Origin of the sequence: Actinopolymorpha alba DSM 45243 (assembly GCF_000373925.1) — a bacterium.
GTDB lineage: Bacteria > Actinomycetota > Actinomycetes > Propionibacteriales > Actinopolymorphaceae > Actinopolymorpha > Actinopolymorpha alba.
In genome coordinates this window covers 1-56,217 of record NZ_KB892709.1, presented here as the reverse complement: position 1 = coordinate 56,217, position 56,217 = coordinate 1, and the positions used below count along the sequence as shown (strand labels likewise).

Annotated in this window: 57 protein-coding genes, 1 tRNA gene and 1 pseudogene (1 of these 59 only partly in view); 20 read left to right on the top strand and 39 right to left on the bottom strand. The window is 69.5% G+C overall.

Annotated features, from left to right (window positions below):
* The 5 genes from B141_RS0104755 to B141_RS0104740 all read right to left on the bottom strand — a co-directional run.
* Positions 1–385, bottom strand: the 5' portion of a protein-coding gene (locus tag B141_RS0104755) for a phosphotransferase family protein (RefSeq protein WP_157180798.1). Its footprint begins 383 nt before the window's first position; the window shows 385 of its 768 coding nt (coding positions 1–385); it begins with the start codon at positions 383–385; the stop codon falls past the left edge of the window.
* Between the two features lie 16 nt (positions 386–401).
* Complete coding sequence (locus B141_RS38910; protein ID WP_020574029.1) at positions 402–785, bottom strand: HIT family protein; 384 nt, start codon at positions 783–785, stop codon at positions 402–404.
* Positions 786–902: 117 nt separating this feature from the next.
* On the bottom strand, positions 903–1,052 hold the full coding sequence (locus B141_RS48990; protein WP_020574028.1) for a hypothetical protein: 150 nt from the start codon (positions 1,050–1,052) through the stop codon (positions 903–905).
* Positions 1,049–1,384: a hypothetical protein gene (locus B141_RS45270; protein WP_157180797.1), complete on the bottom strand. Its 336-nt coding sequence runs from the start codon at positions 1,382–1,384 to the stop codon at positions 1,049–1,051. The genes B141_RS48990 and B141_RS45270 overlap by 4 nt, the downstream gene beginning before the upstream one ends.
* 32 nt (positions 1,385–1,416) lie before the next feature.
* Complete coding sequence (locus B141_RS0104740; RefSeq protein ID WP_084678095.1) at positions 1,417–2,355, bottom strand: NAD(P)H-binding protein; 939 nt, start codon at positions 2,353–2,355, stop codon at positions 1,417–1,419.
* A gap of 234 nt (positions 2,356–2,589) precedes the next feature.
* Between B141_RS0104740 and B141_RS0104735 the strand changes: the two genes are divergently transcribed.
* Together B141_RS0104735 and B141_RS0104725 are read left to right on the top strand one after the other, a co-directional pair.
* The gene (locus B141_RS0104735) at positions 2,590–2,937 is read left to right on the top strand and encodes a hypothetical protein (protein ID WP_020574026.1); all 348 of its coding nucleotides are present in this window, start codon (positions 2,590–2,592) and stop codon (positions 2,935–2,937) included.
* A gap of 503 nt (positions 2,938–3,440) precedes the next feature.
* Entirely contained in the window at positions 3,441–5,120 is a 1,680-nt protein-coding gene (locus B141_RS0104725; RefSeq protein WP_157180795.1) for a restriction endonuclease, read from the top strand.
* 47 nt (positions 5,121–5,167) lie between these two features.
* On the opposite strand, the gene B141_RS38900 is transcribed toward B141_RS0104725, so the two are convergent.
* Both B141_RS38900 and B141_RS0104715 read right to left on the bottom strand, forming a co-directional pair.
* Positions 5,168–6,352, bottom strand: a complete 1,185-nt coding sequence (locus B141_RS38900) for an FUSC family protein (RefSeq protein WP_202805664.1) — start codon at positions 6,350–6,352, stop codon at positions 5,168–5,170.
* 51 nt (positions 6,353–6,403) lie between these two features.
* A complete protein-coding gene (locus B141_RS0104715) occupies positions 6,404–6,727 on the bottom strand; it encodes a GroES family chaperonin (protein WP_026256912.1) in 324 nt (107 codons plus the stop codon).
* 201 nt (positions 6,728–6,928) lie between these two features.
* Here B141_RS0104715 and B141_RS0104710 point away from each other — a divergent pair, with 201 nt between their 5' ends.
* Positions 6,929–7,522 carry a hypothetical protein gene (locus B141_RS0104710; RefSeq protein WP_020574021.1) on the top strand — a complete coding sequence of 198 codons (594 nt, stop codon included), beginning with the start codon at positions 6,929–6,931 and terminating at the stop codon, positions 7,520–7,522.
* A 43-nt stretch (positions 7,523–7,565) separates the two neighbouring features.
* Here the strand turns inward: B141_RS0104710 and B141_RS0104705 are convergent, their stop codons facing one another.
* The 5 genes from B141_RS0104705 to B141_RS38890 form a co-directional block, all read right to left on the bottom strand.
* On the bottom strand, positions 7,566–7,889 hold the full coding sequence (locus B141_RS0104705) for a DUF3618 domain-containing protein (RefSeq protein ID WP_020574020.1): 324 nt from the start codon (positions 7,887–7,889) through the stop codon (positions 7,566–7,568).
* Between the two features lie 87 nt (positions 7,890–7,976).
* Entirely contained in the window at positions 7,977–8,768 is a 792-nt protein-coding gene (locus B141_RS0104700; protein WP_051113969.1) for an energy-coupling factor ABC transporter ATP-binding protein, read from the bottom strand.
* Positions 8,765–9,532 carry a cobalt ECF transporter T component CbiQ gene (gene cbiQ / locus B141_RS0104695; protein ID WP_020574018.1) on the bottom strand — a complete coding sequence of 256 codons (768 nt, stop codon included), beginning with the start codon at positions 9,530–9,532 and terminating at the stop codon, positions 8,765–8,767. The genes B141_RS0104700 and cbiQ overlap by 4 nt, the downstream gene beginning before the upstream one ends.
* Before the next feature lies 1 nt (position 9,533).
* Entirely contained in the window at positions 9,534–9,926 is a 393-nt protein-coding gene (locus B141_RS38895; RefSeq protein ID WP_020574017.1) for a PDGLE domain-containing protein, read from the bottom strand.
* On the bottom strand, positions 9,923–10,630 hold the full coding sequence (locus B141_RS38890) for an energy-coupling factor ABC transporter permease (RefSeq protein WP_020574016.1): 708 nt from the start codon (positions 10,628–10,630) through the stop codon (positions 9,923–9,925). The genes B141_RS38895 and B141_RS38890 overlap by 4 nt, the downstream gene beginning before the upstream one ends.
* A gap of 145 nt (positions 10,631–10,775) precedes the next feature.
* On the opposite strand from B141_RS38890, the gene bcp reads away from it, so the two are divergent.
* The 4 genes from bcp (at position 10,776) to B141_RS0104670 (ending at position 14,011) form a co-directional block, all read left to right on the top strand.
* Positions 10,776–11,249: a thioredoxin-dependent thiol peroxidase gene (gene bcp, locus B141_RS0104685; RefSeq protein WP_020574015.1), complete on the top strand. Its 474-nt coding sequence runs from the start codon at positions 10,776–10,778 to the stop codon at positions 11,247–11,249.
* Between the two features lie 47 nt (positions 11,250–11,296).
* Positions 11,297–11,378 (top strand) — tRNA-Leu (locus tag B141_RS0104680).
* A 123-nt stretch (positions 11,379–11,501) separates the two neighbouring features.
* Positions 11,502–12,191 (top strand): glycosyltransferase family 2 protein, encoded by a 690-nt coding sequence (locus tag B141_RS0104675; RefSeq protein WP_026256911.1) that lies wholly within the window; start codon positions 11,502–11,504, stop codon positions 12,189–12,191.
* Entirely contained in the window at positions 12,188–14,011 is a 1,824-nt protein-coding gene (locus tag B141_RS0104670; RefSeq protein ID WP_157180794.1) for a glycosyltransferase family 39 protein, read from the top strand. Before B141_RS0104675 ends, B141_RS0104670 begins: the two co-directional genes overlap by 4 nt.
* Positions 14,012–14,346: 335 nt before the next feature.
* On the opposite strand, the gene B141_RS38885 is transcribed toward B141_RS0104670, so the two are convergent.
* Together B141_RS38885 and B141_RS0104660 are read right to left on the bottom strand one after the other, a co-directional pair.
* On the bottom strand, positions 14,347–15,318 hold the full coding sequence (locus B141_RS38885; protein ID WP_020574012.1) for a winged helix DNA-binding domain-containing protein: 972 nt from the start codon (positions 15,316–15,318) through the stop codon (positions 14,347–14,349).
* Positions 15,315–16,304, bottom strand: coding sequence for an MDR family NADP-dependent oxidoreductase (locus B141_RS0104660; RefSeq protein ID WP_020574011.1), 990 nt, complete (start codon positions 16,302–16,304; stop codon positions 15,315–15,317). The genes B141_RS38885 and B141_RS0104660 overlap by 4 nt, the downstream gene beginning before the upstream one ends.
* 87 nt (positions 16,305–16,391) lie before the next feature.
* Between B141_RS0104660 and B141_RS0104655 the strand changes: the two genes are divergently transcribed.
* Positions 16,392–17,348 carry a helix-turn-helix transcriptional regulator gene (locus B141_RS0104655; RefSeq protein ID WP_020574010.1) on the top strand — a complete coding sequence of 319 codons (957 nt, stop codon included), beginning with the start codon at positions 16,392–16,394 and terminating at the stop codon, positions 17,346–17,348.
* A 214-nt stretch (positions 17,349–17,562) separates the two neighbouring features.
* On the opposite strand, the gene rdgB is transcribed toward B141_RS0104655, so the two are convergent.
* The 8 genes from rdgB to B141_RS0104615 all read right to left on the bottom strand — a co-directional run bounded on the left by rdgB (position 17,563) and on the right by B141_RS0104615 (position 24,809).
* Complete coding sequence (gene rdgB / locus B141_RS0104650; RefSeq protein ID WP_020574009.1) at positions 17,563–18,186, bottom strand: RdgB/HAM1 family non-canonical purine NTP pyrophosphatase; 624 nt, start codon at positions 18,184–18,186, stop codon at positions 17,563–17,565.
* Positions 18,183–18,926 (bottom strand): ribonuclease PH, encoded by a 744-nt coding sequence (gene rph, locus B141_RS0104645; RefSeq protein WP_026256910.1) that lies wholly within the window; start codon positions 18,924–18,926, stop codon positions 18,183–18,185. Before rph ends, rdgB begins: the two co-directional genes overlap by 4 nt.
* Positions 18,923–19,822 carry an SGNH/GDSL hydrolase family protein gene (locus B141_RS0104640; protein WP_020574007.1) on the bottom strand — a complete coding sequence of 300 codons (900 nt, stop codon included), beginning with the start codon at positions 19,820–19,822 and terminating at the stop codon, positions 18,923–18,925. Before B141_RS0104640 ends, rph begins: the two co-directional genes overlap by 4 nt.
* A 200-nt stretch (positions 19,823–20,022) precedes the next feature.
* A complete protein-coding gene (locus B141_RS0104635; protein WP_020574006.1) occupies positions 20,023–21,303 on the bottom strand; it encodes an APC family permease in 1,281 nt (426 codons plus the stop codon).
* Between the two features lie 193 nt (positions 21,304–21,496).
* Complete coding sequence (locus tag B141_RS0104630; protein ID WP_020574005.1) at positions 21,497–22,258, bottom strand: MBL fold metallo-hydrolase; 762 nt, start codon at positions 22,256–22,258, stop codon at positions 21,497–21,499.
* Entirely contained in the window at positions 22,255–23,094 is an 840-nt protein-coding gene (murI, locus tag B141_RS0104625; RefSeq protein ID WP_169512901.1) for a glutamate racemase, read from the bottom strand. The genes B141_RS0104630 and murI overlap by 4 nt, the downstream gene beginning before the upstream one ends.
* A gap of 464 nt (positions 23,095–23,558) precedes the next feature.
* Positions 23,559–24,506, bottom strand: coding sequence for a PLP-dependent cysteine synthase family protein (locus tag B141_RS0104620; RefSeq protein ID WP_020574003.1), 948 nt, complete (start codon positions 24,504–24,506; stop codon positions 23,559–23,561).
* 30 nt (positions 24,507–24,536) lie between these two features.
* A complete protein-coding gene (locus B141_RS0104615) occupies positions 24,537–24,809 on the bottom strand; it encodes a MoaD family protein (protein ID WP_020574002.1) in 273 nt (90 codons plus the stop codon).
* Between the two features lie 298 nt (positions 24,810–25,107).
* Between B141_RS0104615 and B141_RS38880 the strand changes: the two genes are divergently transcribed.
* A complete protein-coding gene (locus B141_RS38880) occupies positions 25,108–25,833 on the top strand; it encodes a hypothetical protein (protein WP_020574000.1) in 726 nt (241 codons plus the stop codon).
* 69 nt (positions 25,834–25,902) lie between these two features.
* Here the strand turns inward: B141_RS38880 and B141_RS38875 are convergent, their stop codons facing one another.
* From B141_RS38875 to clpS, 3 genes are all read right to left on the bottom strand, one after another.
* Complete coding sequence (locus tag B141_RS38875) at positions 25,903–26,364, bottom strand: M67 family metallopeptidase (RefSeq protein WP_020573999.1); 462 nt, start codon at positions 26,362–26,364, stop codon at positions 25,903–25,905.
* A gap of 91 nt (positions 26,365–26,455) precedes the next feature.
* Positions 26,456–27,016: a DUF2017 domain-containing protein gene (locus B141_RS0104595; RefSeq protein ID WP_020573998.1), complete on the bottom strand. Its 561-nt coding sequence runs from the start codon at positions 27,014–27,016 to the stop codon at positions 26,456–26,458.
* Positions 27,013–27,312: an ATP-dependent Clp protease adapter ClpS gene (gene clpS, locus B141_RS0104590; protein ID WP_020573997.1), complete on the bottom strand. Its 300-nt coding sequence runs from the start codon at positions 27,310–27,312 to the stop codon at positions 27,013–27,015. The genes B141_RS0104595 and clpS overlap by 4 nt, the downstream gene beginning before the upstream one ends.
* A gap of 212 nt (positions 27,313–27,524) precedes the next feature.
* Here clpS and B141_RS0104585 point away from each other — a divergent pair, with 212 nt between their 5' ends.
* The gene (locus B141_RS0104585) at positions 27,525–28,850 is read left to right on the top strand and encodes a nicotinate phosphoribosyltransferase (protein ID WP_020573996.1); all 1,326 of its coding nucleotides are present in this window, start codon (positions 27,525–27,527) and stop codon (positions 28,848–28,850) included.
* Between the two features lie 44 nt (positions 28,851–28,894).
* A complete protein-coding gene (locus tag B141_RS0104580; RefSeq protein ID WP_020573995.1) occupies positions 28,895–29,491 on the top strand; it encodes an isochorismatase family protein in 597 nt (198 codons plus the stop codon).
* A 145-nt stretch (positions 29,492–29,636) separates the two neighbouring features.
* Here B141_RS0104580 and B141_RS38870 read toward each other — a convergent pair whose 3' ends face one another.
* From B141_RS38870 to B141_RS0104565, 3 genes are read right to left on the bottom strand one after another with little or no spacing between them, the layout of a single operon-like run.
* Positions 29,637–32,213 (bottom strand): molybdopterin cofactor-binding domain-containing protein, encoded by a 2,577-nt coding sequence (locus B141_RS38870; protein ID WP_020573994.1) that lies wholly within the window; start codon positions 32,211–32,213, stop codon positions 29,637–29,639.
* Positions 32,214–32,243: 30 nt separating this feature from the next.
* The gene (locus B141_RS0104570) at positions 32,244–33,053 is read right to left on the bottom strand and encodes a class I SAM-dependent methyltransferase (RefSeq protein ID WP_020573993.1); all 810 of its coding nucleotides are present in this window, start codon (positions 33,051–33,053) and stop codon (positions 32,244–32,246) included.
* Between the two features lie 11 nt (positions 33,054–33,064).
* Positions 33,065–33,259, bottom strand: a complete 195-nt coding sequence (locus B141_RS0104565; protein ID WP_020573992.1) for a hypothetical protein — start codon at positions 33,257–33,259, stop codon at positions 33,065–33,067.
* Positions 33,260–33,518: 259 nt separating this feature from the next.
* On the opposite strand from B141_RS0104565, the gene B141_RS0104560 reads away from it, so the two are divergent.
* The 4 genes from B141_RS0104560 to B141_RS0104545 all read left to right on the top strand — a co-directional run bounded on the left by B141_RS0104560 (position 33,519) and on the right by B141_RS0104545 (position 38,597).
* On the top strand, positions 33,519–34,118 hold the full coding sequence (locus tag B141_RS0104560) for an RNA polymerase sigma factor (protein ID WP_202805663.1): 600 nt from the start codon (positions 33,519–33,521) through the stop codon (positions 34,116–34,118).
* Positions 34,115–34,816 carry a hypothetical protein gene (locus B141_RS45265; protein ID WP_020573990.1) on the top strand — a complete coding sequence of 234 codons (702 nt, stop codon included), beginning with the start codon at positions 34,115–34,117 and terminating at the stop codon, positions 34,814–34,816. Before B141_RS0104560 ends, B141_RS45265 begins: the two co-directional genes overlap by 4 nt.
* Positions 34,817–34,933: 117 nt before the next feature.
* Positions 34,934–36,790 (top strand): ABC transporter ATP-binding protein, encoded by a 1,857-nt coding sequence (locus tag B141_RS38860; protein WP_020573989.1) that lies wholly within the window; start codon positions 34,934–34,936, stop codon positions 36,788–36,790.
* A complete protein-coding gene (locus B141_RS0104545; RefSeq protein WP_020573988.1) occupies positions 36,783–38,597 on the top strand; it encodes an ABC transporter ATP-binding protein in 1,815 nt (604 codons plus the stop codon). Before B141_RS38860 ends, B141_RS0104545 begins: the two co-directional genes overlap by 8 nt.
* 57 nt (positions 38,598–38,654) lie before the next feature.
* On the opposite strand, the gene B141_RS0104540 is transcribed toward B141_RS0104545, so the two are convergent.
* A complete protein-coding gene (locus tag B141_RS0104540) occupies positions 38,655–39,332 on the bottom strand; it encodes an FMN-binding negative transcriptional regulator (protein WP_020573987.1) in 678 nt (225 codons plus the stop codon).
* 85 nt (positions 39,333–39,417) lie between these two features.
* Positions 39,418–40,071, bottom strand: a complete 654-nt coding sequence (locus B141_RS0104535; RefSeq protein WP_020573986.1) for a GNAT family N-acetyltransferase — start codon at positions 40,069–40,071, stop codon at positions 39,418–39,420.
* 46 nt (positions 40,072–40,117) lie between these two features.
* On the opposite strand from B141_RS0104535, the gene B141_RS0104530 reads away from it, so the two are divergent.
* From B141_RS0104530 to B141_RS51220, 3 genes and pseudogenes are all read left to right on the top strand, one after another.
* Positions 40,118–41,443, top strand: coding sequence for an aminotransferase class I/II-fold pyridoxal phosphate-dependent enzyme (locus B141_RS0104530; RefSeq protein WP_020573985.1), 1,326 nt, complete (start codon positions 40,118–40,120; stop codon positions 41,441–41,443).
* Between the two features lie 321 nt (positions 41,444–41,764).
* Positions 41,765–42,466, top strand: a pseudogene (locus tag B141_RS52515) (DUF222 domain-containing protein); the annotation flags it as partial.
* Positions 42,467–42,956: 490 nt separating this feature from the next.
* Positions 42,957–43,466: an HNH endonuclease gene (locus B141_RS51220; RefSeq protein ID WP_020573983.1), complete on the top strand. Its 510-nt coding sequence runs from the start codon at positions 42,957–42,959 to the stop codon at positions 43,464–43,466.
* 362 nt (positions 43,467–43,828) lie between these two features.
* On the opposite strand, the gene B141_RS0104515 is transcribed toward B141_RS51220, so the two are convergent.
* From B141_RS0104515 to B141_RS0104500, 4 genes are all read right to left on the bottom strand, one after another.
* Complete coding sequence (locus tag B141_RS0104515; RefSeq protein WP_020573982.1) at positions 43,829–44,023, bottom strand: hypothetical protein; 195 nt, start codon at positions 44,021–44,023, stop codon at positions 43,829–43,831.
* Positions 44,024–44,166: 143 nt separating this feature from the next.
* A complete protein-coding gene (locus tag B141_RS0104510) occupies positions 44,167–46,050 on the bottom strand; it encodes a bifunctional metallophosphatase/5'-nucleotidase (protein ID WP_020573981.1) in 1,884 nt (627 codons plus the stop codon).
* A 173-nt stretch (positions 46,051–46,223) separates the two neighbouring features.
* Positions 46,224–47,606, bottom strand: a complete 1,383-nt coding sequence (locus B141_RS0104505; RefSeq protein ID WP_020573980.1) for a PhoX family protein — start codon at positions 47,604–47,606, stop codon at positions 46,224–46,226.
* A 98-nt stretch (positions 47,607–47,704) separates the two neighbouring features.
* A complete protein-coding gene (locus B141_RS0104500) occupies positions 47,705–49,393 on the bottom strand; it encodes a glycosyltransferase family 39 protein (RefSeq protein WP_020573979.1) in 1,689 nt (562 codons plus the stop codon).
* A gap of 129 nt (positions 49,394–49,522) precedes the next feature.
* On the opposite strand from B141_RS0104500, the gene B141_RS0104495 reads away from it, so the two are divergent.
* The gene (locus B141_RS0104495) at positions 49,523–50,560 is read left to right on the top strand and encodes a glycosyltransferase family 2 protein (protein ID WP_020573978.1); all 1,038 of its coding nucleotides are present in this window, start codon (positions 49,523–49,525) and stop codon (positions 50,558–50,560) included.
* Between the two features lie 15 nt (positions 50,561–50,575).
* Here B141_RS0104495 and B141_RS0104490 read toward each other — a convergent pair whose 3' ends face one another.
* From B141_RS0104490 to B141_RS0104465, 5 genes are all read right to left on the bottom strand, one after another.
* Entirely contained in the window at positions 50,576–50,962 is a 387-nt protein-coding gene (locus B141_RS0104490; RefSeq protein ID WP_020573977.1) for a VOC family protein, read from the bottom strand.
* Positions 50,963–51,151: 189 nt separating this feature from the next.
* Positions 51,152–51,598, bottom strand: a complete 447-nt coding sequence (locus tag B141_RS38855) for a nuclear transport factor 2 family protein (protein WP_020573976.1) — start codon at positions 51,596–51,598, stop codon at positions 51,152–51,154.
* A gap of 85 nt (positions 51,599–51,683) precedes the next feature.
* A complete protein-coding gene (locus tag B141_RS0104475) occupies positions 51,684–52,256 on the bottom strand; it encodes a hypothetical protein (RefSeq protein WP_063828564.1) in 573 nt (190 codons plus the stop codon).
* Positions 52,257–52,507: 251 nt separating this feature from the next.
* The gene (locus B141_RS0104470; RefSeq protein ID WP_020573974.1) at positions 52,508–53,245 is read right to left on the bottom strand and encodes a class I SAM-dependent methyltransferase; all 738 of its coding nucleotides are present in this window, start codon (positions 53,243–53,245) and stop codon (positions 52,508–52,510) included.
* 76 nt (positions 53,246–53,321) lie between these two features.
* On the bottom strand, positions 53,322–54,512 hold the full coding sequence (locus B141_RS0104465) for a glycosyltransferase (protein WP_202805662.1): 1,191 nt from the start codon (positions 54,510–54,512) through the stop codon (positions 53,322–53,324).
* Between the two features lie 48 nt (positions 54,513–54,560).
* On the opposite strand from B141_RS0104465, the gene B141_RS38850 reads away from it, so the two are divergent.
* A complete protein-coding gene (locus B141_RS38850) occupies positions 54,561–55,649 on the top strand; it encodes a lysylphosphatidylglycerol synthase domain-containing protein (protein ID WP_202805661.1) in 1,089 nt (362 codons plus the stop codon).
* The last annotated feature ends 568 nt before the right edge of the window (positions 55,650–56,217 follow it).

Genomic DNA, 56,217 nt, shown 5'->3' with positions numbered 1-56,217 from the left:
CGCGCACCGTAGGTGTGCAATCTGAGCGGCTTGCCAGAGTCGGCCAGGTCTTGTCAAAGAGATCGCCGACGAGTTCGCCGGCGGCACCTGGGGTACGCAGCCACGGCCAGCGGTCGCTCGCCGCTCCTTGCCATCGTTCGTGCATGGTCGCCAGGATCCGGGCCGGCGCCGTTGGCTCAGCGCCGGGACGCCATGCGGAGAGGTTCTCGAGGAGCAGGTAGGTCGCGCCGTCGACCTCCTCCGCGTTCAGGCATCCAGGCACGCGAACGCCGACCACGGGCGCGATCTCGCGATAAAGACGCACCTCGGCAAGGAATATCTGCAGTACGTCAGGAATAGAACCAGGGAGCGGCCGCGCACGGCGCTTCACAAAAGGCTCAACCATAGGCGCATTCTTACCATCAACGGGACGTCCGAAGCACCTGGGAAAGGCGTCGAGCCAGATCCTGGCGCGCCTGGAAGGGTTGCACCTGGCCGCTCCAGCGGTCGCTCGCCGGCTGCCAGGTGGCCATTTGCTCGGCGGACCTTGGCGCGACATGGATATGCACGTGAGGCACTGTCTGATTGGCGATGAGACCATTGTTCTGAAAGATGTTCAACCCATCTGGCGAAAGCTCGGCGACCACGGCTTTCGCCACCTGATGAACCATCGCCATGAGCGCGGTCACCTCATCCCCATGCAGATCGGTGAACAAGCCAACATGCCGCCTCGGAATAACGTACGAGTAGCCGTCGGCACGGTCATCGCGGATGAACGCCAGAGCAAGCCCGCTCTCGACGACCACGGCAGTCCGGCACTCCTCACCGTCATGTGTCCATGCTTGCCGATCGACAACCTCACACAGCGGACAGGGTTCTCGTACAGGAAGCTCCATAGGAAACACCCTGCCAGAAGGTCGTGCTCAGAAGTCCGGCAGCAGCGCTTCCGGGTCGGCCAGGAGATGACGTAACGCCGCCACGTCGGCGCGCCACGAACCCTCCGGGAGCGCCGACCGCGGAAGAGGCGGCAGCGGATCTCCCGCTGCTGGATCACCGAGAAATCGCGCCGTCACATGAGTGTGGAGATGTGGGTCCAGTTCCCCATCGTCGCGTAGTTCATTTTCAGGGGGCGGTAATGCTTCTGGATTGCCTGGTCGACCAGCAGCACATTTCCCCCGTAGGACGCGGCCTCACCGGACGTTAGCTCAGTTGGTTCAACAACGTGCCTGCCGCGCCACACCACTACCGCATAGCCTCGCATCACGACGTTTCGAGGAAGGTACGCATCCGAGACCTCCCCCGCGTAGACACGGGCTCCATCCTCGTTCTCGTCCGGCCTACCTTTGCGGCAGAACCGGCAGACTTCCCCGGACATCCGCGCGTCCCAGTCCTCGGCCCACGGCATCTCGACATCCTGCCAGGGCTGGCCGGGCCACGTCACTGAGGCGCGGATGCTGCACGATTGAAAAGGTCGGCTCGCTCCGCGACGAATTCTTCGACCGACTGTGCCGGCGTTCCGGTGATCTCCTCGGCAGTGCGGGTGAACCGGTCGAAGCGGTTCTGGCGGTGCAGCCGGGCAAGCGTGACGAGGTGCTGATGGACGTGTGGTGACAGCTGGGGATCGCCGGCGATTCGGTCGGCCCACGGCTGTGGCGGCACATCGACATAGGTCACAGGCCTGCCGAGGGCGCGGGAGTATTCCTCGGCGATGCCGGTCATGTCCTGCGATCGCGGCCCCGTCAGTTCGTACACCTGGCCAAGGTGGCGGTCGGGGTCGACCAGGACTTCCGCGATCACCGCGGCGACGTCGCGGGCGGCAATCGGTGAGCTGCGACCGTCACCGAAGGGCAGCGGGATGGTTCCGCTCTCGGCAACGGACTCGGCCACGAGCGTGGTGAACAACGGGTTGTCCAGGAAGATCGTCGGGCGTACCTGCACGACCGGGAGGGATGACCAGCCGAGTAGCTGTTCGGACAGCCAGTGCAGTCGTTGCTGATGCGACTCCTCAGTGCTCACCGCGGTCATCTGGGACACCGTCATCTGCGACAGGTTGACCAACGCGTCGAGGGTTCCCGTGGCACGAGCCACCGTGGCGACCGTCGCGGATGCCTCCAGGTAGTCCGGCGAAACGCTCATGCTGAACAACATGCGGGCCACACCGTCGAGTGCCTCAGCCACATCGGTGGGACGGGTGAGGTCACCAACCGTCACCTGCGCGCCCATGGATCGCAGGACGTCCGCGCGCTCGTCGTCATGGTGCACCATGGCACGCACTGGCACGTCCCGTTGGCGCAGCAACCCGACGACCCTGTGCCCCACCCCGCCGACACCGCCGCCGGCTCCGGTCACCAGGACGGGCATATCCCTCATGGTCATGCAAACCCTCCGCGATCAGACAGGTCGCGGCCTGGTTAAAACCTACGCTCGGACCGCGGCACTGTGACATCCCACAAAGGGCCCGGATTGCCGGCGTCCAGCAGCCACGATTCCGGCCAGAATCGGCCCCACAACTGCTCCCGTCTCTGCCATGATCGCGCCGTGCACACATCGGAGGAGTCAGCGCCCCGCGGCATTCGTGGTGGACTGCCACTCGTATGGACACTCGCCGTCGTGGCGCTTTCCCTCGGGGTGCTCTTCCTCGATCGAACGAGCGGACTCGTCCCACTCGGAGGCCTCAGCTACTGCCCGCGAACGGTCCTCGCGGAGACCTTCCGTATGGACGAGTCGATCATTCGCGTAGGCGAGCTCAGCCCCTCCGAACTCGAGGCACTCAAACCCGTGTGTTCACAAGCGGCGCGCCCCGCGCTCACAGTGGCGGTCGGCTCCCTCGCTGGCGCGGTGGTTCTGGCCGTAGCCGCGCTCGCCGTCCAGTCGAGGCGGAGGCGAGCCGAACTCCTGCGGCCAGAGCTCGCCAGTTCTTCCGCGGAAGAACGCGAACGCGGAACGATTCACAGCTGACGGACGCAGCCAGGAGTTGACGCAGCTGTTCTTCGGGGAGCGCCGGCCCGCTCGTGCCGCCAACAGCCCCTTGACGTCACCAAGGTCAGCAGCGGGACCGCGATCTACACAATCATTTCTCATGCCGTAAAGACGGACAGAAACCGCAAGCCCGGCAAAGTTTAATGGCTCGAGCCGGCCCTTCCCCAAGGGTGACAATCGGGGTCGGTGGCTCACCAAGCGATACAACCCCTTGGCCTGAGCCGCAGCGGCATGTTACAAAACACCAACGCAGCGTGATCGGCCGCCGAGACCCCACCCGGAGGGCGACCCGATGAGACGCGAGCGCCACGACCGTGGCCGAAACGTCGACCCGGCGCGCAAACCGCGCCGGTCACCAGAGGTCGTCCGAGGCTGCCCATATTCCTCCCTTCTTGCACCTACACGAGCACCGCCGCTCGTCCGTCATGGCCCTGACCCTGCCTCACCGCAGAGGTACGACCGTTCGTACGAGGGAGCGCAAGATGGTGCATCGCATACAACGCCTGCGACCAGCCGGGTGGCGTCAACGCCGCCAGACCACGCCAACCGAAGGCGCCGCAACGGAGGACAAACGCCGGGGTCGCCCCAAGCGACATGTCACGGCACAGGAACACCGCCGCCAGGAAATCCACGTCCAGCAACTCGCCGAGGATGCCGTCGTCAGGACCGACAAGGTCGAGCAACGAGTCCAGAAACTCGGCACGCTGCTCCGCGCCTCCTTGTCCCGCATCGTCCAACCCCTTGATTTCGAACGCCTGAAGGAAGACCTGCCGGCGCTCGACCTCGGCACCGACGCCGCACCCCTCCCCCTTCCCATGTGGGAGGAGTACGCGCCCAAGAGCCGTGGCCTCATCAGTCGCCTGCTGACCCGGAGTGTCCACCGCAGCAAGGTGGACGCTGAAGCCGAAGCGGAGAAGGCGTACGCGAGCGCTCTCGAACGCTATCGGGCTGAGGAAGCCGCCCGGCAGCGCCGCATCGACGAACTCCAGCGCACCCAACGCGACACTCACACCGCCGAAACGCAGCGGGTTCTCGAACACAACGGCGAGATCGACGCCTACCGGCAGCGGGTGCTCGCAGGAGACCGGGCAAGCGTCAGCGACTATTTCCGCCGGGTCTTCGAGTCGGTCGTGGACCGCTCCAGCTTTCCGCGTGGCCGGCGGTTCGCGTACATACCCGAGTCAAAGCTCCTGCTCATCGAATGGGAAGTCCCGACCACCGACATCATTCCGCGGGAGAAGGAATACCGCTACAACAAGGCGACCGACTCGGTTGGCGTTCACAAATGGCGGTCCATCGGCGAGGTGCGCGATATCTACCTCAATCTGCTCGCGCAGTTCGCGCTCCGGGCCATCAACACCGCGTTCGCGACGGATCCCACTTGGCTTGTCGAGTCGGTCGTGTTCAACGGTGTCGTACCCAGCGACGACGGGCCGGGGCCGTGCCTCATCAGCATGAGCTCGTCCCGGCGACATTTCAGCAGGCTCCGGCTCAACACGCTTGACGATCCGCTGGACCTCGTCGAGAAGCAGTTCGGCGCCGAGATCTCCGCCTACCCCGACGAGCTCACCGGGATCGCGCCGCTTCTTCCGTTCGACTTGGCCGATCCCGACATCTCGCCGGCCGCCTCCACCCGCGCGCCCAACCTGCTCAGCATTCCCGTCGAGGAGCTGCACCGGCTGGTCGAGCGGCTGCTCGAACGCATGGGATACGCGGCCATTCGCGCCGAAAGGTCTGGCGGCGGATTCATCGCCACCCGCTCCACCGCGGACGGGATCGAGCAACGCTCCGTCATCCGGGTCCGGCGTACCCCCGGATTGCTGGAGACGTCCGAGGTGCGCGGACTCCAGTCCGCCGTCCGTCACGAACGCGCCGACGCTGGTCTACTCCTCACCACCGGGGGCCTCGACTCACAGGCGTATGAGTACGCGCACGGCCGGCCGCTCCGGTTGTACGACGGGCACAGCCTGGTGGCGCTCTGCCTCCAGCACGACCTGCCGGCCCGGATCGAACCCACGGAGGAAACGGTCCTCAGGAGCGGCGAGCCGGCACCACAGGTCCCCGAACAGCAACGCAGAGGTCGGGGTGGGCCCGGACGGGCGAAGCCCGTGAGGGGCCGGATCCACACAGCGCCGCCGTCAAAGACGAAGGCCGAGCGCTGACCGCGCACTGCTCCTGACCAACGCCCCAGCCCGAACTGCACCTTCGATCACGTCGCGCCGGACCCAGGGCCGGGCCCGGGGCCGGGGCTGCCACCGCTGGCGAAGATCTTGTCGATGTCAGCGCGCTCGACGCCGGTCGCCTGCAGCAGGTCGGCCGCGGCCGAGCGGATCTGGGCGACGATGACGTTGCCCGAAAATCCCAACGACCCCAACGTCGCGGTCGCCATCTGTGCCGCGTCCAGCAGCCCGCGCCGGGTGGCCAGCGGTTCGGTTCCCTTGGCCAACTCGTTGCGCAGCGTCCGGACGGCCTCGGCCAGGCGTCTGATCGCCAGCGGCAACCGGGGGTCCACACTCTCGCCGACACGGATCACGACCAGCGCCCGCCGGGCGAGCACCCGCACATTGCGGACGGCGTGGTCCAGATGCGGCGCGGCGTCGACGTACCAGAACAGATGCCCGCGGGTCCGCCACCGGACCGGCGCGATCCGCGCGATCTCGGAGCCCGCCGCGAGCGCGTCCCGCAGCTCTCCCAACGATCCCTCGATCCGCCGGGCCCGCGAGAGCGCCGCGCTCGCCGCCTCCCGGCTGTGCAGCTCCAGGGCGTTCGCGATGTCCTCGAGGGTGCCGGCCAGCTCGTCGATGACGGGGTTCGCGGCCCGCCGAGCGATGACGATCGGGTTCGTCGGAAGCAGGATGGCGTTGACGAGCAACCCGACCGCCCCACCGGTGAGCGCGTCCACGAACCGCGACGTCGCCGCCGCTCCCGTGGATGTCGCGGGTACGAGAGCGACGAGCAGGACCGCCGAGGCCGCACCCTGGTTGACCAGCAAGGGTCCCCCACCCAGCAGGACCGCACCCGCCATCGCGAGGAACACCACCAGGCTGATCTGCCAGGCACCCCGGCCGATCACGCCGATGAGCAGGTCGGCCACCAGGATCCCGAGGGCGACGCCCACGATGAGTTCGACGGAACGCCGCAACCGCTGCCCGAGGGACACCCCGAGCGACAGGACGGCGGCGATCGGCGCGAAGAACGGTTGCGGGTGTCCGACCACCCGAGTCGCGATGAGCCAGGCGAGGCCGGCCGCGGCGGCCGACTGGATGATCGGGACAAGCGTGCGTCGCAGGCGCCCGAACCTGGTCCGCAGCGACTCCCGGGAACGCTGGGCCGCGTCGTCGAGGATTGCCTCACCTCGACGCATCAGCGCGGCCATCGGCTTTCGACCTGGCATGACCGCCTCCGCTCGCGACGCCCGCTGCCTTCCTGCCCGCCCGCCCGGTAACTAGAGGTAGAGCCCGGTCTGGTCGTCCTCGAGGCGTTCGGATGCCACCGCGTGGATGTCGCGCTCGCGGAGCAGGATGTACGCCTCGGCCCGCACCTCCACCTCAGAACGGTCCTCGGGGTCGAACAACACCCGGTCACCAACCACGATCGAGCGCACCAGGGGTCCGATCGCCACCACCCGCGCCCAGGCTAGGCGCTTACCCATCTTGGCGGTCGCGGGAATCACGATCCCCGCGGAGGAACGGCGTTCTGCGCTCTCGCTGTCAAGGGCGACAAGGACCCGGTCGTGCAGCATGCGGATCGGTAGCTTGTCGACGGCCATCTGTCCGTTCGGCGTGTCGGTCACGTCATGAGAGGGTACGGCGGCCGGCAGGCCATGCGCCAACGGGGAGTCCGAGTACGCCGCAGCTGGCGCCGCCCAAACGACAGCGGAGCCAACCAAGTGCTGGGTCCAGGCGTCCACGAATCATCACCGGGCGCGTCCACGGATCACCACCGGGGCCAGTACGAAGGAGCATGCGCGATGAACCACCGACTCCGCCAGCTATGCGTTGCCCTGATCCTCGCCCTCATCGCCTCGGGCGCCTTCCTGCTGGCCCCCGCGCCGGCCTCGGCCTGTAGTTGTGTCTCGCAGTCCCCCGCCGAGGCGTACGACCGGGCGGACGCCGTCTTTGTCGGACGCATGACCGATCGCGACGTACCCAGCCGCCTCTTCTCCAGCACCGACAGGGCGGTGTGGACGTTCGACGTGTCGCAGGTCTACAAGGGCGAGGTACACCGCCAGCAGGAGATCGTCACGGTCGAGAGCGGCGCCTCGTGCGGCCTGGAACTCCAGGGATCCGGCCCGTTCGTCGTCTACGCCGAAAAGAACGCCGGCGAACCGATCCCCGCACCCGGTGAGGGGCAGTACGCCGCGAGCCTCTGCGGCGGCAGCACCGAACTCACCCCGCAGGTGCGTACGGACCTGGCGAACCGGACACCAGCGGAGCCAATCCTGGCCAACGCCGGAGGTGCCAGCGGCTCGTCAAGGTGGAGTTGGCAGCTGCTTGGTACCGCCGGCCTGGGCTTTGTCGCGGCCGGGTGGGCGTTGATCCACCGCTGGCGTACAGCGGGCTGACCGCCTCAGCGGCGGGTTAGCAGCCCTGGCGGCGGACAGCAGCTCAACGGCGGCCGCGGACGAGCGAACGGAGGAGGGTGAGCGCCCCGACAGCACCGGCCACCACTGCCGCGACGGTGACCAGACGGCCGGTCCGCAGCTGGCCCTCGGGGGTGAGGACGGCAAGCTTCATCTTCGACACGCTCCGGGCGGCGAGCTGTTTGGGTTGGACCCGTTCGGCCAGCGCGTCGACGGTCGCGGCCAGGCGTTGCCGGGTCTCGGCGAGTTCTGCCTCGATCTGATCAGCGGACCGGCTGCCGTCAGCGGCAACTTTGCGGGCGCCCGACTTCTTGCGATCTGGGAGAGCTGGCCTCGTCGTGTCGCTCACTGTGGTCCTTTCCGATCACAGCCCCGTGTGAACGTCATCGTTCCCGGTGATCACCTCAGTCTTGCAGATCGGACCTCCCGTGGGCCTCTACCCCGTTAGCGCGGCGCCGGCACCTTCGCTTCGCGGCGGGCGGGTGGTCCGGACGATCGCGGGATCGAAGCCGTACGGGAGTTCGAGGCGGTGGGCCGCCAGCAGCTCCGCATCGCCGAGCACCTCCGGGGTGGGCCCGTCGGCCACGATCGCGCCGCCGTCGAGGATGACCGAGCGTTCGCACAGCTCCAGGGCGTACGGCAGGTCGTGGGTGACCATCAGCACCGTGACGTCGAGTCCGCGCAGGATGTCGGCGAGTTCGCGCCGGCTGGCCGGGTCGAGGTTGCTCGACGGCTCGTCGAGGACGAGGATCGACGGCTCCATCGCGAGGACCGTCGCCACCGCGACCCGTCGCCGCTGGCCGAACGACAGATGGTGGGGCGGCCGGTCGGTGTACTCCTCCATGCCGACCCGCTCGAGCGCCTGGCGTACCCGGGCACTGAGTTCCGCGCCGCGCAACCCGAGGTTGGCAGGACCGAAGGCCACGTCGTCGCGCACCGTCGGCATGAAGAGCTGGTCGTCAGGGTCCTGGAACACCACGCCGACCCGGCGGCGCACCTCCTGCAGCGTCTGCCGGCCGACCGCCATCCCGTCGACCCGGACGCTGCCGAGCCCGCCGGTGAGGATGCCGTTGAGGTGGAGCACCAACGTGGTCTTGCCGGCACCGTTCGGCCCGAGCAGCGCGACCCGCTCGCCGCGGGTCAGTGCGAGGTCGACGCCGTAGAGCGCCTGGTGGCCGTCGGGATAGGCGTACGCGAGTCCGGACACCTCCAGCACGGGCGCGCTCATCGGGTCCACCACGCCGTGACCGCGATCATCAGTGCGACCACCGGCAGCGCGGCGGCGGACACCCACGCCGACGTGGCGGCACGGGTCTCAGACAGAACGGGCGGAGGACCACCGGTGTAGCCGCGCGAGAGCATCGCGAGATGGACGCGTTCCCCGCGTTCGTACGACCGGATGAACAACGCGCCGGCCGAGCGGGCCAGCACCGGCCAGGACCGCGGCCCGTGCGGGGTGAATCCGCGCGCCTCCCGCGCGATCCGCATCCGGTGCATCTGGTCGGCGATCACGTCGAGGTAGCGGACCATGAACGACGCGATCTGGACCAACTGGCCCGGCATCTTCAGGCGCCGCAGGCCGACCAGCAGGTCACGCTGCTCTGTCGTCGCCGCGAGCAGGATCGATCCGACCACACCGAGCGTGGCCTTCGCCAGGACGTTCCACGCGGAGAGCAGGCCGGACTCCGACAGCGCGATCCCGACCACCTCGATCCGCGGACCCTGCGCGACGAACGGCAGGAGCAGCGCGAAAACCACCACGGGCACCTCGACCACGGCGCGCTTCGCCACGAACCCCAGCCGCACCCTGGCGACCACCGCGACCGCCAGCAGCAGCCCGGCGTAACACCCGAACGCCCAGTACGCCGTCCGCGGCGTCGCCACCACGACGAGGACGAACCCGACCAGCCCCACCAGCTTGCACTGTGCCGGCAGCCGATGGACCGGCGAACGGCCCGGTAGGTGGAGCCGGTGCGCGTGGCCCGCACCCATGTCAGTCCGCCGACTCGCGCCGGTCCCGGGCACGTCGCCGGAGGGCGTACGCGATTCCGGTCCCGAGCCCGAGGACCACCACCACACCGGCCACGCCGGCGATCCCGCCGGAGAGCCGGGGGTTGTCGACGCCGCGGGTGGCGTAGTCGGCGAGCGGTGAGTCACCGGTGGCGCTGTCCTCGGCGGTGTGCCCGAACCCGTGGTCCTCGGCGACCCGCTCGAGCCCGTCGGGACTGCCCGAGGCGTGGAAGCTCACGACACCCGCGAGGCCGAGCACGATGAGGACGCCCAGCAGGACGACGACCTTCAGGCGTACGCGATCCTTCAGCGGCCCACGCTCTTTCAGCTGGCCCTCGCCGTTCGCCCGGCCCTCGCCTTCCATCTGGACAGTCATGACGCGGCCTCCTTGGAAGCAACGGGACTCTGACGGATCGTCAGGTCGCGGGCGGCCAGGAGCGGGCGCGCGCCGTGGACGAGATCGGGGCGTACGGCGATGACGCTGCCCACGGTGAGGGCGGTGATGACGGCCTCACCCAGACCGATGAGGACATGCCAGCCGAGCATGGCGACGGTCAGCGGGGCGAGCGGGATGTCGGCCGTACCCCCGACGACGTACAACGCGACGAAGCTCAGCGCCGACGCCGGCACCGACAGCAGAGCCGCCGCGAACGCCGCCGGCACCGCGGATGACGGGCGTTTGGGCAGGAACCGCAGCACCAGCCGGAAGACCGCCCAGCCGACGACGACGGTGACGATGCCCATGAGGGTCACGTTGGTGCCGAGCGCGGTGATCCCGCCGTCGGCGAAGAAGAGCGCCTGGACGAGTAGGACGACAGTCATGCACAGGATCGCCGTCCAGGGGCCGAGGAGGACCGCCGCCAGCGCCCCGCCGAGCAGGTGTCCGCTGGTGCCGGCGCCGACCGGGAAGTTGAGCATTTGTACGGCGAAGACGAACGCCGCGACCAGTCCGGTGAGGGGCGCGGTCCTGTCGTCGAGTTCGCGGCGGGCGCCCCGCAGAGCGAGGCCGACCACGGCCGTTGCGGCGACGCCCGTGGCGACCGAGGTCGGGGCGTCGAGGAATCCGTCGGGTACGTGCACAGGGGGCTCCTCGTCCCTGGTAGATGCTGTACTTACCGCTGGATGATGGGGCTGCCACTTAAGGCCCGTCATTCTTACATGCAAAAGACTTGCAACAAGCCCCGGCCCGGTGCCGCGCGCGCCGAACCCCGACCGTGGAGGACCAGTGAGCCCGACCCCCCGCCTGAGCGCCGGCGACCCGGCACCCGACTTCACGCTGCTCGACGCCGACGGCAAGTCCGTCTCGCTGTCCGACTTCCGCGGCCGGAAGGTGATCGTGTACGTCTACCCCGCCGCCATGACGCCGGGCTGCACCAAGCAGGCGTGCGACTTCCGCGACTCGCTGGACTCCCTGGCCGCGGCGGGCTACGCCGTCCTCGGCCTGTCGCCCGACCAGCCGGCCAAGCTGGCGAAGTTCCGTGACAAGGAGGGCCTGACGTTCCCGCTGCTCTCCGATCCCGACAAGGCGGTGCTCACCGCCTGGGGTGCGTACGGCGAGAAGCAGATGTACGGCCGGACCGTCACCGGAGTGATCCGGTCGACCTTCGTCGTCGACGAGGACGGCACCATCGCCGTCGCCCAGTACGCCGTCAAGGCCACCGGCCACGTGGCGAAGCTCCGGCGCGAACTCGACGTGTGAGCGATCTGTCCTGACCCGTAGACTGGTCCGCCGCAGGCGGGCCGACCGCGAGAGTGGCGGAATTGGCAGACGCGCCGGACTTAGGATCCGGTGCCTCCGGGCGTGAGGGTTCGAGTCCCTCCTCTCGCACTCGTTCCCGTCGGCGGCTGAGCTGGGGGCGTGTCCTCACCGATCGAGACCGATCTGCGGGACACTTGGAAGGTCCGGCCTGCTCCTGTCCAGGCATGTCGCCGTCCCGTGGGAGAACCACCGGTGAAGCTCTCGATCCTCGTCCCCGTCTACAACGAAGTCGCGACGTTCAATCGCGTTCTCAAGCGGATCCTGGACGTCGACTATCCCTGTGAGGTCGAGGTCGTCGTGGTCGACGACGGCAGCGTCGACGGCACGGGCGAGCTGCTCGACCAGGTGGATGACCCGCGGGTCGTGATCCACCGCCACACCGTCAACCGCGGCAAGGGCGCCGCCATCCGCACCGCGGGCAGCGTGGCGACCGGCGACTACATGACGATCTGCGACGCCGACCTCGAGTACGACCCCGACGACATCGCGAAGCTGCTGGTTCCCGTCATCAACGGTGACGCGGAAGTCGTCTACGGCACCCGCACCTTCAGCAGCCACACGTCGTACTCCTACTGGTACGTGCTGGGCAACAGGGGCGTGACGACGTTCGCCAACGTGCTCTTCAACTGCTACATCTCCGACCTCGAGACCTGCTTCAAGCTGATGCCGCTGGCGCTCTACCGCGAGCTCGACATCCGGTCCGCCGGGTTCGGCATGGAGGCCGAGGTCACCGGCAAGCTGTTGCGCCGCGGCTACCGGCCCTACGAGGTCCCGATCTCCTACCGCGCCCGCAGCCGCGCCGAAGGCAAGAAGCTCACCTGGCGCGACGGCGTCGAGGCGCTGTGGATCCTCCTCCGCATCCGTCTCTTCGGGCGCGGGTGAGCCGGCCACCCGCCGTACGCCGCAGGCGTTACCCCCGTCGGTCCCGGCGGGGGCAGGGAGTCGCGGGCGCCGACGCCGTTGAGGTCGTGGAGGGCATCGACGGGGCCGAGGAGTCCGAGGAGCATGCGGGCCGGTCCGGCGTACGTTCACTCGACGGCGCCACCGCCACGCTGGTCCTCGTCACCGTCGCCGGCATCGCCGTCCGGATCGGGCTGTGGTGGCAGGACCGCGCGTTCTGGCGCGACGAGCTGGCGCTGATCCAGAGCCTCGACAGCTACAGCGCCGCCCAGCTGGTGGGGCGGCTCTCGGACGCGCAGTCGGCGCCCCCGCTGTGGCTGCTCCTCGTCCGGGCCGTGACGTTGGTCGCCGGGGACGGCGAACGCGCGTACCGCCTGGTGGCGCTGTCGGCGGGCTGCGCGACCGTCGTGGTGGTCGCCTTTCTCAGTGCGCAGCTGGTCCGGCGACGCTGGGCGGCGGTCATCCCCGTCGTACTCCTCTCGACCATCTCCGAGCTGGTCTTCTACACCGCCCAGACCAAGCAGTACACCGCCGACACTCTGACGGTCAGCTGGCTGCTCCTGCTCGCGGTCCGCCTCCTTCGTACGGACGTGACGGGAGACGGACGCGGCGACCGTCGTACCCGCTTCGCGTTCTTTCTCTCGCTCGCGGTCCTGCCGTGGGTGTCGCATGGGTTCATGCTGAGCGCGCCACTGGTCGCCGGATGGGTCGTGCTGTGTCGAATCCGGCCCCCACGGGCTTCGTCCGTAGGGCCCACCCCCCACCGCGTGCGGATCCGGCGCGGCTCCAGCACCCTTGGCCTGCTCGCCGGCCTCGCCCTGCCGGCCGTGTCCGTCCTCGCCGCCGCCCTCCATGCCCGGCACCTCACCAGCCAGGTCAGCGACTTCGCCAGCTACTGGACGGATTTCTTCGGTCCGCGTGGCGAGCCTCTCCTTCGTTGGGTGGACTGGCATGGGTTCGTGTTCCGGGACCTGGCCGTACGCGAGCTGGGGTTCGCCACCTGGTGGGGCCTGCTCCTCGTCGTGGCCGGTCTCGTCGTCGCGGTCCGCCGCCAACCCGCGACCGGGATCGTGCTCGTACTACCCCTGCTGACCGCCTACGCGGTCGGTGTCCTCGGCATGTATCCCTTCGGCCGCCGGCTCGTGCTGTTCTGCGTTCCGGGTCTGCTGTGCTACCTCGGCGTGCTCGTCGACGCGTTCGCCGGTGGGGTGAGCGCCGCGGGCGTGGGCAGTGCCGTACGCCGGCGAGCCAGTGCGGTCGCGACCGGCGTCGGCGCGGTTGTCGTCCTGGTGACCTGCTGGACGACGCCGTCGCGGCTCATGCATGACCTGAACTATCTGTACGGCATCGACGACTACCGCACCGCACTCGCGTTCGTCGCGACCAAGTGGCAGGACGGCGACGTGCTGGTGGTCGGCAACGGTGACCGGCCCGCCGTCCGCGTCTACGGCCCCCGGCTCGGGCTGCCGCCGGAGAAGGGGCTGCGGGCGATCCCACCCGACTCCCAGGCGACTCGGGCGCGGTGCGCGATGCCCGCACAGATCACCTCTGCCCGGCGGGTCTGGCTGGTCAGCGGCGATGTGGTGCCGATCTACGCCGACCAGCCGAGTAGGTACACCCTCATCGCCCCGCTGCTTCCCCGTTTCCGGTCGGTCTGGCACCAGGACCGCGGCCTGGTCACGGTGCAGGCCGTGATGCCGGGGAGTACGCCGAACGCACGCCCGGCCCGCTGCCTCGACTACGCACCCGTCGGACCCGCCGGCGATCCAGAGCGCCCGGCGACGACGCTGCCCGCCTCATGAGCCCGATGAGGCCCCGAGTTGTCATAGGTTCCTCGGTCTCTTAAGAGATCGCGCAGATAGGCACGGGTGCGCCCTCCGATGCAAAACGTGCCCTGCCCGACCCGCGCGGCCTGCATGGCCGGATAGCGCACACGGGGCGAATGGCGCGATCGACGCCTTCGTCGACTGGCGCCGGGGGAACCTCAAGACGACTGGGCCGCGACAGGGTCGCTGTAGGACACCACCCTGCCTCCCACGAATTGCAGCAGCCGGGTGGCTTCCTGTTCCAGGGCCGCCCGATCGGTTGTGCCGAGCGGTCGGAACGGGGTGAGCCGCAGCGTCCCGTCGTCGAGGGATCATGTTCCGTGCACCCAGCCGTCCACCAGGAACGTGGGCCGTACCCGCGCCTGGCCGGGCATCACCCACTTCCGGTCCCCGTCGCTGATGACCCGGGTCCGGTCGGCGTGGCCGAGCAGGGCGTTGTCGAAGGCGGGCAGCAGCCGCACTGGAGCAAGGGTGTCGGGGTCGGGCAGCTCGGCGTCGGCCAGGTCGATCAGATCCCTGCCGTCGGGGCCGGAGTAGGGGCGCAGTTCGGCGCGCATGTCCGCGACGACCTCGCCCAGGCGGGTCAGTCCGCACCAGGCCTGGACGTCCTTCACTCCGGCCGGGCCGAAGGCGGCCAGATAGCGGCGGATCAGCTCCTTGGCCGAATCCTTGGCGGCAGTCGCCGTCGCTGCCGTCGCCATCGGCTGTCCCAGCCAGACCTCGGCGGGCGTGACCGAGATCGCCGACCGGTTGCCCCAGGAGCCCCATGCGCCGGTGGCCGCGTCATGGACGAGGGGGGTGCGCAACTCCACCTGCCCGGCCAGAATCCTGCCGTCGCGTCCCGGATGGCGTTCGGCCAGCCGCCGTGCCAGCTCCTTGCGCGACAGCGTCCCTTCCGCGAGTAGGCCGAGTCCCTCGGCCACCAAGGACGCCGCGTCCAAGCCGCTGCTGTTCCGGGTGAAGTAGGGCGAGCCGGCCGTACGGTCGAGCACGGGCTGCAGCAGCGGCCGCAGCCGACGGAAGTCGTCGGCCGCGGTGAGGTGCTGGGTACTGCGCAGCAGAGCGGAGCGAACCACCTGCCGGTCCTCCAGCAGTGCGGTGAGCTCGGAATGTGTGAAGGCGTGGATTCTGCTCCACAGCCCGACATAGGCCCAGTTGGGTTCCTGTGCCTGCAGCGCAACCAGTCGCCCGATCACCTCCAGCGGGGTGTGATCGGTGCGCCGCAGCAGGAACTGGCGGTCCATCAGCGCCCGGTTCAGGGCCCGGAGGGAGAGCGTGGTCACGACAGCCGCACCGAGACGTTGCCCTGGTAGGAACCCTGCAGCAGGGAGAGGAACGCCTGCGGCACATCCTCGATACCGCCCTCGACCACCGTCTGCGGGTAGACGAAGCGGCGCTCGCCGAGCCAGCTGCTGAAGTGCTCGCGCCAGGCCGCGATCTGATCGGGCGTGTGGTAGCAGGAGAACGGCAGCAGCTCGACGCCCCTGGCCTCGGCCGCCGCGTGATCGGGCTGCGGAAAGCGCTGCGTCGCGTCACCGAGCTGGCTGGACAGTGAGCCACAGAGGGCGAAGCGCGCTCCGGGCCGGGCCGCCTGCAGCGCGCCCTGGTACTGCTCGCCGCCCACGACGTCGAAAAAGACCGAGATGCCCTCGGGCGCGAGCTCCCGCAGCCTGTCGGCCGTGGAGCCGTCGTGGTAGTCGAAGGCGGCGTCGTAGCCGAGCTCGTTCACCAAGTAGTCCACCTTCGCCGGGCTGCCGGCGCTGCCGATCACCCGCGCGGCGCCACGGCACTTGGCGATCTGCCCGGCCAGCGAGCCGACGCCACCCGCCGCGCCGGAGACGAACACCACGTCGCCTTCGCCGACGGCCGCTACCTCGGCCATCCCGTAGTAGGCGGTCGGACCCTGGCCGAGGTAGTAACCGGGGTCGGCGAACAGCTCACGATCGAGCTTGAGGTACGAGCCGGCCGGGCCGGCGGAGTACTCGCTCCAGCCGGTCATCGACTGGACCAGCTCGCCGACCTCGAGTTCGGGGCTGTCGGATCGGACCACGGTGGCGATGGCGGCCACCCCTACCCGCTGCCCCGGCTGCCAGGCCGGGACCGGGATGGTGCAGTCGGCCCGCATCAGCTCCAGGTAGGTCGCGGCGAGCCCGATCTGGTCGGTGCGTACCAGGACCTCACCGTCCACCTCGGTCTTGGCGACGGTGAAATGGTCGAGTGCGGGCACGCCGGTGATCTGGGCAGTCAGCTGGATCTCACGACTGATCAATTTCCGTCCTTACCTCGAGTGCGTCGAGATCGACCCTAGGAAGACTTCCGGCCAGTTTCTGACCGGAAGCCGAGGCAGGATGTCGGCATGGCGAGCACCAGCTCACGGGCCCTCAGACTGCTCTCGCTGCTGCAGACCCACCGGCACTGGTCCGGCCCGGAACTGGCCGACCGGCTCGGGGTCTCCGAGCGGACGCTGCGCCGCGATGTCGAGCGGCTGCGCGAGCTCGGCTACCCGGTCGGCGCGGCCCGGGGCACCGACGGCGGCTACCAGCTCGCGCCCGGCGCCGTCCTGCCGCCGCTGCTGCTGGACGACGAGGAGGCGGTGGCCCTCGCGGTGGGCGTGGGCGACGCTGCGCAGAGCGGGATCGCGGGGATGGAGGAGGCGTCGCTGCGCGCACTCACCAAGGTGGTGCGGGTCCTACCGCCCCGGCTGCGGACCAGGGTGGACGCCCTGCGGGCGATGACTCTCTCCGCTGTCGTGTCCGGGCCGGTCGTCGCGGCGGGGGTGCTCACCGCGGTCGCCCAGGCTTGCCGGGACGGGGAGCGGCTGCGGTTCGCCTACACGGCCAGGGGCTCCGCACCCACTGAGCGCGAGGTCGAGCCGCACCGCGTCGTCGCACTCGGCGGACGCTGGTACCTGGTGGCCTACGACCTGGGTCGGCACGACTGGCGTAGTTTCCGTCTCGACCGGCTGACCGAGCCGACGGCGATCGGCACGCGCTTCCGGCCGCGCCTGCTCCCGGCCGAGGACGCCGTGGCCTTCGTCCAGGCAGCGAGCGGGGCCCCAGCCCCGTACACGGTCGAGGTCCTTGTGCACGCGCCCTCCTCGCGGGTGCGGCAGGTGGTCGGTAGCTGGGGCACGATCGAACCGCTCGATCAGGACAACTGCCGGCTCACCATGACCTCGACCTCCCTCGACTGGCCGACCCAGGCACTGGGCAACGTGGGCGCCGAGTTCGAGGTCCTGGGGCCGCCGGAGTTCGCCGCGCACGTCCAGGAGTGGGGCGCCCGCTTCATCCGGGCCACCCGCGCACCCGCATGACCTTCCTCGCCATGGCACCGCGACGGTGGTGCGACGTTCGTGGCAGCCGGCGAGGCACAGGGATAGGCCTCCCCGATGATCCAGCACGTCGCAACTCCATGAGCGCCAAGACCTGTGCCTGGTTTGCTGCCGAGCGCGCCCCCGCGCCAATCTGCGCGACGTCTTCAGCCGAGAAACCTATGACGACTCGGCAAGCTCTTGCCCTCTGCCAGCTTCAGCGTTCGGCGGGCTGGCCCGCGAGCGCGGCCGCGGCGATCGGAGCGAGCTGGCGTAGGGCACGGCCCCGGTGGCTCACCGCGTCCTTCTCCTCCGGCGACATCTCGGCGAAGGTCCGGGTCTCCCCCTCGGGCACGAAGATCGGGTCGTACCCGAACCCTCCATCGCCCTTCGCCTCATAGGCGATCCGGCCCGCCAGCCGGCCCTCCACCGCGAACTCGCGACCGTCCGGCAGGACCAGCACCATGCAGGCCACGAAGCTCGCGCCGCGCCGCTCCTTCGGGACGTCGGCGAGCTGGTCGAGGACGAGTTCGAGGTTGCGCCTGTCGTCCTTCGCGCGTCCGGACCATCGGGCAGAAAGTACGCCGGGCATCGCGTTCAGGGCGTCGACGCACAGCCCGCTGTCATCGGCGACCGCCGGCAGACCCGTGTGCGCCACGGCCGCCCGCGCCTTGATGCTGGCGTTGCCCTCGAACGTCAACTCGGTCTCGGCGGGCTCGGCGTAGGCGGGTACGTCGTCGAGGTCGAGCACCTTGAGGTCAGGCAGCAGCGGCGTGAGGATCCGCGCGAGCTCGGCGAGTTTCTTGCGGTTGTGCGTCGCGATGAGGAGGCGGTGCGTCATCGCCCGACCTCGGCGGGAAGTGCCTGGGCGAGCGCGTCAGCCTGGATCCGGGCCAGCTCCGCGCATCCCGACCCGGCCAGCTCCAGCAGGTTGTCGAGCAGCTTCCGGTCGAACGGCTCGCCTTCGGCCGTACCCTGCACCTCCACGAACCGGCCGTCTCCCGTCATCACGACGTTCATGTCGGTCTCGGCCCGCACGTCCTCCTCGTAGCAGAGGTCGAGCATGGGGGCGCCGCCGACGATGCCGACCGAGACGGCCGCCACCGAGTCGGTGAGGGCGGTGCCCTTGAGGGAGCCGCGGCGTTCGAGATAGCGCACCGCGTCGACCAGGGCGACGTAGGCGCCGGTGATGGCGGCGGTACGGGTGCCGCCGTCAGCCTGGAGGACGTCGCAGTCGAGCATGATGGTGTTCTCGCCGAGCGCGGCGTAGTCGATCACCGCCCGGAGCGACCGGCCCACGAGGCGGGAGATCTCCAGGGTGCGCCCGCCGAGCCGACCCTTGACCGACTCGCGGTCGTTGCGGGTGTTGGTGGCGCGCGGGAGCATGGCGTACTCCGCGGTGACCCAGCCGAGCCCGGAGTCTCGCCGCCAGCGCGGGACGCCTTCGGTGACGCTGGCGGCGCAGAGGACGCGGGTACGCCCGAACTCGACGAGCACCGATCCCTCCGCGTGGTCAAGCCAGCCGCGGGTGATCTTTACCGGACGCAACTGGTCGGCGGACCGACCGTCCACTCTCGTCATGACTTCGACCCTATCGGCGTACCCACGACCCCCGATGGCAGGCCGCGCCGATCGAGCGGGCAGCCGGCGTCAGCCGAGGCCACCCGGGCTTCCGGTGGTGCCCCGACCCCGACCGGAACCCGCCGTACGCCGGAGACCGTCGCCGCCACGGCCGACCGGGCGGCCTGCGGGCCCAGGTCCCAGGCGCGCCGCCCGATCCAGGGCGTCGCCTTCGTCGCCATCCACACCAGATCCGCCCATCTGGAGGGAGTGGTACCCCCGCAGCTGTCGAGACCGGGTGGGTTGGCGATCGAAAGCCCCGCCTGCTCGAGGGTCTGCGCACAGGCGCGCGCGAGTTCGCGGTGGCCGCGCTCGGACGGATGGAGCCGGTCGACGCTCCACGCCGTCCGGGCGTACACCTGCGGCCGCGCCGCCAGATCGACGTACAGCCCGCCGAAGACCGAGTGGATCTCGTCGTACACCGCGTTGACTGCCTCGATCCGGCTGCTGAGCCGGTGTCTTAGGAAACCGGGTAGCCCGAAGACCCGCCCGTGGTCGTGGAAGCGCAGCATCAGCAGGGTGGCGCCGGTGAGTTCCCCGGCGATTGTGAACAGCTCACCGCGGATCCGGGCGGGATCAAACGTCGACCGCAACGTGTCGTTGATCCCGACGACCATCGATGCCAGGTGCGGCTGGAAGTGGATGGCCGGGGGCAGCTGGTCGCGGAGCACCTGCGAGGCGGTCGCGCCTTCACTCGCGACGTTGGCGAAGTGGAGGGAGTACGACGTCGCGAGCGACTCGGCCAGCAAAGCCGCCCATCCCCGCCATCCGCGCTCGGTAGGGTCGCCCACACCCACCGTCACGCTGTCGCCGAGAGCAACGAACCGCAGCTCGCGGCCAGGGTGGATCGCGTTCACGCGACCAGGCTCGGTAGCCGGGCCGCCGAGCGGACGCACACAGTGTGACCCGCGGCCGAACGTCCCGCGAACTCCCCATAACCACCCCGCCGAACGGCGCGCTGCTGGCCACGCCGAGTCGCTGGCGGGAATCCCTCGACGAGACGTCAAGGGAGCCTGCGAGCAGTCCGTCGAAGGATTCCCGCCATCGACTCGGCGTCTCACCCCGACGCGGCGGATCGGCGTACCACCCACAGCACCGCGCCGAGCGCCAGCACTCCCACTCCGATGAGTACGGCGGTGAGCGGCAGGGTGAGAGCCAGCGCGAGACAGCCGACCAACCCAATGATGGGCAGGAACCGCGGGGGTGGGTTCTCGTCGGCGCGCAGTGTCCACGCGGAGGCGTTCGCGATCGCGTAATAGACCAGTACACCGAACGACGAGAAGCCGATCGCGCCCCGCAGGTCGACGGTGAGCACCAGCACCACGACGACGGCGCCGACGACAACCTCGGCACGGTGGGGTACGCCGAACCGCGGATGTATCGCGTCCAGGGCCCCCGGCAGGTGCCGGTCCCGCGCCATCGCGAAGGTCGTCCGCGAGACGCCGAGGATGAGCGCGAGCAGCGAGCCGAGGGCCGCCACCGCGGCGCCGACCTGGACGACTGGCGCGAACGCCGCGAGGCTGGTGCGCCCCACCGCCTCCTGGAGCGGCGCGGTGCTGTCGGCCAGCATCGGGGCGCCCAGCTCCACGAGTAGCGCGACCGCGACCGCCGCGTAGACCCCGAGAGTGATGCCGAGCGCGATCGGGATCGCCCGCGGGATCGTCCGGGCCGGGTCGCGCACCTCCTCACCGAGCGTGGCGATCCGGGCGTACCCCGCGAACGCGAAGAAGAGAAGTCCGGCGGCCTGGAGGACGCCGTACACCGGCGGCAACGGTGATTCGGCCACTGCGAAGCGGAGCTCGCCGGGGCGGTCGGGGCCGGGGCCAGCCACGAGGCAGGCGATGACGACGAACGCCAGTACCACCAGCGTGAACGCCACGATCAGTCTCGTCAGCCAGGCGGCCTTCTGGACGCCGACATAATTGAGCCCGGTGAGGACCGCGACCGCGCCGGCGCCGATCCACCGCGCGTACCCCGGAGCGACGTACGAACCGACCGTCAACGCCATCGCCGCGCAGGACGCTGTCTTGCCGACCACGAAACCCCACCCGGCGAGGTAGCCCCAGAACTCCCCCAGCCGGCGACGCCCGTAGACGTAGGTGCCTCCGGACAGCGGGTAGAGCGCGGCGAGCCGGGCCGAGGACGTGGCGTTCGCGAAGGCGACGAGGCCAGCCAGCCCGAGACCGATGAGGAGGCCGGGACCGCCCGCGCCCTTTGCGGCGTTCATGGCAGGGGCGAACGCCACGAAGACGCCGGCACCGATCATCGCGCCCAGGCCGATGACCACCGCGTCGAAGGTGCCCAGCTGCCGGCGCAGGCCCTGCGGGGGCGTACTCACAGCACCTCACCGCCCTCGTCCACCATCACCCCGGAGCGCCCAGCCGACCCGGAATGATCACGTATACGTGGTCATTGCATGCCTCACACGGCCCGGATGCCATGCGAGGCGGGTAATGACCACGTATACGTGATCATTCCGGTCCCCCAGCGGCGCGTCCAGCACCAGCACAGGTCGGAGCCGGCACGTGGCGTCAGAGTTCGAAGACCGCACCCGGCCGGGCCACGTCGAGCGGGCCGGAGTAGACCGACCGGGCTTCGGCGGCCATCTCGTCGGGGTCGTACCACGGCGGCACGTGCGTCAGCACCAGGCGCCGCACCTCGCCGCGCGCGGCGTACTCCCCCGCCTGCCGACCGGTGAGGTGCAGGTCGGGTGGGTTGTCGACTCCGTCGTGGAAGGTCGCCTCGCTGAGCAGAAGGTCAGCGCCGCGGGCCAGGTCGGCGACCGCGTCTGTCGGGCCGGTGTCGCCGGTGTAGACGAGGGAGCGCCCCTCGTGCTCGAGCCGGAGGGCGTACGCCTCGACCGGATGGCACGCCGGAGCGACCGACACCGCGAACGGTCCGAGTCGACCAGCCTCGCCAGCCACCCACGCCCGGAACTCGAACTCGTCCCGCATCCCCGGATCGAGCGGCAGGCCGTAGGCCATCGCCAGCCGGTCCGCCGTACCGAACGGCCCGTAGACCGGGATCCGCGACCGCGGCCCGTCGGGGTGGTACTTCCGGGCGACGTAGTAGGAGCACATGTCGACGCAGTGGTCGGCGTGCAGGTGAGAGAGGCCCACGGCGTCAACGGCGTACGGATCGGTGTAGCGCTGCAGCGCCCCGAACGCACCGTTGCCGAGATCGAGGACGAGGCGGTACGTCCAGCCCTCGTACGGCGCCTCGACGAGGTAGCACGACGCGGGCGAGTCCGGCCCCGGAAACGACCCCGCGCATCCCACTACGGTGAGCCTCACGGCACCTCCTCGACGAAGGAGATCTCCGGGCCGAGGAACCGCCCGCCGATCTCCATGAACGCCTCCGGATCGCCCGTCGTGAGGAACCTGTGCCGCGGCGGGGGCAGGACGAGGTCGCGTTCCATGCCGTCACCGAGCAGCCGCGCGTAGACGTCCTTCGCCGTCTCGTCGGCGCTCGACACAAGCGTCACGGTCGGCCCCAGGACGTACGAGATCACGCCGGTGAGGAGGGGATAGTGGGTGCACCCGAGGACCAGCGTGTCGATGGCCGCCTTCGTCAGCGGGTCGAGGTACTCATGCGCGGCATCGAGAAGGTCGGGTCCGCTGGTGATCCCGCGCTCCACGAACTCCACGAACCTCGGGCAGGCCCGCGTGTGCAACTCGATGTGGGGTGCGGCCGCGAACGCGTCGTCGTACGCCTGGGAGGTGGCGGTGGCCTGCGTACAGATGACGCCGACCCGCCCCGAGCGGGTGGCCGAGACCGCGCGCCTGGTCGCGGGCAGGATCACCTCCACGACAGGAACGGCGTACCGCTCCCGCGCGTCGCGAAGGACCGCGGCGCTGGCGGAGTTGCAGGCGATGACGAGTGCCTTGACTCCCTGGTCGACAAGGTGGTCAAGGCACTCCAGCGCGAACTTGCGAACGTCGGCGATGCGTTTCTCGCCGTACGGGTACCTGGCAGTGTCCGCCAGGTAGAGGACGGGTTCGTGCGGCAGTTGGTCGAGGATGGCCCGCGCGACCGTGAGGCCGCCGAACCCGGAGTCGAATATCCCGATCGGCGAATCTGACACGGGCGCCAGCCTACGGCGAGCGACGGCCGGTTGTGGCCGGACCATCCGGGTGTGCGCGGTCCAGACGCCGACAGTGTGCGCCGCCGCTGCCAGCGCGTACGACTCGTGGCTGACACCCGACGGAGGCTGATACCCGACGGTGGAAATTCGGTCTGAAATTTTTGGGGCCCGGTCCAAGACGGAGACGCCACCTTCCGGCGGCTCCGCCCAGACCGGGCCCTGCTGGCGCCCCACCTGTGGCGGAGCCAAGCACAGCGGCCACTCCTCACACGGTCGCCGTTGGTTCGATCGGAACCAGCTGGCTTTGTGTGTCCTCCATGCGGCCGCGTTCGGTGCTCGGCGTACCCCCCGACCTCCCCAAATCCGCCGTCCCGGGCGCGTCATGGACCAAACCCCTGAACGGAGCAAGAGGTTGCATCCGGTTCGAAGCTGTTGAATACGCCACACTCAGGCACAGCATGGAACGGATCAGACGTGACGTACGTCCAGCGCACAATCCAGACAGACTCTCAAGCCCAGAGCTGGCCTTCGAGGGTGTCCTCAGCCGCGTCCAGCGTCCCTTCGTAGGCACCGGTCGAGAGGTATTTCCAGCCGCCGTCGGCCATGATCACCACGATGTCGGCGGTCCGGCCCGCCTTCACCACCTGATGAGCCTGGGCGATCGCGGCATGGAGGACGGCACCGGTCGAGATGCCGGCGAAGATGCCTTCCAGCTCCAGCAACTCGCGCACCCGCCGGACCGCGTCCCGTGGACCGACGGAGAAGCGCGCGTCGATGAGGCGGGCGTCGTACAACTCAGGAACGAACCCCTCGTCGAGGTTGCGCAGGCCGTAGACCAGCTCGCCGTACCTCGGCTCGGCCGCCACGATCGTGACGTCCGGCTTGTGTTCACGGAAGAACCGGCCGATGCCCATCAGCGTCCCGGTGGTGCCAAGACCGGCCACCACATGGGTGACGCTCGGCAGGTCGGCCAGGATCTCCGGACCGGTGCCTTCGTAGTGTGCGAGCGCGTTGGCCTGGTTGCCGTACTGATAGAGCATCACCCAGTCGGGATGCTCCTCGGCGAGCCGCTTGGCCACGCGGACCGCTTCGTTGGACCCGCCCGCCGCTGGCGATGAGACGATCTCGGCTCCCCACATGCGAAGGAGTTGGCGGCGCTCCTCGGAAGTGTTCTCCGGCATCACGCACACGAGGCGGTAGCCCTTGAGCTTGGCCGCCATCGCCAGCGAGATGCCGGTGTTGCCCGACGTCGGCTCCAGCAGCGTGGCGCCGGGGCGGAGCAGGCCGTCCTTCTCCGCCTCGACGATCATGCGGAGCGCCGCGCGGTCCTTGACGGAGCCGGTGGGGTTGCGGTCCTCGAGCTTCGCCCACAGGCGTACGTCAGGAGCAGGCGACAGTCGCGGCAGCCCCACGAGGGGTGTCTGGCCCACCGCGTCCAGAAGCGAAGCGAAACGCATGTCGACCCTTCCCCGGCCAGCGCCTGCCGATCAGCCGCCCGCGACGGCGGGCAGGACGGTCACGACGTCGCCGTCCGACACCTCGGCGCCGAGGCCGCCGCGGAACCGCACGTCCTCGTCGTTGACGTAGACGTTCACGAACTTCCGGAGGTCGCCGTTGTGCACCAGCCGCTCCTTGAGCCCGACGTGACGCGCCTCGATGTCGTCGATCAGCTCGGACAGCGTCTTGCCGGCGCCCTCGACGGTCTTGGCGCCTCCGGTGTGCGTGCGGAGGATGGTCGGGATGCGAACCTCGATAGCCATCGGTTGATGCTCCTTTGGTGGTCGTACGAGCCCGATGCGATCAACACGTACGGGCCCGGTGGGATTCCGGTTCCTGGGTGCTGGATCAGCTACTGAGTGCTGTCAGCGGCCGGAACAGTCGTAGACGACGACCGGAGCGGAGTGTCCGAGGAGGAAGCGCTGCACGCCCTTTAGCTTACGGGCCGCCTATACGGGAGGAAGCCGGGGATTTTTGCCCGATCCGCGACCAGATGCGGGCTCGTCAGACGCTTGTGGATAACTCGCTCGCGTCCCGCCCCGCACAGGGCACGCTGTCACGATGCCAGCACCATCCGACCTGCCGCCGGAGCTTCTGGCTCGGCCCTTCACCCTGTCTCAGGCGCGAAGCCTCGGGGTCGCTCGGAAGGTCCTGCGCGGGCAGCGCTTCCGCCGGCCCTTTGGAGGCGTCTACCTCTCCGCATGCGTACCCGAGACGATCGAGGTCCGAGCGGATGCGGCTCGGCTCCTCCTCCCCGCGGGCGCGGTCAGCCACCACACCGCCGCCCAACTCCGTCACCTGCCGCTACCCCACGACGGGCTGATCCACGCGACCGTTCCGCCGGGAACGCCACGTCCGGAGATCGGCGGTATCGCGGTGCACACCAGACCCTTCGCCGGCTCGGTTACGGAACTCGATGGTCGGCCCGTCGTCACGCCGGACCGGAACTTCCTCGAGCTCGCTGGACACCTCAACCTTCTCGACCTTGTTGTCCTCGGCGACGCGATGGTGAGACGCGGCCGGGTCACCGTCAACCAGCTACACGACATCACGCACTCGGCGACTCGCCAGCACGGAGCCACCCTCGCCCGCCGGGCCACGACCCTGGTCCTGCCCCGGGTCGACTCCCCCATGGAGACCAGGTCCCGGCTCATGCTGGTGCTCGCCGGCCTGCCGTGCCCTGAGCCCGGCCTGAAGGTGCTCGACGAGGACGGCCAGTGGGTGGCGACACTGGATCCGGAGTGGCAGAGGCACTTCGGCCGTCGTTGGGCGACGGAGAGCTGGTAGGCCAGCAGATTCCTTGATGAACGGTGGCTCGGACGGGAACGGCGGCGCGGGCCTGAGCCGCCCCAGCCGTCAGGCTCGGGGCGTCGGCTCGCCTTCGGACGCCAGGGCGTACGTCGGGACGACCCGGACCTCCTCCTCGGTGACGACGCCGTCGATGATCCGGTACGACCGGAACTCGACCGGACCATCGTCACTGCCGGACTCCCGGGTCGAGACGACGACGTAGTGCGCGCCCGGCTCGGCGGCGTAGGAGATGTCGGTACGGGAGGGGTACGCCTCGGTGGAGGTGTGGGAGTGGTAGATCACCAACGGCTCCTCGTCCCGGTCGTCCATCTCGCGCCAGACCCGGAACTGCTCCTGCGGGTCGAACCGGAAGAACGTCGGCGAGCGCTCCGCGTTGGTCATCGGGACGAATCGCGCCGGCCGGTCTGAGCCAACGGGTCCCGCCACCACGCCGCAGGCCTCGTCGGGGTGGTCCTCGCGGGCGTGGGCGACGATCGCGTCGTGGGTCGCCTGGTCGATCGTGAGCACGGACCCGAGCCTACCGAGGCTCCGCCACCCCGCCGCCACGCTTCACCCCGGGCAGACGCCGAGCCGGCACCGAGGCCGCACCGTCGTGCGGTTACCCCAGGCAGGTGACCAGCGACTCCTGCAGCCACCCCAGCCAGACGTACACGCCGTACACCTGCCGGCGCCGGTCATCTGCCGGCAGCCGGGTCCAGAGGTCCTCGTCGTCCTGCTCCACACCAAGCCGGGTGCCGAGTGCGAGCCGGAGGTCGGTGAGGGTCCGCAGCCACGCCTGACACTCGTCAGGGTTGAGGGAGACCGTCACCTGGTCGGAGTACGCCGGATCGCCGAGGGACTCGAGCACCGTCTCGGCGCTCTTCACCTTGCCGTCGCGCAGCCCGTGCTCGGTGAACCGCCGGAACTCACCCGCCGCGTCCTCGTCGCCGTGGTAGGCGTTCGGAAAGAGCCGGGCGAGGACCTCGTCCTCGGGCGGCTCGGTCGAGCCGAGGTGCCCGACCAGTGCGGCAAGAGTGTCTTCGGGCGGTGCGGACGGGGCAGGAACGTCATCGCGGATGAGCTCGACCAGCTCGCCGATGAGCCCCTGGATGACCCGCGCCTCCTCGGCGGCGAAGGTGGCCGACACGACACCGTGCCGGGCCCGGAAACCGGTCGTCATGTGTCCCCAGTCTTCTGCAGCGTCGCCCACAGGCCGTAAGAATGCATCGCCTCGACGTCACGCTCCATCTCTTCGCGGGTACCGCTCGAGACGACCGCCTTCCCCTTCTGGTGGACGTCCATCATCAGCTTCTCCGCCTTCTTGCGGGTGTAGGCGAAGTAGGCCTGGAACACGTACGTGACGTACGACATCAGGTTGATCGGGTCGTTCCAGACAATGGTCACCCACGGCATGTCGCGGACGACCACGTCCTCGACTTCGGGGCGTTCGAGCTCAACTGGAGCGGTACCACTCACCGTCCCATCGTGGCATCTGTCGCCTCGGTCACTCCCCGCGCACCCCGGAAAAATCGCGCGGAGGTGGTCGGGACAGGTGGCCACGTACCCCCGGAAACGCGGAAAGACCGGCGAGACACCACAGGTCCTCGCCAACTCCGCACCAGCTCAGGGCGGCAGATCGCGCGGCCCGCGCACGGTCCCGGAGCGCGAACGTGACCTAGGCTCGGCTCATGGACGAGCTGTCCACGGCGACATCGACGGCGCTGTGCACCGACCAGTACGAGCTCACGATGCTGCGCTCGGCGCTGGCGCACGGCACAGCCCATCGACGGGCGGTGTTCGAGGTCTTCGCCCGCCGGCTGCCGGACGGACGGCGGTACGGCGTGGTGGCCGGGGTCGGCCGGTTCCTGGACGCGCTGGAACGCTTCCGGTTCGACGAGGACACGCTCGCGTTTCTCCGAGACCGGGACATTGTCGACGAGCCGACCGCCGACTGGCTCGCGTCCTACCGCTTCAGCGGCGACATCTGGGGCTATGCCGAGGGCGAGTGCTACTTCCCCGGCTCCCCCATTCTCGTGGTCGAGGGGAGCTTCGCCGAGGCCGTCCTGCTGGAGACCCTCTCCCTGTCGGTCCTCAACCACGACTCGGCGATCGCGTCCGCGGCGTCCCGGATGGTGACGGCGGCCGGTGGCCGACCGATCATCGAGATGGGGTCGCGCCGGACCCACGAGGTTGCCGCGCTCGCCGCGGCCCGGGCGGCGTACATCGGCGGGTTCTCCTCGACGTCCAACCTCGCGGCGGGTCAGCGGTACGCCATACCCACCCGCGGCACGAGCGCCCACGCGTTCACGTTGCTGCACGACTCCGAGAAGGAGACGTTCACCGCACAGGTGGCGGCCCTCGGCCGGGGCACCACGCTGCTCGTCGACACGTTCGACGTCCGCGAAGCCGTCCGCATCGCGGTGGAGGTCGCCGGTCCCGACCTTGGGTCGGTCCGGATCGACTCCGGTGACCTGCTGGTGCTCGCCCACGAGGTACGCGCCCAACTCGACGAACTCGGCGCCACCCGCACCCGCATCCTGGTGAGCGGCGACCTCGACGAGTACGCCATCGCGGCTCTTGGTGTCGCGCCGGTCGACGCCTACGGCGTGGGCACCGCGTTGGTCATCGGCAGCGGCCATCCCACGGCAGAGCTGGTCTACAAGCTGGTCGCCCGGTCGGCAAGCAATGATCCGGAGTCGCCGGTCATCGGCGTGGCGAAGCTCTCGACCGGCAAGCCGACCCACAAGGGCCGCAAGTGGGCCCGCCGCCTGCTCGACAACGGCATCGCCGCCGCCGAGATCGTGTCGACCGGGTCCGAGGCCGATCTCCCCGGCCGCCGCCTGCTCGTCCCGCTGGTCAAGGACGGCGAGATCGTCGGCCGCGAACCCCTCGACGCCGCGCGGGAACGCCGGGCGCGCAGCCTGGCCGAACTCCCTCCGACCGCCCTGATGCTGTCGCGCGGGGAGCCCGTACTCCCGACGATGTACGAAAGCGGCCAGGACGCGGAGACTTGAGCTGGCGGACCGACCGGTGACCGGGCGGAAGGAGGAAGGGTGCGATGACACGAGCGCTGATCGTCGTGGACGTCCAGAACGACTTCTGTGAAGGTGGCAGCCTGCCTGTGCACGGCGGCGCGGAGGTGGCCTTCCATATCGGCGAGGTCCTGCGGACCTGGCACGAGGCCGACGAGCGCGACAAGGTCTACGACCACGTCGTCGCGACCCGGGACCACCACATCGACCCCGGCGAACACTTCTCCACCGAGCCGGACTACGTGACGAGCTGGCCGCCACACTGCATCGCGGGCACCGACGGGGCAGCCTTCCACCCCAACATCGACCCGCAGCCGTTCGACGCGGTCTTCAACTGCGGCGAATACTCCCACGGCTACTCCGGCTTCGAAGGCAAGTCCATCGAGGGTGCGAGCCTCGCGGACTGGCTGCGTTCCCACGATGTCGACCACGTGGACCTGGTCGGAATCGCCACCGACCACTGCGTGCGGGCCACCGCGGTCGACGCGGCCAGGGAGGGCTTCCACACGCGGGTGCTCCTCGACCTGACCGCGGGAGTCGCGCGAGACACCACGAAGAAGGCCCTGGCGGAGATGCGGAACGCCGGTTGTGAGCTGGTCGGCGTTCCCGTCGTCCGCGACTGAGCGGGTGATGAGAGGCCAAATGATCACGTATACGTGGTCATTGCATGCCTTGCATGGCACCGACACCATGCGAAGCAGGTAATGACCACGTATACGTGATCATTGAGGGCCTCGGCCCAGCATGGGTGGGCGACGCGCAGCCCGCTCAGACGATGACGCGGGCGAGTTCTTCCTCCGTCAGGCTCTCGAGGCGCGCCCGCAGACGTTCGGGTGTGAGCGGCAGCGTTCGCATCCGGATGCCAACCGCGTCGTCGACCGCGTTGGCGAGCGCGGCCGGAGTGGGCGGGGTGGAGGCCTCGCCGGCGCCGAGCGGTGGGTGACCCGGCCGGTTGAGGAGTACGACCTCCAGGAGGGGTACCTCAGAGAACCTCAGCACGGGGTATGAGGTCCAGTCCCGGCTCTCGACGCCCTCGGGCCCGACGCGGACCTCCTCGTGGAGGGCCCGGCTGAGCCCCTGCAGGATGCCGCCCTCGATCTGGTTGCGCAGCCCGTCCGGGTTGACGACCACGCCGGCGTCGCAGGCGGTCACCACCCGCCGGACTCCCACCGCTCCGCTGTCCGGGTCGACTTCGACGTCGAGGACGTGCGCGACGAACGCCTTGGAGTTCTTGTACCTCGCGACCGCGACCCCCTGGCCCCGACCGCTCGGGCCGACCCGGGGCCGCCAGCCGGCGCGTTCGGCGGCCATCTCGAGGACCGCGCGGGCGCGCGGGTCTGACAGGTGGGCGAGCCGGAAGGCGACCGGATCCGCGCCGGCCGCCTCGGCCAACTCGTCCATGAACGACTCGATCGCGAACGTGTTGAAGTAGGCGCCGAGGCTCCGCAGGGCGGAGGTCCGCAGCGGGCCCCGGGTGTATTCGCCGACGATGTCGCGAGCCGGCAGGTCGTAGATCGGCTCCGCGCTGCGGACACCGCCCTCGCCACCGCCAGACCACGGGCGCGCCGGACCGCCCGCGCGAAGCCAGGCAGCGACCAGCCGGTCTCCGGTGCCGTGCGGCCGGGCGGTGTGCGTGTCGGTCCTGATCCGGTGCCGCCAGGCGGTCACCCGGCCAGCCGGGTCGAGGCTGGCGTCAAGGTCTGCTTGCATGGCGGGGCCGTACGGCTCCCAGCCGAACTCGTCCTGGACGGAGAACTGGAACCGCACCGGATGGCCCGGCACCGCCCGCGCCGCGAGCACAGCGAACCCCGCCGCGTCGTCGGCGCCGTTGTGGCCGTAGCAGCCGGGTCCGTCCACATGCCGTACGGTCAGCCGCTCCTCGTCCTCGCCCAACAGCGCGGCCAGCTCCCGTCGCAGGGGATAGACGCCCTGGCTGTGCGTCCACACGGTGATGCCGTCGGGGTCCACCCGCGCGGTGGCACTGGAGGGTGCCATCGAGGCGTGCGCTTCATATGGCTTGGCGTACGACGCGTGAACCCGGCGGCCGGTGGCAAGGCCCGCGTCGAGAGCCGCCGCCACCCCGGGCTCCTCGACCACGGGTTGGAGTACCAGCGCCGGTGCCTTGGTGCGCGGCGGGCGGTCCTGGCCGCGCGGCTCGTCCCAGCGGGCGGTGCGGCCGAGCCGGCCTACCGCGCGTACCGCCTCGTCCTCGCGGCGCGCCACCACCACGACCAGGTTGCCGTCGCGGACGAGCGCCTCGACCCCGGGCAGCGCGCGAGCCGCGTCGGTGTCGAGGTCGACCAGGCACGCGTCGTAGGTCGGGGGTAGCAGGGCTCTGGCGAACCTGAGTCCGGGAAGGTCGAGATCGTGGGCGTACGCCGGCGCGCCGGTGAGCTTGGGGCGCAGGTCGGTGCGCGGCACCGGCTCGCCGACCGGCCCCCCGCTCCAGCGCGGGCGGTCGGCGGGCTGGATGGGGCCGGTGGGCGGTCGCCCTTCGGCCCGCAGCCGGCGGTACGCCGCGGCGGCCCGCGCCAGCGCGGCGCCGCCCTGCTCGAGCGACGCGCTGCCCGCGGTGTAACCCTCGTCCGGTGTCGCGTCGGTGGCCGCCGACCGCACCTCGATCTGGTCCACCGGAAGGTTGAGCTCAGCCGCGACGATCTGGGCGAACGCCGTCCGCACACCCTGGCCGAGCTCGACCCGGCCGGCGAGGACCTCGACCCGACCGTCGGGGAGGTCCCTGATCCAGTCCTCCACGTGGGACGCGGCTCTGAGCGCCGCGGGGATCGCGGTCTCGGTGTCAACCTCTCCTTGCGCGGGCTGCGCATCGTCGGTGCGGGTCACGGTCATGCCCGACTCGCTGGCCCCGTTGACGCCGTCGCCGTTGCGGCCGGCGAGACCCCGGATCGCGCGGAGGATGCGGTGGTGGGTGCCACACCGGCACAGGTGTTCGGCAAGCGCCGCCTGGATAGCGGACTCGTCGGGAGCCGGCTCGCGCTGGAGGAGGCCGGCGGTCGTCATGATGATGCCGTTGAGGCAGTACCCGCACTGCGCGGCCTGCTCGTCAAGGAAGGCTTGCTGCACCGGGTGCGGGCGGTCCGGCGTACCCAACCCTTCGGGCGTCGTCACGGTGGTCCCCGCGACTGCCGACAGCGGCGTCTGGCAGGAACGTTGCGGCCGTCCGTCCACGAGGACGACGCAGGCGCCGCACTCCCCGATCGCGCACCCGGCACGTACGCCGTGGAGCCGTAGGTCGTTGCGCAGGACGAAGACGAGCGGTGTGTCCGGGTCGACGTCGAGTTCGACTGGTACGCCGTTGACGACCGTGGCGGTCAGCTGGTGGGACACGCGTCTCCATTCAGATGGCAGAGCGATCTCTTAGCTGTGCAGGGCGACCTTCCAGACCAGCCGGGTGTGCCGTAGCTCCAGCGTCCCGTCGTACCCGTCGAAGAGCTTCGTCAAGTCATCCTTGACATCGGCGTACGACGTCTCCGCGTTGGCCGCACCGGCCAGCCGGGCATACAGCTGCGCCGGATCGTCGAACCGCTCGGGTACGTCGAGCCACCAGCATCCCTCCAGCCGGACGCGCTGATCGCCGTCGGGCAGTGCGCCGGTCACCCAGGACCGCACCTCGTCGTACCCGAAGACCCGGCCCAGGCGCAACGAGGCGGGTAGTTGGGAGTTCCAGGGCGGGACGGCACCCGCGGGTCCGGTCGGATGGATGCCGATCGCCACCGCGCCCGGCCGGGCCAGCCGCCGCGCCAGGTCCAACCAGCGGCCCAGCACCGGGCCGCGCCGGCACACGAAAACGTCGACACTCCGCTCCGGGACCTCCGCGAGTGCCCCCTCGGCGCCGGACCCGAAGGTCAGCGGGCGGAACTCCACGTTGCCGACGCCGCGTTCGGTTGCGAGCTCACGGGCGAGTTCCAGCACCTCCGGATCGCGGTCGACCCCGATCGCCCGCGCGCAGCCCCCCGCGAGGGCGCAGGTGTAGGCGCCGTGCCCGCAGCCGACGTCGAACACCACGGAGTCCGGCCAGAGATGATCACGTACGAGAGCATCGAAGAAGGACTCGCCGTTGCCGGCGCCCACGTGCGAACGCCAGGGATGGACGAAGCCGCGCTTGACCAGACGAGCGTCGCGCTCCCACTCCGCGAGATCAGCGGGGTAGGAGTCGAGGAACCCCATGCGGGGCGCCGTCAACGGTCGAGTTGCCGCCGCTCGCGGATTCGCTGCAGCCGCCGCCGCTGGGAGGGGTCAAGCATGAGGTAACCCGCGATCGGCACTCCGACCACCGCGGCAATGATCAGGAGGGTCACCCACCAGGGAAGCCAGATCAGCGCGAGGAGCCCGACCCCAACCCCACCGACGATCCACCATGTGCGATTCGACATCTCGTCCCCTCCACGCCATCGTCTGAGAAACTCCGTAGCCGGTGTCTCCATTGTCTGTCATTCAACGCCGGACCGGCTGGGTTCGACTCCCACTGACATTGCCACACTCTGACAAATCCGCCAGGACCCGCCAGGACCCGCCAGAACGATCCGGGCAGTCGGGGCGGACAGATGCCCGACATCTCCTGACAGCGAGGACGTAACGCCAGCCGGTCGAGCGGCGAAGTACTCCCGAGAACCACGTACCACCAACGAACCGGTGACAGAGGAGGCTGGTGTGGATGCGACCGGCAAGGACTTCGACGTCAGGCGGATCAGGGATGATCCGCGGGCGTTCGAGGCGTTCTATCGCGCACACGTCGACGTCATACAGAACTTCGTCGCGCGGCGGGTCAACGACCCCTATCTCGTCGCGGACCTGACGGCCGACGTGTTCCTCGCCGCGATCGACTCGGCCCACACGTTCCGGCCCGGCCGCGCGGCACCGATCGCCTGGTTGTTCGGGGTCGCCCGCAACGTCGTGGCGTCCGAGAACCGCCGGCGAGCGCGTGAGCTGCGCAGCGTCGGCCGGATCGCCGGGCGCCGGCTGGTCGAGCCCGATGATCTTGTACGCCTGGAGGAACGGATCGACGCCGAGGCAAGCGCTCGTGAGCTGCGGCTCGCGATGGGACGGCTGTCTGAGGGCGAGCGGGCGGTGCTCGAACTCGTCGCCGTCGACGGGTTGACCGTCAGCGCGGCGGCCGAGGCACTCCGGATCAGCCAGGTGACCGCCCGCGTCCGGCTGCATCGCGCCCGCCAGCGTCTCCGCACCCACCTCGCTCCCGCTGTCACCCTCCAACCCTGGGAGGCATCGTCATGACCACCGAGAAGCCCGACATGACCACAGAGAAGTTCGAAGACCGGCTGCTCGGCGAACTCACGCAGGTCGTCGCCGAACGCGCGGCCGGCAGCGGGTCGCAGGCTGCGCCGCTGGCCGTACGCCGCTCCCCCTTCGTGCGGCGGCCGGTCCTCCTCGGCGGACTCGCTGCCGCCCTGGCCACCGGCGTCGTGGTCAGTGCGCCGCTTCTGCAGGGCGACCGGGCGCCGGCCGCGTGGGCGGTCGAGGAGTCCGGCGACGGCCGGATCGAGGTGACGATCACGGCGTACGAGGACGCGCAGGGTCTGGAAGACCGGCTCGAAGAACTCGGCGTACCCGCCGAGGTGGACTACCTCCCCTCCGGCCAGCGGTGTAAGGAACCCCGCTTCGAGCCAGCGCCGAAGCCCTCAGACCTCAGCAAGAGGATCTTCGTTCTTGGTGCGATCAGTTCTGAGGAGACGCATGGCAAGCTGATCTTGACCTTCGACCGGACGATCCTCGGTCCGGACGACACCCTGGTGATCGCGGGTGCGAAGCCGTCCATGACCAACCTCCACCCGGGCAGGCCGCCGATGACGCCCGGGCCCGCACCGCGGGACGGTCGGGGTCTTGGTGGCGCTGTCAAGACCGACCTGCCCACCATCGCCATCGCCCGCGGCCCGGTCGCGCCCTGCGAAGCCGTGCCAGCCGAGGAGGACTAAAGCAAAGGTCGCGCGGAGCGGGGAGCCGCCGGCTGTGCTCCCTGCCCACGCGCCCTCCAACCCAGCCGCAAAAACTGGGGTGACGGCGCCTCGTGCGTCCTGCGATCCTCAGGAGCGATGCCTATCGAGCCGGAGAACCCGACGCGGCGCCGATCGGCCCGGCGTGCCGCACTTGGCGTCCTCATCAAGGCGTTTCCCGCCCGCACCGGCCTGCTCGCGGCGTACGCGCTGCTCATCGGCGCGCTGCCAGCGGCGTTCTCGGTCCTGGTCGGACGCCTGATCGACCTCCTGCCAGAGGCGGTCGGCGCGGGACTCGACTCCACCGCTGGCAGGGCGATCGTCTTCACCCTGATGATGATCGGCGTCGTCCTGGTCGCGCAGGAGGTGATCCGGGTGCTGCGCGGGCTCCTGGAGACCGATCTCTACCGGCGGCATGACGAGTACCTCCTGGCCCGGGTCATGTCCACGACCCTCAGCGTTCCCGGGCTCGATCTGTTCGAGGACCCCGAACTCGCCGGCCGTACCAACCGGGCGATCCGGATCGCGCAGTACGGACCAGGCGAGCTGATCAGCGGACTCTCCACCAAATGGGCGAACCAAGCTCAGGGACTCGCCGCCACCGCGGTGGTGGCATACGTCTGGCCGGTGGCGGCGCTCCTCCTGCTGCCGGTCTGGATCCTGATCGGCCGCCACCTGCGTACGGACTTCTACCGCGCGAACCCGTTCTGGGCCGAACCCCTCCGCCGGGCGGCGTACCTCAAGCGGCTCGGCCTGATGCCGGAATGGGCCAAGGAGCTGCGGATCTTCGGGCTGACCGGCTGGCTGGTCGACCGGTTCAGCAAGGAATGGCGCCAGGTGATGACCGAACTCTGGCGGACCCGCCGGGTCGGCTACCGCACGACCGGGCTGCTCCTGGCGGTCGCGCTGGTCGGCAACGTCGCGGTCATCGTGTACGCGGCCCGCTCGGCCCTGCGTGGCGACCTCGGCGTGGGCGACCTGACGGTGCTCATCCAGGGGATGTTCGGGATGGCGTTCCTGGCCGCGCAGGACGGAGACGTCTGGATCGAGAACGGCGCGATCCCGGTGCCCGACGTACTCGAGCACGAACGCCTGGCCGCGCAGCGGGTCCCGACCACCAGCTCCACCGCCCGGTCGGCGAGCGGCCTGCCAGCACAGGAGATTCGCTTCGAGAACGTACGTTTCGCCTATCCAGGAAGGGATCGGTCGGTCTTCGACGGGCTGGACCTCACCATCGAGGCCGGGCGGTCGCTGGCCATCGTCGGCCTGAACGGCGCTGGCAAGACGACACTCATCAAGCTCCTGACCGGACTGACTCTCCCGCAGAGTGGGCGGATCAGCGTCGACGGCGTGAGCCTTGCCGACCTCGACCAGACCAGCTGGCGCCAGCAGGTCGGGGCGATCTTCCAGGACTTCGTGCACTACCAGCTGCCGGCCCGCGACAACATCGCGTTCGGGGCCGTCGAGTCGCTCCGGGCGCCGGAGGTCGACGAGCGGGTCCTCGCCGCCGCCCGGCGCGCTGGTGCGGACACCGTGCTCGATCGGCTGCCTGACGGGCTGGACACGGTGCTCTCCCGCCGCCACACCGGCGGCGTCGACCTGTCGGGTGGGCAGTGGCAGCGGATCGCGCTGGCGCGGGCGCTCGCGGCGGTCGGCGCGGGGGCACGGGTGCTGGTGCTCGACGAGCCGACCGCGCACCTCGACGTACGCGCCGAAGCCGACCTCTACGACCGGTTCATCGACCTCACCCACGGCCTGACGTCCATCGTCATCAGCCACCGGTTCTCGACAGTTCGGCGGGCGGACCGGATCGTGGTCCTCGACGGCGGTCGGATCGCCGAGGACGGTACCCACGAGGAGCTGGTCGCGGCGGGCGGGCAGTACGCCACGCTGTTCCGCACCCAGGCGAGCCGTTACCACCCGGAGGCGGAACCCGTGGGAGGCACGGATGGCTGACAGTTCCGGCCTGCGGGCACCGACCAGCCGGCTCCGCGCGGCGCGGGTGATGCTCGGCTTCGCCTGGGCCGCGGACCGGCACCGGTCGGTTCTGGCGTTCGCCGTCTTCACCGTCCAGGCGTTGGTGACGGCGCTCTTCGCCTGGTGGCTCAAGCTGCTCCTGGACGCGCTGACCGCGGGTGACAGCGGGCAGTCCATGGCCGCGGCGGGCGCGATCGCCGCCTCCATCGCGGCGGGCTCCGGACTCGACTATGCCGGCAGCCGGATCCGGGCGGCCCTCAACGAACGCGCCCACCACCTGATCGAACGCCGGCTGACCGAGACGGTCAGCCGCACGCCCACGCTGGAGATCCACGAGACGCCGGCCCACCTCACCCAGCTGGAGCTGTTGGACTCGGAGGGGTGGGAGTTCGGGGAGGCGATTCCCTCCCTGATCGACCTGACGAACGTCGCGATCCGGATCATCGCCACCGGGGTCCTGCTCGCGAGTGTCAACCCGCTCCTGCTCGCGCTTCCGGCGTTCGGTCTTCCCATGCTGGTGCTCAGCCGCCGGACCAACGGTCTGTTCAGCCTCGGCAACGAGCTTGCGGCCGAGCCGGCGCGCCGGGCGGGGGACCTGTGGGAGCTGGCGACGACGAGCGGTCCAGCGAAGGAACTCCGGTTGTTCCGCCTGGGTGAGGAGGTGCTGGGGCGGTTCCAGGCCGCGCACCGGGAGGTACGGCGAATCCACCGCCGGCTGCAGGTACGCGGGCAGCTCCTGAGCCTGCTGGCCCGGCTGGTCTTCCTCATCGGGTACTTCGGCGCGATCTTCTTCGTGGTCGACCAGGCCGTGCGCGGCCGGGCAAGCGTCGGTGACGTACTCCTGACCGCGGTCCTCGCCGGCCAGGTCCTCGGCCTGGTAGGTAGCTCGGCGGAGATCGTGTTGTGGGCGCTGCGCACACTCACTGCCGCGAGTCGCTTTGTCTATCTCGAGGACGTCGCGACCCAGGCGCGCCGCACGGTGGACGCGCGCGCCGTCGTACCCTCCTCGCTGCGGTCAGGCATCAGCCTCGACCACGTGTCGTACCGCTACCCCCACGGCCGCAAGGACGTGCTCGAGGGTGTCAACCTCACCTTGCCGGCCGGCTCGACCGTCGCGATCGTGGGCGACAACGGCGCAGGCAAGACGACGCTGGTGAAGTTGCTGGCCGGGTTGTATGTGCCGACGCGGGGACGGATCAGGGTCGACGACACGGACCTCGGCACGCTCGACCCGGAACACTGGCGGCTGCGGGTCTCGGCTGGCTTCCAGGATCACGCCCGCTGGGAGTTCGCGGTGGGCGAGGCGGTCGGGATCGGTGACCTCCCGACCCTCGGCGACCAGGCAGCGGTCACGGCCGCCCTCGACCGGGCGGGGGCCGCTGACCTGCTCGTGACACTGCCGGCCGGCCTCGACACCCAGCTCGGCCCGAGCTGGCCGGCCGGGGTCGATCTGTCGGGTGGCCAGTGGCAGAAGCTCGCGATCGGGCGGGCGATGATGCGGACGACTCCCCTGCTGTTGCTGCTCGACGAGCCGACCGCAGCCCTCGACGCAGACACCGAGCACCGGCTCTTCGAACGCTGGACAGCTGCCGCGGCCGAGCTTCGACGGTCGACCGGTGCGGTGACGGTGCTCGTGTCGCATCGGTTCTCGACGGTACGCATGGCGGACCTGATCGTCGTGCTCGACCGCGGCCGGATCGTCGAGACCGGCAGCCACGCGGAGCTGGTGGCGCGGCGCGGGTTGTACGCCGAGCTCTACGAACTCCAGGCGCAGTCCTACCGCTGACGCCCTCCCCCGTGCCCCTTTCCGTGATCATGATCGTGATCGTGAAGGCAAAAGGGGCTATGCGTCCCGTTCGCTTTCACCATCCGCGTCATGATCACCGCGAGCTGTCGAGCCGTCGAGGCGGCGGAGCAGATGGGCACAGGCGGCGGCGTCCAGCGGGCCGCCACGGTCCTGGAGCTGGTTCGCGATCTCCCGACGGTGCGCCGGGTCCTTCGTCCCGGCGTACTTGAACTTCGCGCGGACGTCGGTCACGGTGAGCTCGACGCCCCGGATGCCGGGCAGGAGCCGCCGGTCGGGGTCCTCCACTGCCGAAACCGGCCGGCGCCCGGAGCCCGGCTCGAAGTGGCCGAGTTGCCGGGTCAGCAGATCCGCCTTCTCGGCCGGGTCGTCGACGATCCGCACGTCGCACACCAGCTGCACGGTCGCGTAGTAGGACGTCGGGACGCCCAGGTCGACCGGCGTACCAGGGACCGCCTGCCACTCCGACGGCGCGTACACGTAGTCGCCGATCACCGTCAGCAGCGCACGAGGATTCTCCTCCAGCTGCGCCCAGATCGGATTGGGGCGGGCGAGGTGCAGCCACGCTCGACGCTCGCCGTCGAAGGCGAAGTGAGTCGGCACGACGACGGGAACGTCGCGGCCACGTCCCGCCGCGATCAGCTGGCCGAAGTCGCGGTCGGCCAGCCACGTCCGCCATTCCTCATCGGTGGCCGCATCCCACGGGTGCACCAACACTGCCCATACCTCCGGTCTCGGATCCTTGGCTGCCTGTCTTCCCTGTCTTGGCCCGGCGCCACTCAGCCCGCCACTCAGTTAGCCCTCAGCCAACCGCCAGCCGGGCGCTGAGGCGATCGCATACGCCGGGCCAGTCGTCGTCGGTCATCGCGAACTGCACCGTGTCGCGCCACGAACCATCCCGGCGAATCTTGTGCTTGCGCAGCACGCCTTCGCGTACCGCGCCCAGACGGGCGATCGCGGCCTGCGAGCGTTCGTTACGGATGTCGGCGTGCCAGACGACCCGCACAGCACCCAGGTCGTCGAACGCCCGGCGGAGGAGCAGCAGCTTCGCCTCGGTGTTGACGCCGGTACGCCACCAGCGCTGGCCCAGCCAGGTGAAGCCGATCGCTACCGTCCGCAAGGCCGGGTTGACGTCGTAGTAGGAGGTGGTGCCGGCCACCTCGCCGGTCCGTGCGTCGACCTGTACCCACGGGATGATCCCTTGCTCGGCGCGCATCGTGAGTACGTCGGACACCCACCGCTCGGCGTCTTCCAGGGTGCGCGGGGTCGCGATCGAGAGGTGCCGGAACACCTCGTCGTCGGCCGCGGCGAGCAGGCCGTCGATGTGGTCGGGGGACATGGGTTCGAGGCGTACGTGGCGGCCGGCGAGCACCGGCGCGGTGTGCCACTCGGCGGCCGGCGCGGGCTGCCGAGTGGTAGGCCGCGTACCTGCGTCAGCTCCCAGCGATCCGGGCACCGCAGACTCCTTGCGCAAATTTTTGTAATAGAACAAAATAAGGTTTGTGGCACCACGATATGGCATTGAGGGAACGACGTCGAGCGGTATTGCCGCCAGCGTCGAGGCCGGCGTCCGGTCAGGAGCGCTGACGCCTGGCGATCCGCTCCCCCCGGTCCGCGGCCTGGCGACCGAGTTGGGCGTCAGCCCGGGCACCGTCGCGGCGGCGTACCGGATACTGCGTCAGCGCGGCGTGGTCAGTACGGACGGTCGGCGCGGCACCCGGGTCCGGCCCAAACCGTCCGTCGTTCCGCGTTCGCACGCTCGGCTGCCCGTCCCGCCGGGCGCGCGGGATGTTTCCGCCGGCAACCCCGATCCCCGCCTGCTACCCGCCCTCGGCCCGCGACTGCGGACACTCGCGCCCGAGCCCGTGCTCTACGGCGTCGTCGGCATGCTGCCCGAACTCGCCGAGCTCGCGCGGGAACGCCTGACCGCCGACGGCGTTCCCGCTGACGCCCTCACCGTCACCAGTGGTTGCCTCGACGGGGTCGAACGCGTACTGCAGACCTACCTCGCTCCCGGGGACGCCGTCGCGGTCGAGGACCCAGGCTGGTCCAACCTGCTCGACCTCGTGGCGGCGATGGGGCTCCGGGTCGAACCCGTGCCGGTCGATGACGACGGCCCGGACCCGGCCGCTGTCATGGCAGCGTTGCGGCGTGGCGCACGCGCGCTGCTGGTGACGAGCCGCGCTCAGAACCCGTTCGGCGCGATCGTCAGCGCGGAGCGGGCGAGGAAGCTTCGTGCGGTGTTGCGCGACGCTCCGGACACACTGGTGATCGAGGACGACCACGCTGCCGAACTCTCGCATGAACCGCTGCGGACGCTCGCGGGTTCGACCACGCGGTGGGCGTTGGTACGTTCGATGTCCAAGCCGTACGGCCCGGACCTGCGCTGCGCCGTCCTCGCCGCGGACGAAGAGACGCTCGCGCGCGTGGAAGGCCGCCAGTGGCTCGGCGTGCGCTGGGTGTCGACCATCCTGCAGTCGCTGGTGGTGGCATTGTGGCGCGATCCCCGCGTCGACGCGCTGGTCGCCCGTGCTGGCCGGCGTTATGACGAACGCCGGCAGGGACTTCTGGCCGCACTCGACGCACGTGGCGTGCGGGCCCATGGGGGTTCAGGCCTCAACGTGTGGGTGCCCGTCCAGGACGAGACGGCTGTCTGCGCACGGCTGCTGGAGGCGGGGTGGGTGGTGGCACCGGGCCGGATCTATCGGATCGCCGCTGGACCCGGCATCCGCATCACGTCCAGCGCGTTGGCGGACCGCGACATCGACACCCTGGCCGGCGCCGTCGCTTACGCGTTGACGCCGGACAGACGACCGTACGCGGTTTAGGAGCCTGTCCCTGAACCCCGGCCGGACAGCGAGCACGGCCACGCGGCGCCAGCTCTCCGGCGGACCACGCTGTATCCACTCCCCTTTCTTCGTTGGCCCGGATTCCCTTGCAAATAGACGGCTGGATTCGACATCCCCCATCACGGCCCGAGCATTGGACGTCAGCGACATCGACGCGGCCGCCGCCGTCGCGACCGGCGGTGGCTCCGGACTTGCGGCCGCCCAGACTCTCGCCTCAGCAATGCGAAACTCCTTGAAAATAAAGGTTCTCGCCGTCCCTGTCGGTTGCGACGGTGATCTTGGCGGAGTAAGATCGAACGTATGAGCGACGGCGATGGTGTGCGGATCTCACCGCTCCCGCCCGGGTTTGCTGAGATGCTTCCCGGTCCGGAGTTGGTGGCGGCGTTCGCTGCTGTCGATCGGGACGCCTGTAATGGTTTCGAGCTTGGCGTGTTGCTTCAGGCCGCGCGGAAGATCGCCTGTTGGGGCGAGTCTTTGAGTCTTGCTGTGACTGCTNTGTTGGCGCACTGCCCGCCCTGCTTCAAGGATGATGAGGCGGAACGCTCGTCTGTGCCGGAGCCGCGTGCGGCTGAACTGCTGGCGCCGTTGTTGGGGTGGACCAACTACCGCAGTGATCAGTTCATGCTNATCGCGCTCGCCCTGTCTGACCTGCCGAACACCCGGCACGCGTTGGAACGCGGCGAGCTTGAGTTCTCTGAGGTGCGGACGATCGTTGACCGGCTCACCCTCCTAACCCCAGCGGATCGTGTCGCGGTGGATGAGGCGATCTTCCCTGAGGTGTTGAAACTCCGCGCCGGGCTGTTGCGGTTGCATATCGAGGCCGAGATCTTGAAGGTGAACCCGGAGGCGGCGAAAGAGCGTCACAAGCGGGCCCGCGAAGATCGTGGCGTGGACGTCTACCCATCCCTGGATGGCGTCTGCGACCTGCGGATCCGTGGGATCTCCCACGACGTGGCCGCCCAGATCTGGGGATACCTGGACGCCATCGCCCGCACCATGAAATCCGGCGGCGACGAACGCACCCTGCCGCAGTTGCGGGCCGACATCGCCGCCTCCCTCCTGTCCAGTGAAGCCGACGTACTCATCTGTAACGGTGAGGAAGAAGCCCCTGACAGCGGCGAGGAGGAGAACGGCGACGACGCCAGCCCTTGTCAAGAGTCCTTCGACGACCTGCTCGAGGAGCAGAACAACACCGACAGCCCCGCTCAAGGCGAAGCTGAGGGTGCGCGGAATGACTCTGCCACCGAGCAGGGCGGGTGCCGGCACACCGGGTGCGACCACGACCACCACCTTGCGGGCTGCCCGTGTGAGGACTGCAAACCCGCCACCTACACCCACCCGCTGGACCGACCCAGGCCGCAGCCCCGCGACGACCGTGCGGCCGGCAAAGCTGCTGGTGAAAGCGGCCCTGATCGGGAACCAATCCCCGAGCAGGAGATACCGGCCGCGTTCCGGTCCTGGAGAGCGGCGATCAAGGCGAAGCTTCAGCTGAATGTGCCGATCACGACACTGTTCGAGCTGGCGGAGCGGGCCAGCCGAGCTGGGCGGGTTCGGGCCCGTACTCACCGAAGTAGCGCGGCGGCTGATCGCCAACCACCTCGACAACCCCGACGCCATGTTCACCATCGGTATCACCCACCCGGTCACCGGGCAGCTGCTGAGCCTGCATCCAATGTCCAAGCGTTTCTTACGTGGTCTTCCGGCGGAGTTCGTGCAGTCGTTGAACCAGCGCTGCACCTGGATGCTCTGCAGGCGCCCAGCGATCTCCTGCGACCTCGACCACACCAAACCCTACGCTCAAGGCGGCGAAACCTCCGTGGCGAACATGGCACCACTATGCCGTCGTCACCACCGCGTGAAAACCGAAGGCGACTGGAAAGTCGAACAAACCAGCCCAGGCCACCTCACCTACACCGACCCACACGGACGGGAGTACGAGGTCACCCCACCACGCCTCACCGACCCCGTAGAACCCGACGACCCGGACCCGCCGCCGTTCTAGCTGGACCCGGGAAGATACGGGACAAAGCAAAACAAGACAGTAGGCTCGATAACCCTTACAGAGAAGGGCTATCGAGCCTGCCGGCATGCGCATGGAGCACAGGACGAGCCAGACCGGCCGAGCCAGCCCAGGACCAGCCAGGCTCAGGCCGAGCGGCCGGGAGCACATCAGGGCAACTCAGCGATCAGCGCAGTTGGAGCACCGCGGGCGCCCAGCTGGCAGCGCAATGGCGCGGGTCGGGGCGACCGAGCCAGAGCGCCGAGCCGGGGTAGCGCGGGTCGGGGCGGCCGAGCAGGGGGGCCGAGCCGGAGCAGCCGAGCCTGAGCGCCCCAGCCGGGGCGGCCGGGCCCGCGATTCCCGCCTCAGCGGCGCAGCTGCCGGCGCTCCCGCAGCCGCGCGATCCGCCGGCGCTGGGACTCGTCCAGCATGAAGTAGCCCACGACCGGTGTGGCGATCACGGCCAGCACGATCAAGGTGGCGAGCCAGTGCGGCAGGATCCACCAGGCGAAGAGCCCGACCCCGATGCCGCCGAGGATGTACTTGGTGCGATTCGACATGTCTCCATGGTTCGTCGAACCGGCGCCAAGGACTCTCCGGCATGACCCCGAGATTTCCCGGAGAGACCCGCCGAGCCTGCCCCGACACTCCCCAAGAGGCGCCCCCGCGGGCCCGCGGGGGCGGAGCCGCCCCAGCACCGCCTCTACGGCTGGATGACGACCGGGGTCCCGCCCGCGACGAGCTTCCAGTCGACTGTCGAGAACGCCGCCGGGTCGATCTCACCCGCCCCGGTGACCCAATCGATCAGCAACTGCCGGATTTCGACCTGGCGATTGTAGATCACCGGCGCCGTCGAGATGTGCGGGAAGTTACCGCCACCGGACTGTCGGTAGTTGTTGACCGCCAGGGCGAAGACCTGGTCCGCCGCGACCGGCGTACCCCCATACGCGAGGTTGGTGATCCGCTGCCCCACCGGCTGGGCGACGTCGATGTCGTACGTCAGCCGCGCGTCCAGCCCGCCGACCACGTCGTAGTTGTAGTCGGGGGTGCCGTTCGGCGCGGTCGGGGTGGGAGCGTTCGTAACGTCGTCGGCGCGGTGGGGCCCTGCCCCCGAGACCTGCTTGAAGTACGTCGCCGACTTCTCGAGGTAGTCCTTCAGCTGCGCCCCGGTGAACCGCACGGCGAGCAGGGTGTTGTCGTAGATGTAGAGCCCGGCTACGTCGCGCACCGAGACGTCCCCGGCGGGGATCGCGGCCGCGCGGTTGAACGGCGCGGCGATCGACAGCACCGGCAGGTCGGCGTCGCCCGAGCCGGCGAGTGCCTTCTTGACCGCGTCGGCCTGCACGTAGTTGATGAAGTCGAGCGCGGGAGTGTCTTCGTACCTCGCGGTCGCCGCCGACATCGCCACCTTGGAGGTGCCGACCACGGAGTTGACGTACGTCACCACCTTGTCGTGGTCGGCCTTGAGCAGGCGGACGATGGTGGGGTCTTCGGGCACGGTGTTGGAGTTGAGGATCTGCGCGTGGCTGCCGGCCAGCTGCCACCCGCCGCGCGGCGACCAGGTGAGGTCGAGCTCGATCAGGCTGAGCCGCCGACCCCAGAACGCCGGCTCGGTCAGCAGGACCTGCCGCCCCGTCGCCTCGTTGGTGACGAACCGCTCCCTGATCTCGGCGTGCGCGTGCCCGACGAGGATCGCGTCGATGCCGGGCACCTGCTGGGCGACCAGGCTGGAGGCGTTCTCGGGATAGGGCAAGGAGTCGCCGTACGACGAGGAGGTGTCGGCGCCAGAGTGTGCGGACACGATCACGACATCGGCGCCGGCCTGGCGTAGCTTCGGCACCCACACCTTGGCCTGCTCCACCAGACCGGGGAACGTCATCTGCCCCTCGACGTTCGCCTTGTCCCAGATCGCGATGCCGGGGTTGGTGAGGCCGAGGATCCCGACCCGCAACGGCGCGCGCGAGCCGGACAACCGCACCGTCTTGATGACGTACGGCGGGAACGCCGGCCGGCCGGTCCTGGAGTCGAGCGCGTTCGCCGCGAGGAGCGGGAACTCCAACTGATCCTGGAAGGTTCGCAGCAGCGGGATGCCGTAGTTGAACTCGTGGTTGCCGAGCGCCGCCGCGTCGAACCCGATCGCGTTCATGGCGGTCGCCATCGGGTGGGCGCGGCGCCGGCCGATCGGCTCGATCTTGGCGTAGTAGTAGGCCAGCGGCGTGCCCTGGAGAGTGTCACCGGCGTCGATCAGCAGGGTGTTGCGCCGGCCGCGCTCCTGGCGTACCGCATCGACAAGCGTGGCGACCTTGGCCAGGCCGATGTCGTTGTGCTGGGCGTCGTCGAACTCCTGGTCGCGGAAGTAGTCCCAGTTGAAGACGTTGCCGTGCAGGTCAGTGGTGCCCATGACCGTGAGAAGGAACCGTCCGCCCACCGACTCGTCCCGCGACGACGGCGAGGTCACCGACTGGGTGGGCGAGGCGGCGAGCGCCGGCCGGAAACCAGCGGCGGCGAGGACGGTGGCCGTGCCGACGCCGAGGACCGCGCGGCGACCCAGGCGGCGACCCTGACGAGGGGCAGAAATCTCGGACACGGAACTCCTTCACAGGACACGACGGCAATGAGCGTGCGCAAGAGTACGCGAGTGGTGGTTGCGGCCACGTGAAGCTTCTCCGGCCTTTAGGTAAAGGCACTCCACGCGATCTCGCGGTGACATCGGGTCGATCCGTGAACCGCAACCACCACACGCAAAGAAACCTCGGGCGCCTACAGCGAGCCCGAGCGGAACGGCCCGGTGATCGCGAACGTGATGCCTGGGCTCTGCGCGTTGGCGAAGAGCCAGTTCCCGTTCTTCGGCTCGAATGTGGACCCGCACCACTCCGACCCGGTGTAGTCGCCGGGGTTGACGGACTTCCCGGGTACGCCGCCGGCCGGGATCACGACCTGGTTCTGGGCGAAGGGGAAGATCTCGCCGTCCGCGGTGAGTCCGTGGAGGTACTCGAAGTCGTCGCCGTCCTCACACAACACGATTCCGCCGCGTGGGCTGACGCAGATGTTGTCGGGATTGTTGAGCACGCTGGCGTCCGGCGAGGCGAAGAGCACCCGCATGGACTCGCGAGCCGGGTCGTACTCGAAGACCTGCCCCTGGCCCTTCGGTCCGCCGCTGGTCGACACGACGTAGACCCGGTCGTTGCCCCACCAGGCGCCCTCGAGCCGCCTGAAGACCGCGGCCCCGAGAGCGGCTCCCTGCTCGGCCGGTCGCTGCTCGCCCGGCGCGTAGTCGGGGTTGGGGATGCGGACCCAGGAGGTGCGATATTCCGCACCAGTGCCGTCGGTGTAGGTCGAGTACGACGTACCACTGTCCGTCTCCACCACGAGCATCTGCAGCTCGCCACCCGCCGCCAGGTCGCTTTTCTTGGTGGGCAGGTAGCGGTACAACCCGGACGGGGTGGCGTCCTCGGTGAGGTAGACGATGCCGGTGTTCGGGTCGACGGCGACCGCCTCGTGGCTGTACCTCCCCATCCCGCGCAGCGGCCGCGGGTCGCCCTTACCGTCGTACGGCACCTCGAAGACGTACCCGTGCCGCGTCCCGTCAGGACCGAGCACTGTCGTCTCCTCGCAGGTGAGCCAACTGCCCCACGGCGTGGGCCCGCCAGCGCAGTTGCGGATGGTGCCGGACAGGCTCGCCCAGGATTCGAGGAACTTCCCCTTGTCGGGGTCGAAGATCACGTTGGTGGTGCCGCCGTTGGCGGCCTGGTTGTAGGCGGGTTCGGTGAACGCGCCGGTGAAGCTTCCCTGCTCATGGTTGCGGACGAGCGCGACCTTGCCGTCCGGACGACGGAACGCGGCCATGCCGTCATGCGCGCCCGGCGTCCGGATGCCATCCGACATCGCGTCGCCGGTCCAGCCGTAGCTGATGTACTCAAATCCCTTGGGGAGCTTGAGGAGCGGGAGCCCGGTCGTCTGATCCTTGACCGGATAGAGCGGGCCGTAGTCGGGACTCGAGGGCCGTTTGGTCATCGGCGCGGCGCCGGCAGTCCGGGCGCCGAGCGCCTCGAGCGGACCGAGCGCGACCAGTGACGCTGCGGTGGCGAGACTTCCCCGTAGGAACTGTCGGCGGCCGGCGCCGCCCCGAACGGTTTCTGTCACGTCTTCTCCCTACGCCAGGCGGGAACATTGCCTGCGAACGTAGGCGCGCATTCGTACCTCTGTCTTAACAGCGTCCGAAAGCTGCCGGAACCTCTAAGTCAGCGGACGCGGTAGACGAGCACCGCGCCCTTCTCGGTCGCGAAGACCTGCCGCCACGTTGCGGGGATCCGGATCGGGTCACCCAGTACCGCGCGCGCGGCGTCACCGCACTGGTAGCAGGGCATCTTCGCGCGGGTGCCGTACAGCACGACGTACTCCCCGGACGCGGGTTGGCGACCATCGCGGTTGAGGCTCTGGAGTTGCCCCGACCAGATGGGCCGGCCGAACCTCGTGTGCGCGTACAACGGAAGTACGCGGGTGGTGCGCCCGTCGCTCCAGAGGACGCCCACGTCGCGCTGCCGTTCCAGCCAGTTGCGGAACTCGCTGAGCGGCTTGGTCCCCACCGTGCGGTAGTTGTGGCTGAAGCCCCATGAGGGAGCCGCGGCCACCAGGCTCAGCGCGCCGAGCACCAGCACGGCGCCACCCGCCAGCACACCAGCCCGCGCCCGCAGGACGGGCACCCACCGAGCCGCGGTCCCGACCAGCAGCCAGGCCGCCGCGAAGCCGCCCAGGATGAACGCCGGAAAGACCGGAAACCAGTACCGCATCATGAACAACCGAAGCTTCGGCGCCGACGGGTCGAGCACGCCTCCGAGCAACACCAGAGGGATGTAGACCAGGGCCACCCAGCCGAGGAGGAGGCCGATCCGCCGCCAAGCCACCGGCCGCCAAGCCACCGGCCGCCAAGCCACCGGCCGCCAAGCCACCGGCCGCCAAGCCATCTGTCGCCAGCCCACGTGCCGCCGGCCTCCCGACAGCCAGCCCGCCAGCCCCCCGACGACCGTGCCGGCGAGTGCCGCGAGGAGCCACTCCCCCTCGGGCACGGACCGGAGTCCCGTGATGAACCTGCTGAGGTACCAGCCTCGGGGCATGTCCTGGAAGGTGGCCGCGAGGTCCGCCGGGACCGGCCCGCTGCCGTGCCCCGTGATGGCGAGGAGGCGGGCGAACGGGTCGCCGTACGTCAGCGCGCTGAGGGCGAGGTCGGTGATCCCGGCGAGGGCGAGGGGTACGGCGACGAGCCCGAGTCCCCGCCAGCCCACCCGCCGGAAGATCAGCACGCCCACCAGCGGCCAGGCGAAGACGACGTACTCCCTGGTGAGGTAGCTCCACCCGAGCAGGGCACCGATGACCAGCAACGTGACCAGCCGCCGGCGTCTCGACGACGACACCAGCGGACGGCACTGGTGGACGGCGACCGCGAGCACCACGGCCCAGCAGAACACCGCGGTGGCCAGCACGTCGGGCAGCGGCTGCAGGACGTCGAAGAAGATCAGGTTGTTGGCCAGCGTGAGGGCCGCCGCGGCGACGCCCACCGACCGCGCGAACAGCAATGTCCCGAGCAGGTAGACGGCGAGCACCAACGCGAGCCCGGTCAGGATCGGGACCAGGTAATAGGCGGCCTGCGAATAGCCGAACATCTCGATGGCGGCCCGCAGCGGGAGGGTCAGACCGAAGCGGGTGAACTGATGGACCGGTGTGCCGGGGTTCGGGTGCGGGAAGTCACGAGCGGCGTCGAAATAGTTGATCTGGTCCGACGGATAAGGGAGCGGTAGGTAAATTCGTTCGAACGCCAGGGTGAACATTGCCAGGACGGCGCCGACCGCGAACGTCCACAGCGCGGCCCGGCGTGCGGGCGCGCGGACATCCGGCGAGGTCAGGGCGGGGGTTTCCCGGACGGTTACCGGCATGGCGAGACAGCGTAGCTTCCGGCGGCACGGCGTTCATCCGCCCCATCACGGCCGGCAAGCGAGTAACCTCCCGCAGGTACAGAACCGAGGCACGCAGGCAGCCAGTGACCCGGGGAGCTCTCACCAACCATGAGCACTACTGTCCACACCACCTCGACCTCGACCTCGACGCAGCCCTCGCCGTCCGGCTCTACGTCCACCGGCCGGGAGCCGCTGCCGGCGGCTGGGCCCACCACGGGCACCGCCGTCGAGAGCGAGCGGGTCACCGAAACCGCCGGCGCGATCGACGTCACCGTCGTACTCCCCTGCTACAACGAGCAGGACCACGTACTCGCCGAGCTCGAGCGGATCACCGCGACGATGGACGCGAGCGGCTATTCGTATGAACTGCTCGCGATCGACGACGCGTCCACCGATTCCACGCTGGAGATCCTGCGGCAGGCCGAGCCGCGGTTTCCCCGCATGCGGATCCTTCCTTTCACCCGCAACGGCGGTAGTGGCACGGCCCGCCGGATCGGCACGCAGTACGCCCGCGGCCGGATCGTCGTGTGGACCGACGCCGACATGAGTTATCCGAACGAACGCATTCCCGATCTCGTCGCGCACCTCGACAGCGACCCCACGCTCGACCAGGTCGTCGGAGCCCGCACCAGTGAGCAGGGTTCCCACAAACTGCTCCGGGTGCCGGCGAAATGGTTGATCCGAAAGTTCGCGGAATACCTCACGAACACCCGGATCCCCGACCTGAACTCCGGTCTGCGCGCGTTCCGCCGCGAGGTTTCCCTGCCGTATCTCCGGCTACTCCCACCCGGATTCTCCTGCGTCACCACGATCACGATCGCGTTCCTGCACAACCAGCACGGCATCTACTACCTGCCGATCGACTACGCCAAGCGGTCGGGGCGGTCGAAGTTCCATTTCGTCAAGGACGCCTACCGCTACATCCTGCAGGTCCTGCGGATGGTGATGTACTTCAACCCGCTCAAGGTGCTCATGCCGCTGTCCCTGTGGCTCATCGGGATCGGCATCGCCAAAGCAGGCTACGACGTCATCGCCCACCCGGTGCGGCTGGCGACCAACACGGTCCTGATCTTCCTGACCGGACTGATCATCGCCTCGCTCGCGCTCCTCGCCGACCTGATCGTCCGCTCCCGCAACGAACCCTGACCCCGAAGAATCGGGCTAGATCTTGCCTGCGGTAACGCCGCCGTACGAGATTTCGTTGCCGTCGGGGTCGCGGTAGACGACCTTCCGCATGCCCTCGTCGTAGCGTTCGACCCGGGCGGGATCGTGGCCACGCTCCGCGGCTGCGGCGACGACAGCGTCCAGGTCTTCGACCATCAGCATGTGCATCGAGCCGCCGGACCGGTCGGGCACCTGCTCGATGTAGAGGTAGCGATGCTCACCGACCTCCCACACCGCCTCGATGTCGTTTGGGAAGAAGCTGGGTTCCGCCCCGAGGAACAGCCGATACCAGGTGAGCGATCGACCGTAGTCAGTGACCGGGATGCCCGCGAAGAGATCCTGCGCGATGGGAGAGACGCTCCCGTTCTCCGCCGTGTCGCTCATGCGCCTTCATTCCTCTCCTGCGTTCCACGAAGTGACCCGGTGAAGGTACCCGGGACCTTGCTCATCAGATGCCTTACGACGAAACCGAGCACGGTGTGGGCGGGGCCGAGCTGCCGGGTGCCGGACGGCACGCTGGAGAGCGTCGACGTCCTGGACCCTGTCATGGTCCCTTGTTCACAAGGGTTCTCCTCAGCTGTCGGTTCCGGGAGGGGTAAAACCCGCTCGGTCCTGGGCCCCCTCGCGCTGCCAGCCGGGCCGCGCGCCCGGAGCGACCAGCGGGCCGCTGAGCTGGATCTGCGCGAGCAGCCAGCGCCTGCCGTCGCGCACCGCGACCATCCCGATCCGGAACGAGCCGCTGGTGTCACGCCCCATCGCGGTCGTGCGCTGTCGCTGGATCGCCGTCACGAGCACGGTGGCATCGCCGACCGGCCGGAGCTCGGGTTGCTCGATGCCGAACTCGTGATTGGTCAGGTCGCCGCGGTGGCGCTGCGCCCAGGCGTCCCGGTCGAGGACGAACCCGACCGGCCCGATGCCGCGGAAGTCCTTGTGCAGCAGGTCGTCGTAGGCATCGACGTCGCCGGCCAGCTCGGCCGCGGCATAACGGTGCGCGAGGTCGAGGATCTGCTGATCGTCCATGGTTATCTCCTTGAAGTTCTCCAGGTTCGTCTCCTGGTCGGCGCGGGGTACGCCGCGGCGCTCGATTGAGCGATCTTGACCGGGCTCACGTGACGACGAGTCCGACCAGCAGAGAGAGACCGAGCGGAACGTCGAGCGCGATACAGAACTCGGCCAGCGAGCCGGAGACGACGACCTTGCGCCTCAGGTGCCACGCATCCCAGGCACCGTGCGCGATCAGCGCGATGGCAACCAGCACCAGGCCGGCCGTCGGAGCGAGCCCGAGCCCGATCACGGCCACTCCGCCGTAGACCAGCGCGCCTACCGCCTCGGCCGTGAGGGCCCGCCGTGATGCCCGGGCGAGCACGCCGATTACGACAACCACGGCGGCGGTGACGGCGAGCAACGTCAACGGTGCTGTCCCGAGCAGGCCGCCGACGATGATGAGGGCCGAGCAGACCGGGATCGCGGCCCACGCCGTCCACGGCCGGCCGAGCGCGGCGGCGGTCAGGTAACACATCGAGGCGATGCCGACGACAATCCCGACGGTCGTCCGGTCGGGTCCGGCGAGGAACGCCGAGACCGCCGCAAGCAGGCCGATGGCACTGGGCCAGCGTCGCAGCAACGCGTGCGTGCCCGGCGTCTCGTGGCCGCCGACCTGGGTGATGCTCTCGGTCATGACCGTCATCGTGCCGCCGCTGCACCCGGCCCGGCGAGGGCTCCGGGCGGACATGTCCGGAATCCCGGGGAGCTGGTCCATCTGGACAGCACTGCCGTGTCGTCCCGGTTCTCCGCGACCTCATCGACCACATCGGGCGCAGTTCGACACCGACCTCACCGCGGAAACGCCGGTTTCGAGGGCGTCTGCGAGCAGTCCGGTGAGGGAGTGTGTCTCCCGTCTCCCGTCTCCCGTCTCCCGTCTCCCGCCCCTCAGGCAGGGAGCTGCGCGCGGGCGACGAGACCCGGGCCGTGCCCTGGCCAACGCCGCTGGATCAGGCGGAACGGCAGCGTGCCGTACTTCGTGGCCGCACCCTGCAACCTCGAACTCGGCTGCAGCAGCCGGCCGCTACCGCTGGTCTTCTCCGCCATGGACGCGGCGGACTTACCACTCGTCCGGCGCTTGCCGATCTGGTTGCGCGCCGTTTCGAGGACGAAACCAAGTGGACCGCCGAACTGCTCCACGTGGATGTTGTTCAGGCCGGTCTCTCGCAGGAGCCGGGCCATCATCGGTGGGTCGTACCGCCGAAAGTGTCCCGCCATCGCGTCGGCCGGGCCGAAGCGGTGCTGGAACGCCGGCGTGCTGAGCAGGATCCAGCCACCCGGGCGGAGCCGGGCCACCCATTCGGCGAGCGCCTTCTCGTCGTGCTCGATGTGCTCGATCACCTCGAACGCGCACACCAGGTCGAAGGTTTCCTCCGGCAGTAGGGCGGACAGGTCGCCGTTACGGACCTCGCCGTTGCCTGCCGCGACCGCCAGGCGTTCGATGGCGACGGCGTACGAAACGGGATCGGGCTCCAGACCGACATAGCGGTAGCGCTGGGAGATCCGTGCGCCGAAACCGCCCTGTCCACAGCCCACTTCGAGCACCGCGTGAATATTGGGTGGCAGCAGGCGGGACACGAGATCCCAACGGAGCCAGGCGTTCGGGCTGAGCGGCGGCAAGGTCACGGCGTCTTCTCCGGTGGGGTGTGATTTCCGGGTTCTGGTTTCCGTGTGCGGTGTGATTACAGGGTGCTGAGGGATTTCAGGATGCGGTGGGATTCTCCGGTGGGGGGAGATTCGCCGGAGCGGGGTGCTTCTCGAGTGCTGGCAGCGTGTGCAGATGGTCGATGAGGGGCTGGACGACCTGGTCGGCGACAAAGCGTTCCCGCGCCAGATTACCCGCGGCGCTCCGCATTCGTGTCAAGTTCACCTTGTCGTCGGCGAGATGTCGCAATGCGGCGGCGAGCGCGGCCGGGTCGCCTGGTGGGGCAAAAATCGCCGCCTCGCCAAGAATTCGCCGCTGCGGCGTCGAGTCCGAGGTCACGATGGCGCAGCCGGCCGCCGCACCCTGGAACACCTTGTTGGGTACGACCCGCAGGGCTTTGGGGCCGGTGCCGAACACCCCGAGACACACGTCGTGGTCGGCCACCAGCTCCGGTAGCTTCTCGGGTTCGACCCAGTCGAGCCAGGTGACCCGCTGATTGGTGTCGGCGGCCGCACGGGTGCGCGCCAGGTCCTGGCCACCCCCGATCATCGTGACCTCGATCGGCTCGCCGGCAAGATTCGCGAGCGCCTGCCCGATCACCGGGGCACCCTGTAAGGGCGTGAAGGCGCCGAAGAACACCACCCGCAGCCGGTCGGTTTCCATGGTGCGCGCGGTCTCGGCGTTCGTGGTCTCGGCGTTCGCTGCCACGGCGTTCGCGGCTTCGAACCACTCGTCGCCCGCGCCGACCGCGACCGCCACGGCCCGATCACGCAGGCCTTCCGGCACCATCTGGCGGTGCTCTTCGGTGTCCACGACGATCACGTCGGCCGACCGCAGCGCCGCACCGTCGACGGCACGCAGCAAGGCCTGCTTGACACCGCCGCTCTCACCGCGGTCGCGTGCTGTGTCGGCGGCGAAGATCAGGTGGTCGAGCACGATCGGCGTACGCCGGAAGAGAAGGCGGGCGAGGAGTACGTCGAAATGGCCGAGGTAACCAACGACCACCAGGTCAGGGCGCGGAGTTCGGCGCGCGTTCCGAGCGAGCCGGAACCAGCAGCGGGCGATCCGCCAGGCGAGCAACGGCAGGCGCCAGGGCCGCTGCAGGATGGCGACCCGGCCTGCCGTGTCGATCCCGAGCGGCTGGTTGCACTCTGTCACTTCGAGCCCGTGACGGCGCAGCCCTTCGGCCAGTATCCCCACTCTGGGATGACTGCGCGTGTCGTACGTCCCAAACACCAGCGCCCGCACGGCCAAGGAGCGTAACAGCGGCCGGGTCGTGCCGTACTCTTCCTTAGCGTGTTGTCGTTCCAATCGGTAATTTCCGGCGTACTCCGGGTGCTGTCCAGTCGGGTCGTCCGCGTGGGATTCGTGGCGGCCGCGGCGGCGCTCGGCGTGGTCGCGATCGCCAGCGAGTGGGACGGCATCCGGGTGGCCTTCACCCGCCTGAGCCCGCTCGTGCTCGGCGCGGCGTTGCTGGGGGCGATCTGTGCCCTGCTCCTGAGCATGCTGCTCTGGCGGCTGCTCCTCGCCAGTCTCGGCTCACCGCTACCGGCCCGGGTCGCGGCCCGCGTGTTGTTCGTCAGCCAACTCGGCAAGCATCTGCCGGGATCCGTGTGGCCGATGCTGGCGCAGATGGAGCTGGGTCGCGACCATGGGGTTCCACGGCGACGCTCGGCGACGGTGTTCGTGCTGCTGATGCTCTTCAGCCTCTCGACAGGTCTCCTCGTCGCCGCCGGCACTCTGCCGCTGGCGGCCGCTGAGGAGATCCGGCCGTTCCGCTGGGCCCTCCTACTCGCGCCCGTGCTGCTGGCGACGCTCCACCCTCGGGTACTCAACCCTGCGCTCGACCGGTTGCTGCGGCTCGTACGGCGCCCACCCCTGGAACGCCCGCTCACGCTCGGAGTCTCGGCGCGGGCCGTGCTCGCGGGTGTCGGGCAGTGGCTCTTCTACGGTGTCCACACCTGGCTGCTCGCGGTCGAACTCGGCGCCGAGCCGTTGCGCGCGTTGCCGCTCACCCTCGGGGGATTCGCCCTCGCCTGGTGTGTGGGCTACCTGTTCGTGATCACGCCGGCCGGGCTCGGGGTCCGTGAGGTCGCACTCGTCGCCGCCCTGTCGCCCGTACTCAACCAGCCGGACGCGATCGTCCTCGCGCTGGCGTCCCGGGTGATCATGACGGTCGCGGACCTCCTACTCGCCGCCGCGGGGGCCGCGTCGATGCGCGGAGGCGCACGGCAGCGGGTTCCGGCCGACTCGTCGGCTGGAGCCGCGTCCGGGGCTGCCGCGTCCGGGGCCGCCGGAGCTGGGGCCGCCGGAGCTGGGGCCGCCGGAGCTGGGGCCGCCGGAGCTGGGACTGGGACTGGGCACGCCGCCGACGAGCCGACCTGACCGCACACCACTCGGCTTCTTCGCCGACCTCCAACAAGTCGCCGCGCAACCCCAGCGACGATCTCGCATCGTGAGCAACCCTCGACCGACTCAAGATCATTTCGGAGAAGTGGCCCACGCCTCGCATGAGGCGTGGGCCACTTCTCCGAAATGATCTTGAGTCGGTTTGCAAGGCGTCCGCTTCGTGAGTCAATTGCTCGACCGCGGTTGTGCTGCCGCCTCGGATGGGCGGACGATCTCAGATCGTGAAGATTTCGGGGTGCTATGGAGCCTGTCGCGTAACTCGTGGCGGGTCGAGTTGGGACGTGTTCGCTGGTTGCGTTGTGTAGTGGCGCGGGTGCGTTTTGTGGGTGTGGTGGGTGTGTGGGCATGGTGGAGGGCCCGTGCCGGTGTGGTCCGGGGCGGGCCGGGGTTGAGGTGTGGGGCCTGTTCTGTTAGCTGCCGCGGGTTTTTGTGCGGCGGCGGTGTTGGATGAGTTTGGCGAGGTTGTGGGTGACGGCCCAGATGTGGAGTTCGGTTTCGACGTCGGTGGTGCCGCGGTAGTTGAGGTTACGGCCGAGCCGGTTGA

What these genes read in the sequence shown, in the direction of transcription:
- B141_RS0104580 (WP_020573995.1), top strand. Translation starts at nt 28,895, where the DNA reads ATGACACGAGCGCTGATCGTCGTGGACGTCCAGAACGACTTCTGTGAA.
- B141_RS38860 (WP_020573989.1), top strand. Translation starts at nt 34,934, where the DNA reads ATGCCTATCGAGCCGGAGAACCCGACGCGGCGCCGATCGGCCCGGCGT.
- B141_RS0104565 (WP_020573992.1), bottom strand. Translation starts at nt 33,259, where the DNA reads ATGTCGAATCGCACATGGTGGATCGTCGGTGGGGTTGGGGTCGGGCTC.
- B141_RS0104545 (WP_020573988.1), top strand. Translation starts at nt 36,783, where the DNA reads ATGGCTGACAGTTCCGGCCTGCGGGCACCGACCAGCCGGCTCCGCGCG.
- B141_RS0104715 (WP_026256912.1), bottom strand. Translation starts at nt 6,727, where the DNA reads ATGGCCGTCGACAAGCTACCGATCCGCATGCTGCACGACCGGGTCCTT.
- B141_RS38880 (WP_020574000.1), top strand. Translation starts at nt 25,108, where the DNA reads ATGCCAGCACCATCCGACCTGCCGCCGGAGCTTCTGGCTCGGCCCTTC.
- B141_RS0104655 (WP_020574010.1), top strand. Translation starts at nt 16,392, where the DNA reads ATGGCGAGCACCAGCTCACGGGCCCTCAGACTGCTCTCGCTGCTGCAG.
- B141_RS0104615 (WP_020574002.1), bottom strand. Translation starts at nt 24,809, where the DNA reads ATGGCTATCGAGGTTCGCATCCCGACCATCCTCCGCACGCACACCGGA.
- B141_RS0104475 (WP_063828564.1), bottom strand. Translation starts at nt 52,256, where the DNA reads ATGACCGAGAGCATCACCCAGGTCGGCGGCCACGAGACGCCGGGCACG.
- B141_RS0104490 (WP_020573977.1), bottom strand. Translation starts at nt 50,962, where the DNA reads ATGAGCGACACGGCGGAGAACGGGAGCGTCTCTCCCATCGCGCAGGAT.
- B141_RS0104620 (WP_020574003.1), bottom strand. Translation starts at nt 24,506, where the DNA reads ATGCGTTTCGCTTCGCTTCTGGACGCGGTGGGCCAGACACCCCTCGTG.
- rdgB (WP_020574009.1), bottom strand. Translation starts at nt 18,186, where the DNA reads ATGACGCACCGCCTCCTCATCGCGACGCACAACCGCAAGAAACTCGCC.
- B141_RS0104710 (WP_020574021.1), top strand. Translation starts at nt 6,929, where the DNA reads ATGAACCACCGACTCCGCCAGCTATGCGTTGCCCTGATCCTCGCCCTC.
- murI (WP_169512901.1), bottom strand. Translation starts at nt 23,094, where the DNA reads ATGGTCCGGCCACAACCGGCCGTCGCTCGCCGTAGGCTGGCGCCCGTG.
- rph (WP_026256910.1), bottom strand. Translation starts at nt 18,926, where the DNA reads ATGACGAGAGTGGACGGTCGGTCCGCCGACCAGTTGCGTCCGGTAAAG.
- B141_RS38855 (WP_020573976.1), bottom strand. Translation starts at nt 51,598, where the DNA reads ATGGACGATCAGCAGATCCTCGACCTCGCGCACCGTTATGCCGCGGCC.
- B141_RS45265 (WP_020573990.1), top strand. Translation starts at nt 34,115, where the DNA reads ATGACCACCGAGAAGCCCGACATGACCACAGAGAAGTTCGAAGACCGG.
- B141_RS0104495 (WP_020573978.1), top strand. Translation starts at nt 49,523, where the DNA reads ATGAGCACTACTGTCCACACCACCTCGACCTCGACCTCGACGCAGCCC.
- B141_RS38900 (WP_202805664.1), bottom strand. Translation starts at nt 6,352, where the DNA reads ATGCCAGGTCGAAAGCCGATGGCCGCGCTGATGCGTCGAGGTGAGGCA.
- B141_RS38895 (WP_020574017.1), bottom strand. Translation starts at nt 9,926, where the DNA reads ATGACTGTCCAGATGGAAGGCGAGGGCCGGGCGAACGGCGAGGGCCAG.
- B141_RS0104725 (WP_157180795.1), top strand. Translation starts at nt 3,441, where the DNA reads ATGGTGCATCGCATACAACGCCTGCGACCAGCCGGGTGGCGTCAACGC.
- cbiQ (WP_020574018.1), bottom strand. Translation starts at nt 9,532, where the DNA reads ATGGGTGCGGGCCACGCGCACCGGCTCCACCTACCGGGCCGTTCGCCG.
- B141_RS0104570 (WP_020573993.1), bottom strand. Translation starts at nt 33,053, where the DNA reads ATGGGGTTCCTCGACTCCTACCCCGCTGATCTCGCGGAGTGGGAGCGC.
- B141_RS0104585 (WP_020573996.1), top strand. Translation starts at nt 27,525, where the DNA reads ATGGACGAGCTGTCCACGGCGACATCGACGGCGCTGTGCACCGACCAG.
- B141_RS0104595 (WP_020573998.1), bottom strand. Translation starts at nt 27,016, where the DNA reads ATGACGACCGGTTTCCGGGCCCGGCACGGTGTCGTGTCGGCCACCTTC.
- B141_RS0104700 (WP_051113969.1), bottom strand. Translation starts at nt 8,768, where the DNA reads ATGAGCGCGCCCGTGCTGGAGGTGTCCGGACTCGCGTACGCCTATCCC.
- B141_RS0104500 (WP_020573979.1), bottom strand. Translation starts at nt 49,393, where the DNA reads ATGCCGGTAACCGTCCGGGAAACCCCCGCCCTGACCTCGCCGGATGTC.
- B141_RS51220 (WP_020573983.1), top strand. Translation starts at nt 42,957, where the DNA reads ATGTGCCGATCACGACACTGTTCGAGCTGGCGGAGCGGGCCAGCCGAG.
- B141_RS45270 (WP_157180797.1), bottom strand. Translation starts at nt 1,384, where the DNA reads ATGCCGTGGGCCGAGGACTGGGACGCGCGGATGTCCGGGGAAGTCTGC.
- B141_RS0104740 (WP_084678095.1), bottom strand. Translation starts at nt 2,355, where the DNA reads ATGACCATGAGGGATATGCCCGTCCTGGTGACCGGAGCCGGCGGCGGT.
- B141_RS0104515 (WP_020573982.1), bottom strand. Translation starts at nt 44,023, where the DNA reads ATGTCGAATCGCACCAAGTACATCCTCGGCGGCATCGGGGTCGGGCTC.